The organism is Candidatus Accumulibacter necessarius (genome assembly GCF_036625085.1).
Genome location: NZ_JAZKUM010000003.1, coordinates 1 through 57,312, shown reverse-complemented (window position 1 = coordinate 57,312; position 57,312 = coordinate 1). Strand labels below are relative to the sequence as shown.

General features: G+C 62.6%; 51 protein-coding genes, 2 tRNA genes and 1 pseudogene. 26 read left to right on the top strand and 28 right to left on the bottom strand.

The genetic code is table 11. The features are described 5' to 3' along the window. Positions 1-322: 322 nt before the first annotated feature. From map to V5B44_RS08310, 6 genes are all read left to right on the top strand, one after another. A complete protein-coding gene (gene map / locus V5B44_RS08335) occupies positions 323-1,123 on the top strand; it encodes a type I methionyl aminopeptidase (protein ID WP_332359094.1) in 801 nt (266 codons plus the stop codon). Positions 1,124-1,128: 5 nt separating this feature from the next. Then, positions 1,129-3,711 carry a [protein-PII] uridylyltransferase gene (locus tag V5B44_RS08330; RefSeq protein WP_332358621.1) on the top strand — a complete coding sequence of 861 codons (2,583 nt, stop codon included), beginning with the start codon at positions 1,129-1,131 and terminating at the stop codon, positions 3,709-3,711. 796 nt (positions 3,712-4,507) lie between these two features. After that, the gene (locus V5B44_RS08325; protein ID WP_332358620.1) at positions 4,508-4,762 is read left to right on the top strand and encodes a hypothetical protein; all 255 of its coding nucleotides are present in this window, start codon (positions 4,508-4,510) and stop codon (positions 4,760-4,762) included. Beyond that, positions 4,759-5,706, top strand: a complete 948-nt coding sequence (locus tag V5B44_RS08320; protein ID WP_332358619.1) for an HprK-related kinase A — start codon at positions 4,759-4,761, stop codon at positions 5,704-5,706. The genes V5B44_RS08325 and V5B44_RS08320 overlap by 4 nt, the downstream gene beginning before the upstream one ends. Beyond that, positions 5,703-6,812, top strand: coding sequence for a nucleotidyltransferase domain-containing protein (locus V5B44_RS08315; protein WP_332358618.1), 1,110 nt, complete (start codon positions 5,703-5,705; stop codon positions 6,810-6,812). Before V5B44_RS08320 ends, V5B44_RS08315 begins: the two co-directional genes overlap by 4 nt. Before the next feature lie 186 nt (positions 6,813-6,998). Continuing rightward, positions 6,999-10,124 (top strand): error-prone DNA polymerase, encoded by a 3,126-nt coding sequence (locus V5B44_RS08310; RefSeq protein ID WP_332358617.1) that lies wholly within the window; start codon positions 6,999-7,001, stop codon positions 10,122-10,124. A 14-nt stretch (positions 10,125-10,138) separates the two neighbouring features. Here V5B44_RS08310 and rimO read toward each other — a convergent pair whose 3' ends face one another. The 4 genes from rimO to tsaE all read right to left on the bottom strand — a co-directional run bounded on the left by rimO (position 10,139) and on the right by tsaE (position 13,603). Further along, positions 10,139-11,464 carry a 30S ribosomal protein S12 methylthiotransferase RimO gene (gene rimO, locus V5B44_RS08305; protein ID WP_332358616.1) on the bottom strand — a complete coding sequence of 442 codons (1,326 nt, stop codon included), beginning with the start codon at positions 11,462-11,464 and terminating at the stop codon, positions 10,139-10,141. A 119-nt stretch (positions 11,465-11,583) separates the two neighbouring features. Next, positions 11,584-11,659, bottom strand: a tRNA-Thr gene (locus V5B44_RS08300). A 130-nt stretch (positions 11,660-11,789) separates the two neighbouring features. Further along, entirely contained in the window at positions 11,790-13,145 is a 1,356-nt protein-coding gene (locus V5B44_RS08295) for an N-acetylmuramoyl-L-alanine amidase (protein WP_291996321.1), read from the bottom strand. After that, positions 13,100-13,603, bottom strand: a complete 504-nt coding sequence (gene tsaE, locus V5B44_RS08290) for a tRNA (adenosine(37)-N6)-threonylcarbamoyltransferase complex ATPase subunit type 1 TsaE (protein ID WP_332358615.1) — start codon at positions 13,601-13,603, stop codon at positions 13,100-13,102. Before tsaE ends, V5B44_RS08295 begins: the two co-directional genes overlap by 46 nt. Here tsaE and queG point away from each other — a divergent pair. Continuing rightward, positions 13,598-14,743, top strand: a pseudogene (queG, locus tag V5B44_RS08285) (tRNA epoxyqueuosine(34) reductase QueG). The gene tsaE and the pseudogene queG sit on opposite strands and share 6 nt — an antisense overlap. 62 nt (positions 14,744-14,805) lie before the next feature. Here the strand turns inward: queG and V5B44_RS08280 are convergent. From V5B44_RS08280 to phoU, 4 genes are all read right to left on the bottom strand, one after another. Then, entirely contained in the window at positions 14,806-16,446 is a 1,641-nt protein-coding gene (locus tag V5B44_RS08280; RefSeq protein ID WP_332358614.1) for an electron transfer flavoprotein-ubiquinone oxidoreductase, read from the bottom strand. 220 nt (positions 16,447-16,666) lie between these two features. Then, positions 16,667-17,977, bottom strand: coding sequence for a phosphate regulon sensor histidine kinase PhoR (phoR, locus tag V5B44_RS08275; protein ID WP_332358613.1), 1,311 nt, complete (start codon positions 17,975-17,977; stop codon positions 16,667-16,669). After that, a complete protein-coding gene (gene phoB / locus V5B44_RS08270) occupies positions 17,974-18,699 on the bottom strand; it encodes a phosphate regulon transcriptional regulator PhoB (RefSeq protein ID WP_332358612.1) in 726 nt (241 codons plus the stop codon). Before phoB ends, phoR begins: the two co-directional genes overlap by 4 nt. Next, the gene (gene phoU, locus V5B44_RS08265; protein WP_332358611.1) at positions 18,696-19,394 is read right to left on the bottom strand and encodes a phosphate signaling complex protein PhoU; all 699 of its coding nucleotides are present in this window, start codon (positions 19,392-19,394) and stop codon (positions 18,696-18,698) included. The genes phoB and phoU overlap by 4 nt, the downstream gene beginning before the upstream one ends. Before the next feature lie 170 nt (positions 19,395-19,564). On the opposite strand from phoU, the gene V5B44_RS08260 reads away from it, so the two are divergent. The 7 genes from V5B44_RS08260 to V5B44_RS08230 are packed head-to-tail and all read left to right on the top strand — an operon-like array spanning position 19,565 to position 26,836. Beyond that, complete coding sequence (locus tag V5B44_RS08260; RefSeq protein WP_434735426.1) at positions 19,565-22,381, top strand: monovalent cation/H+ antiporter subunit A; 2,817 nt, start codon at positions 19,565-19,567, stop codon at positions 22,379-22,381. Next, complete coding sequence (locus V5B44_RS08255; protein WP_332358610.1) at positions 22,381-22,707, top strand: Na+/H+ antiporter subunit C; 327 nt, start codon at positions 22,381-22,383, stop codon at positions 22,705-22,707. Before V5B44_RS08260 ends, V5B44_RS08255 begins: the two co-directional genes overlap by 1 nt. Next, positions 22,704-24,221: a monovalent cation/H+ antiporter subunit D gene (locus tag V5B44_RS08250; protein ID WP_332358609.1), complete on the top strand. Its 1,518-nt coding sequence runs from the start codon at positions 22,704-22,706 to the stop codon at positions 24,219-24,221. Before V5B44_RS08255 ends, V5B44_RS08250 begins: the two co-directional genes overlap by 4 nt. Beyond that, positions 24,221-24,709, top strand: a complete 489-nt coding sequence (locus V5B44_RS08245) for a Na+/H+ antiporter subunit E (protein WP_332358608.1) — start codon at positions 24,221-24,223, stop codon at positions 24,707-24,709. The genes V5B44_RS08250 and V5B44_RS08245 overlap by 1 nt, the downstream gene beginning before the upstream one ends. Beyond that, positions 24,703-24,972, top strand: a complete 270-nt coding sequence (locus tag V5B44_RS08240; protein WP_332358607.1) for a K+/H+ antiporter subunit F — start codon at positions 24,703-24,705, stop codon at positions 24,970-24,972. The genes V5B44_RS08245 and V5B44_RS08240 overlap by 7 nt, the downstream gene beginning before the upstream one ends. Then, the gene (locus V5B44_RS08235) at positions 24,969-25,343 is read left to right on the top strand and encodes a Na+/H+ antiporter subunit G (RefSeq protein ID WP_332358606.1); all 375 of its coding nucleotides are present in this window, start codon (positions 24,969-24,971) and stop codon (positions 25,341-25,343) included. The genes V5B44_RS08240 and V5B44_RS08235 overlap by 4 nt, the downstream gene beginning before the upstream one ends. Before the next feature lie 44 nt (positions 25,344-25,387). Then, on the top strand, positions 25,388-26,836 hold the full coding sequence (locus tag V5B44_RS08230; RefSeq protein ID WP_332358605.1) for a DUF294 nucleotidyltransferase-like domain-containing protein: 1,449 nt from the start codon (positions 25,388-25,390) through the stop codon (positions 26,834-26,836). 81 nt (positions 26,837-26,917) lie between these two features. Here the strand turns inward: V5B44_RS08230 and V5B44_RS08225 are convergent, their stop codons facing one another. Beyond that, entirely contained in the window at positions 26,918-27,193 is a 276-nt protein-coding gene (locus tag V5B44_RS08225) for an ArsR family transcriptional regulator (RefSeq protein ID WP_332358604.1), read from the bottom strand. Between the two features lie 127 nt (positions 27,194-27,320). Beyond that, positions 27,321-27,650, bottom strand: a complete 330-nt coding sequence (locus tag V5B44_RS08220) for a phasin family protein (protein WP_332358603.1) — start codon at positions 27,648-27,650, stop codon at positions 27,321-27,323. 314 nt (positions 27,651-27,964) lie between these two features. Between V5B44_RS08220 and V5B44_RS08215 the strand changes: the two genes are divergently transcribed. From V5B44_RS08215 to V5B44_RS08205, 3 genes are all read left to right on the top strand, one after another. Then, a complete protein-coding gene (locus tag V5B44_RS08215; RefSeq protein WP_332358602.1) occupies positions 27,965-28,351 on the top strand; it encodes a group II truncated hemoglobin in 387 nt (128 codons plus the stop codon). A gap of 98 nt (positions 28,352-28,449) precedes the next feature. Further along, a complete protein-coding gene (gene typA, locus V5B44_RS08210) occupies positions 28,450-30,291 on the top strand; it encodes a translational GTPase TypA (RefSeq protein WP_332358601.1) in 1,842 nt (613 codons plus the stop codon). 118 nt (positions 30,292-30,409) lie between these two features. Continuing rightward, the gene (locus V5B44_RS08205; RefSeq protein WP_332358600.1) at positions 30,410-32,020 is read left to right on the top strand and encodes a 4-hydroxyphenylacetate 3-hydroxylase family protein; all 1,611 of its coding nucleotides are present in this window, start codon (positions 30,410-30,412) and stop codon (positions 32,018-32,020) included. Between the two features lie 7 nt (positions 32,021-32,027). Here the strand turns inward: V5B44_RS08205 and V5B44_RS08200 are convergent, their stop codons facing one another. The 10 genes from V5B44_RS08200 to V5B44_RS08160 all read right to left on the bottom strand — a co-directional run bounded on the left by V5B44_RS08200 (position 32,028) and on the right by V5B44_RS08160 (position 40,685). Next, positions 32,028-32,390: a DUF779 domain-containing protein gene (locus tag V5B44_RS08200; protein ID WP_332358599.1), complete on the bottom strand. Its 363-nt coding sequence runs from the start codon at positions 32,388-32,390 to the stop codon at positions 32,028-32,030. 68 nt (positions 32,391-32,458) lie between these two features. Further along, entirely contained in the window at positions 32,459-33,979 is a 1,521-nt protein-coding gene (adh, locus tag V5B44_RS08195; RefSeq protein WP_332359092.1) for an aldehyde dehydrogenase, read from the bottom strand. Positions 33,980-34,232: 253 nt separating this feature from the next. Next, positions 34,233-34,412 (bottom strand): hypothetical protein, encoded by a 180-nt coding sequence (locus V5B44_RS08190; protein ID WP_332358598.1) that lies wholly within the window; start codon positions 34,410-34,412, stop codon positions 34,233-34,235. Positions 34,413-34,469: 57 nt separating this feature from the next. Then, entirely contained in the window at positions 34,470-34,601 is a 132-nt protein-coding gene (locus V5B44_RS26610; RefSeq protein WP_434735425.1) for an SEC-C metal-binding domain-containing protein, read from the bottom strand. A 100-nt stretch (positions 34,602-34,701) separates the two neighbouring features. Continuing rightward, entirely contained in the window at positions 34,702-35,430 is a 729-nt protein-coding gene (locus V5B44_RS08185; protein ID WP_332344712.1) for a peptidase, read from the bottom strand. Between the two features lie 176 nt (positions 35,431-35,606). Then, positions 35,607-35,810, bottom strand: coding sequence for a CsbD family protein (locus tag V5B44_RS08180; protein ID WP_332358597.1), 204 nt, complete (start codon positions 35,808-35,810; stop codon positions 35,607-35,609). 415 nt (positions 35,811-36,225) lie between these two features. Beyond that, positions 36,226-36,912: a hypothetical protein gene (locus V5B44_RS08175; protein WP_332358596.1), complete on the bottom strand. Its 687-nt coding sequence runs from the start codon at positions 36,910-36,912 to the stop codon at positions 36,226-36,228. Between the two features lie 864 nt (positions 36,913-37,776). Continuing rightward, positions 37,777-37,866: transfer RNA gene (locus tag V5B44_RS08170), tRNA-Ser, on the bottom strand. A 120-nt stretch (positions 37,867-37,986) separates the two neighbouring features. Further along, entirely contained in the window at positions 37,987-39,270 is a 1,284-nt protein-coding gene (serS, locus tag V5B44_RS08165; protein WP_332358595.1) for a serine--tRNA ligase, read from the bottom strand. Positions 39,271-39,377: 107 nt separating this feature from the next. Further along, on the bottom strand, positions 39,378-40,685 hold the full coding sequence (locus V5B44_RS08160) for a replication-associated recombination protein A (protein WP_332358594.1): 1,308 nt from the start codon (positions 40,683-40,685) through the stop codon (positions 39,378-39,380). Positions 40,686-40,983: 298 nt separating this feature from the next. On the opposite strand from V5B44_RS08160, the gene V5B44_RS08155 reads away from it, so the two are divergent. Beyond that, positions 40,984-41,190, top strand: coding sequence for a hypothetical protein (locus V5B44_RS08155; protein WP_332358593.1), 207 nt, complete (start codon positions 40,984-40,986; stop codon positions 41,188-41,190). 283 nt (positions 41,191-41,473) lie between these two features. Here V5B44_RS08155 and V5B44_RS08150 read toward each other — a convergent pair whose 3' ends face one another. After that, on the bottom strand, positions 41,474-42,871 hold the full coding sequence (locus tag V5B44_RS08150; protein ID WP_332358592.1) for a wax ester/triacylglycerol synthase family O-acyltransferase: 1,398 nt from the start codon (positions 42,869-42,871) through the stop codon (positions 41,474-41,476). Positions 42,872-43,203: 332 nt separating this feature from the next. Between V5B44_RS08150 and V5B44_RS08145 the strand changes: the two genes are divergently transcribed. Beyond that, positions 43,204-43,683, top strand: a complete 480-nt coding sequence (locus tag V5B44_RS08145) for a phasin family protein (protein ID WP_332358591.1) — start codon at positions 43,204-43,206, stop codon at positions 43,681-43,683. Positions 43,684-43,807: 124 nt separating this feature from the next. Here the strand turns inward: V5B44_RS08145 and gcvA are convergent, their stop codons facing one another. Continuing rightward, positions 43,808-44,767 (bottom strand): transcriptional regulator GcvA, encoded by a 960-nt coding sequence (gene gcvA / locus V5B44_RS08140; RefSeq protein WP_332358590.1) that lies wholly within the window; start codon positions 44,765-44,767, stop codon positions 43,808-43,810. Between the two features lie 115 nt (positions 44,768-44,882). Here gcvA and V5B44_RS08135 point away from each other — a divergent pair, with 115 nt between their 5' ends. From V5B44_RS08135 to V5B44_RS08125, 3 genes are all read left to right on the top strand, one after another. Beyond that, on the top strand, positions 44,883-45,062 hold the full coding sequence (locus tag V5B44_RS08135) for a hypothetical protein (protein WP_332358589.1): 180 nt from the start codon (positions 44,883-44,885) through the stop codon (positions 45,060-45,062). 135 nt (positions 45,063-45,197) lie between these two features. Further along, the gene (locus tag V5B44_RS08130; RefSeq protein WP_332358588.1) at positions 45,198-45,359 is read left to right on the top strand and encodes a hypothetical protein; all 162 of its coding nucleotides are present in this window, start codon (positions 45,198-45,200) and stop codon (positions 45,357-45,359) included. Further along, complete coding sequence (locus V5B44_RS08125) at positions 45,359-45,793, top strand: acyl-CoA thioesterase (protein WP_332358587.1); 435 nt, start codon at positions 45,359-45,361, stop codon at positions 45,791-45,793. Before V5B44_RS08130 ends, V5B44_RS08125 begins: the two co-directional genes overlap by 1 nt. A gap of 30 nt (positions 45,794-45,823) precedes the next feature. Here the strand turns inward: V5B44_RS08125 and V5B44_RS08120 are convergent, their stop codons facing one another. From V5B44_RS08120 to V5B44_RS08095, 6 genes are all read right to left on the bottom strand, one after another. Beyond that, positions 45,824-47,287, bottom strand: a complete 1,464-nt coding sequence (locus V5B44_RS08120) for a DUF294 nucleotidyltransferase-like domain-containing protein (RefSeq protein WP_332358586.1) — start codon at positions 47,285-47,287, stop codon at positions 45,824-45,826. Further along, positions 47,268-49,463, bottom strand: a complete 2,196-nt coding sequence (locus V5B44_RS08115; protein ID WP_332358585.1) for a 3'-5' exonuclease — start codon at positions 49,461-49,463, stop codon at positions 47,268-47,270. The genes V5B44_RS08120 and V5B44_RS08115 overlap by 20 nt, the downstream gene beginning before the upstream one ends. 3 nt (positions 49,464-49,466) lie before the next feature. After that, the gene (locus V5B44_RS08110) at positions 49,467-49,835 is read right to left on the bottom strand and encodes a response regulator transcription factor (protein ID WP_287634656.1); all 369 of its coding nucleotides are present in this window, start codon (positions 49,833-49,835) and stop codon (positions 49,467-49,469) included. Positions 49,836-49,873: 38 nt separating this feature from the next. Beyond that, entirely contained in the window at positions 49,874-52,639 is a 2,766-nt protein-coding gene (locus tag V5B44_RS08105) for a sensor histidine kinase (protein WP_332358584.1), read from the bottom strand. A 9-nt stretch (positions 52,640-52,648) separates the two neighbouring features. Continuing rightward, entirely contained in the window at positions 52,649-52,849 is a 201-nt protein-coding gene (locus V5B44_RS08100; protein WP_332358583.1) for a hypothetical protein, read from the bottom strand. A 100-nt stretch (positions 52,850-52,949) separates the two neighbouring features. After that, positions 52,950-53,120, bottom strand: coding sequence for a hypothetical protein (locus tag V5B44_RS08095; RefSeq protein WP_332358582.1), 171 nt, complete (start codon positions 53,118-53,120; stop codon positions 52,950-52,952). A gap of 11 nt (positions 53,121-53,131) precedes the next feature. On the opposite strand from V5B44_RS08095, the gene V5B44_RS08090 reads away from it, so the two are divergent. The 4 genes from V5B44_RS08090 to V5B44_RS08075 all read left to right on the top strand — a co-directional run bounded on the left by V5B44_RS08090 (position 53,132) and on the right by V5B44_RS08075 (position 57,205). After that, positions 53,132-55,231 (top strand): ATP-dependent helicase, encoded by a 2,100-nt coding sequence (locus V5B44_RS08090; protein ID WP_332358581.1) that lies wholly within the window; start codon positions 53,132-53,134, stop codon positions 55,229-55,231. 184 nt (positions 55,232-55,415) lie between these two features. Next, the gene (locus V5B44_RS08085) at positions 55,416-55,760 is read left to right on the top strand and encodes an Rpn family recombination-promoting nuclease/putative transposase (RefSeq protein WP_332359091.1); all 345 of its coding nucleotides are present in this window, start codon (positions 55,416-55,418) and stop codon (positions 55,758-55,760) included. Positions 55,761-55,828: 68 nt separating this feature from the next. Beyond that, positions 55,829-56,227 carry a hypothetical protein gene (locus tag V5B44_RS08080; RefSeq protein WP_332359119.1) on the top strand — a complete coding sequence of 133 codons (399 nt, stop codon included), beginning with the start codon at positions 55,829-55,831 and terminating at the stop codon, positions 56,225-56,227. 237 nt (positions 56,228-56,464) lie between these two features. Continuing rightward, the gene (locus V5B44_RS08075; protein WP_332358580.1) at positions 56,465-57,205 is read left to right on the top strand and encodes a PEP-CTERM/exosortase system-associated acyltransferase; all 741 of its coding nucleotides are present in this window, start codon (positions 56,465-56,467) and stop codon (positions 57,203-57,205) included. Positions 57,206-57,312: the final 107 nt, after the last annotated feature.

Below are 57,312 nucleotides of genomic sequence, written 5' to 3'. Positions count from 1 at the left end.
GGTTGGACCACCATCCGCCCACCTACAGCCCGCCTTGCTTATCCCGGCAGGCACCCTTGAACAGGCGAATGTGCGTAATAGGACGTACCTCTCCGGCACACCCAGCGCATCAAAACTGACGCGCTTTGAAGTTTCGCTGACGCAGGCCAGCAAAACCCGGCGATAGTACCATCAAGAGCAACAGAATTTCAATTCGGGTACTATGGTGCCAGTCTGATTCACGCCTGTCAGGGCGCGAGTCAACCGGCGACCGAGCCAATTGCCCAAGATAGTGGCTTCCTTTATCCTTCGCTCCCCATCCCCTTGCCGCCGACATCAACGCATGAGCATTACTATCAAGACCCCTCAGGAAATCGAAAAAATGCGCGTCGCCGGTCGGCTGACAGCCGAGGTGCTCGATTACATCACGCCTTATGTGAAATCGGGAGTCACCACCGGCCATCTTGACCAACTTTGTCATGACTACATCGTCAACGTTCAAGGGTGCATCCCGGCACCGCTGAACTATGCCCCACCAGGCTACCGACCCTATCCAAAGTCCATTTGTGCCTCGATAAACCACCAGGTGTGTCATGGTGTTCCCGGTGACCGGCAACTGCGGAACGGCGACATTGTCAATCTGGACGTCACGGTGATCAGCGACGGCTACCATGGCGACAGCAGCCGCATGTTCCAGGTCGGCGACACCTCTGTGCAGGCGCGGCGACTCTGCGAAGTCACGTTCGAGTGCCTCTGGCTTGGTATTGTCCAGGTCAGGGCCGGCGCACAACTTGGTGACATCGGCAATGCGATACAGAAACATGCAGAAAAATCCGGCTATTCGGTGGTCCGGGAGTTCTGCGGTCACGGTATCGGTGCCCGTTTCCACGAAGAACCACAGGTCCTTCACTATGGCCGGCCCCACACCGGTGTCCGGCTGGAACCGGGGATGATCTTTACCATCGAGCCAATGATCAATGCCGGCAGGATGGCCATCCGGACCATGGCTGATGGCTGGACGATCGTCACCAAGGACCACAGCCTGTCCGCGCAATGGGAGCATACGATTCTGGTGACTGAAACCGGCTACGAAGTCCTCACCGTATCGCAAGCTACCCCGCCGCAACCAGACTGGATCAGATGATCGGCATGGACACCGCCATCCTGGATCACCAGACGCTCGTCGTGCGCTGCAGGTCACGCTTGCAGTCAGGTCAGGCGACCATCCGCGATCGCTTTCTCGACGAAGGTGACGCGCCGCGGCTTCTGCGTGAGCGTTGTCACCTGGTCGACGAAGTCCTATGCGATTTGTGGCACGGACTGGAGCTACCGCGGTCGCTGTCACTGGTCGCCGTCGGAGGTTACGGGCGCGGCGAACTCTATCCGGCTTCCGACGTCGATATCCTGCTCCTCCTGCCAGAGCCGCCCGACGACGTCCTGACCGCCCAGCTCGAGCGGGCAATCGCCCTCGTCTACGATATCGGGCTCGAGGTTGCGCCCAGTGTGCGTACGGTCGCAGAGTGTTCACACGCCGCTGCCGATGATCTCACGATTCAGACCGCCCTGCTCGAGGCACGCCTGCTTGCCGGAAGCCGCGCAACCTTCCAGGAGGTCTGCGCGGAACTCAAGGAAAACCTGAATCCGCAGGTCTTTTTCGAAGCCAAGCAGATAGAGCAGGAGGAGCGCCACCGTCGCTTCCAGGATTCACCCTTCAGCCTCGAACCCAACTGCAAGGAAGCGCCGGGGGGATTGCGCGATCTGCAGACGATCCTCTGGATTGCCCGTGCGGCGGGCTACGGAGACTCCTGGGAAGATCTGGCGCAACACGGCTTCATCACCGGGGAAGAGGAAGCGCAACTGAAGCGCAACCTGGGCTTCCTCCAACGCCTGCGGACCCGCCTGCACCTGCACGTCGGCCGACGGGAAGATCGCCTTCTCTTCGACTACCAGACCGCGCTCGCGCAACAACTGGGGTTTGAACCAACGGCGACCCGCCGAGCCAGCGAACGACTGATGCAGGCTTACTACCGGACAGCGAAGGAAGTCACACAGATCAATACGATACTGCTACTGAACATCGGCGCTGCCATATCGCCGCCGCCGGATCTGCTGCCCGAGGCGATCAGTGAACGCTTCCAGAACACGCACGACCTGCTCGACGTGGTTGACGAAGAGATCTTCAGGAAGCACCCAGGTGCCCTTCTCGAGGCCTTCCTCTTGATGCAGCAACATCCCGAGTTGCAGGGAATGACGGCACGGACGCTGCGCGCGGTGTGGCGCGCACGCACACTGATTGACGATGTCTTCCGCCGCGACCCGGACAATCGCCGCCGCTTTCTCGAAATCCTCAAGCAACCGCGCGGCGTGCTGCACGAAATTCGACGCATGAACCAGTTCGGACTGCTGGGTCGCTACCTGCCCAACTTCGGCAGGATTGTCGGCCAGATGCAGCACGACCTGTTTCATGTCTATACCGTAGACCAGCATACCCTGCAGGTCCTGCGGAACCTGCGCCGCTTCCTTGCTGAAGAATTCGCACACGAGTATCCCCTGTGCAGCGAACTGATCAGTGATTTTCCCCGCTGCTGGGTGCTCTACGTCGCTGCGCTGTTCCACGACATCGGCAAGGGGCGAGGTGGTGACCACTCGGAGAAGGGGGCCGTCGATGCGGCACAGTTCTGTGCCGAGCATGGCGTCGATGCAGAAGACAGCGAACTGATCGTCTGGCTGGTCCGGCGCCATCTGCTGATGTCGACCGTAGCCCAGAAGCAGGATATTTCCGACCCGGACGTCGTCTGCGCGTTTGCCGGGATGGTGCACGACGAACGTCACCTGTCGGCGCTCTATCTGTTCACCGTCGCCGACATTCGCGGCACCAGTCCAAAGGTCTGGAACACCTGGAAAGGACAGCTCCTCGAGCAGCTTTTCCGGAGCACCTGCCGAACCCTGCTCGCTGGCGGTCAGGCACCGGTCAGGCAGGGTTTGATCGAGGAACGGCAACAGCAGGCACTGCGCCTGCTGCGCTACTTCGCGCTTCCCGACTCGGTACACCAACGCCTGTGGAAACAGCTGGATACCGTGTATTTCCTGCGTCATTCCGCGGAGGAGATCGCCTGGCACACGCGTGCCCTGCACTATCGGACCGGCGTCGACAAGCCGGTCGTCAAGGCACGCGTCAACCCGCAGGGTGAAGGTCTGGAAGTCATGATCTACACCCGCGACCAGCGCGATCTGTTCGCGCGGCTGGTCGGCTTCTTTGCCCGTGCCGGATACACCATCGTCGACGCCAAGATCCACACCACGCGTCATGGCTACGCGCTCGACAGCTTCATGCTGCTAGACCTCAGCGATCGCGGCAGTGACCGGACGATGATCAGCTACGTAGAACACGAACTGACCGCACGCCTCAGTCGACAGAGTCCGCCGGAGGCCCCGGGCAGCGGACGCATCTCGCGGCAGGTCAGGCATTTCCCGATTCAACCGCTGATCACCATCGAGCCCGACGAAAAAGGCTCGCACTACGTCCTCTCAGTCAGCGCCGCCGACCGCCCCGGTCTGCTGTACACGATCGCCATGACATTGGCCGCGCATGGTGCCAACCTCCACACGGCGAAGATATCGACGCTTGGCGAGCGGGTCGAGGACACCTTCCTGATCAGCGGCGGTGACCTCGGCGAGGCGGCGAGCCGCATCAAGCTCGAAACCGAGTTGCTGGAGCGCCTGAAAGTCTGACCACAGTGACCTTCTCCGGAGCAGTAGCGAAATGGTCGCCACCCGGACTCAGCGCCTTGGACCAGAAGAGGCAACGGAAGGTGTCGAGTTTTTTTACACTTGTCGGCTGATGGCCGCGACCAGAATTTCGCCGACAGCGATAGGCTAATGATTTACCGGGTTTTTATCTCCTGATACTTGGCGTGGCATAAACTTTGCTATTCTCTTTTGAAGGAGACAGATCCAGCGACCCCGAGGCCAATACTGGAGGGTAGCTGCGGTTCCACTTCTCCGGCGCCAGCAGCGTGACGTAGTGCTCAAAGGTATTGGCGCTACAAGGGCTATAATGATTCGTGTTAGGTGAATTTCGATACCAGGGAAAGATCATGTCAGAGACCTCATCCGAACGAAACGAGCAGCGACGGAAGCTGCTCAAAAAGGCAGCCGTTGCGCCGGCGATTTTTGTTCTTCCTGTCGGTACCGCCTTGGCTAACAGCAGCTTGAACGCATGTATCTACAGGGGCGTGGACGGCGTAAACATTGGCGAGATTATTAACCCACAAGTCGCCCCTGACGCAAATAGCCCAATACCGCTTGACAAGTGGGTACGCCGATACAGCCCTGGTGACGGTTCCTCTCCTATACCGGGAAATTACTTGGTGTATGATCCGGACACGCAGTTGCCAGTGGCCTATGCGTCTTGCTGGAACTCGTGCAATCCCAACGGGGAACGTGCAGAACAGGGTACCAATCTTCTGTCTCGTCACCTTATTCCCTGAGCGCAGACGGTGGCCGTCACATTACCCGTGCAGATCGTTTGACCAAACTCCAGTACCGCAAACTTGGCAACGGCGGGGCGGTCTTTGACCCCGCGAACTGGCGAACTCACGTCCTTACCCCCGCAGCAGCGATTATCTTTGAGGCGCTGACTGAAGTGGGCGCCGAGGAGGGGACGCTGTTGAGAAGCCGCGCGCTCGATTTTCTGCGTGACGAGCTTGAGCTAGACACCGAGACCCCCGAGATGCAACAAGTATTGCGTTCTTTGCAGGAGATGGGCATGCTTGGCGGATGATCGCCAAGCTCACCAGAATCCGCGACCTTTCTCTATCCCTGCTGGCAGAACGCTTTTCCACGGCCTCGGTGGAACTTGATTACGGTGCTGCGACTGTCCGTGTCCGCTCCGACCTCAGGGCGTTTGTCTGCGACTTCCAGCGCGTCTATGGGGCGTTCGTCCTGCCCGAACCCGTCCCCTTCGCGGATTTTCACACCCAGATGTGCTCCGGCAAGGGACTGCGCGCTTTCCTGCGGCCGCAATCCCGTTTCCTGATCGACGGCATGCAGCCTTTCGATCCATTCCCCAGGGAACAAGCGCTTCCCCATTTTGAGTGGGGTGTCAACTGGTCTTTTGCACAGCGTTTCAACCAGCACGTGTTGCTGCACGCCGGCGCGCTGGCACTTGGCGGCCAGGCCGTCATCATGGCTGCACCACCGGGTTCAGGCAAGAGCACGCTGACCGCGGCGATGATGCTGCGAGGCTTTCGCTTGTTGTCCGACGAGTTTGGCGTCTTGTGCCCGCGGACAGGCCGGCTGTGGCCGATGCTGAAACCGCTGGCGCTCAAGAACCGCTCGATTGACGTGATTCGCGACTATGCTGAAGAAGCGATTCTCGGGCCGGTTTACAAAGGTACGCGCAAGGGCGATGTGGCCCATCTGGCGCCCACCGACGATAGTATTGACGCACGACGTCTCCCTGCCCATCCGCGGCTGGTAGTTTTCCCTAGCTTTCGAGAGGGGGCACCGCTGACCACCCGCCGCCTGCCTGCCGAAGACGCTTTCGCCCGCCTGGCCTTCAACAGTTTCAACTACGGTATCCTCGGTGAGACCTCGTTCAATGCCGTGGCTGATGTCATCGACTCCTGTCCTGCCTTCGCCCTCGAGTACAGCAGGTTTGACGAGGCGGTCGAGTCGTTGCGGGCAATGCTTGCCGAATTGACCGCCGCGAGGGAAGCCGCTTGATTGGCCTGGGATCCGCTGATCCCTGCCTGCAGTGCCTGCTTGGGCTGCTCAGGAATCCGCTGTCGGTGCGCGGCGTAAGCCTTGCCGACTGGGACAAGACGATCCGTCTCGCCCGACAGGCCAGACTGCTGGGGGTGCTTGCTCACCGCATTCAGTCACAGGCGGGATGTCTCGAGGATGTGCCGGATTGTGTGCTCGGCCATCTGCGATCGGCGACAGCTTATTCCGAACATCGCGTGCAGATGCTGCGCATTGAACTGGCAGCACTCGCCTACGCGCTGCCGGTCGAACTCCCCGTGGCGGTGCTCAAGGGCGCGGCCTATATCGTTCAGGATCTTGAACTCGCACGCGGACGTCTGCCGAGCGACGTCGACCTGCTGGTCAGCCGCGGGCAACTCGATCAGGCCGAGTCTGCGCTGCACAAAGCGGGCTGGGTTGCCGAAGCCGGAGATGCCTATATCGAGCGCTACTACCGCGAGTGGAGCCATGAACTGCCGCCAATGCGTTTTCCAGGACATCCGGTCGAGGTCGATCTGCATCACACGATCACGCCTGTGACGAGCCGACTCAAGCCAGACACGGCAAGCCTGTTTGCCGATCTGCAAGCGATCAGCGGGCAGCGATTCCTGGTCCTGCAGCCGCTGGATCAGATCCTCCACGCAGCAGTTCATCTCTTCCAGGATTCCGAGCTGTTTGCCAACCTGCGCGACCTGGTCGATATCGACGGTCTGATCCGTGCGCACCTGCACTCGGCAAGCGACTGGCAGGCTCTTGCTGCGCGTGCCCGACAACATGACTTTGAACGCCCCCTGTGGTACGCCCTGCGCTACTGCCGAGCCTGGCTTGGCACGGTAATACCCGCTGACCTGCCGTTGACTGCACCGCCAGCCGTTGCAATCCAGCTGATGGACTGGGTTCTTCCTCGCTGCACACTGCCCAGAATCCCCGATCGGCCAGCCGAAATATCGCGCCGGATTGCCGGGCTTTTTGGCGTACTCCGCTACCAGTGGCTGCGTATGCCACCCGGCCTGCTCCTGCGCCACCTCACCCACAAGGGCTTGCAGTCTCTGCGCCCAAGTACCGCCGCGCAGCGCAACATCAGGTAAGCGGCAAGGCTGGGGAAACGCCAGAGGGCAGAACCAACCGCCACTCAGGAATATCAAAGTGGGGGAGAAATGCGCAGCAAACCAGACGCAATCTGGCGACCTCCCGGAATTCGTGCAAACGCGGGGCCTGCGGGAACAAGAGACTGAAAATGCCGTTTATACTGCAAATAAAAACAGTATAACGCCATGGCCGACGCCCTCCCCCTCTACGCTGAACTGCACTGCTGCTCCAACTTCTCTTTCCTCCGCGGTGCCTCGCATCCGGAGGAATTGGTCGGGCGCGCCCAGGCTCTGGGCTACAGCGCACTGGCGATCACCGACGAGGCCTCGCTGGCGGGGGCCGTGCGGGCGCACAAGGCAGCCAGCGCATGCGGCCTGAAGCTGATCATCGGCGCCGAGTTTCACCTCGTCAATCAGCAGGGGTCAGGCTACCGGCTGGTCCTGCTGGCGCAGAACCGCGCCGGTTACGGCAACCTCTCGGCACTGATCACGCTGGCACGCAGACGCTCACGCAAGGGTGAATACCGTCTGCTCCGCGGTGACCTGGAGGTACCCGGCCAGATCGCCGGCGGCAGCGGCGCCGTCCCGGACTGCCTGGCACTGTGGATACCAGACCCCGGCGCCAGCGCGGACGAGGGCCGCTGGCTGGCAACGCACTTTCCGGCCCGTTCCTGGCTGGCGATCGAACTGCACGCGGGCGCCAATGACGCGGCGCGACTCGCCATGCTGCTTGCACTGGCCGCCGCGAGCGGCCTGCCGGCGGTCGCCACCGGCGACGTCCACATGCATTTTCGCGCGCGCCGCCCCTTGCAGGATACGCTGACCGCGATCCGCCTGAACAGCACGCTGTTTGCCGCCGGCCACGCACTCTTTGCCAACGGCGAGCGCCATCTGCGCAGCCGCCTGCGGCTGGCCAGGATCTACCCACCCGACCTGCTGGCCGAAACGCTGCGCATCGCCGCACGCTGCAATTTCTCGCTCGATGAACTGCACTACGAATACCCGGAGGAAGGGGTCCCCGACGGTCAGACGCCGTCTGCCTTCCTGCGCGCCGAGGTGGAAAAGGGCCTGCGCCAGCGTTACGCCGGCAGCGTACCCGGGAGTGTGCGGGAACGAGTCGAACACGAACTTGCCCTGATCGCCGAACTCTCCTACGAATCCTATTTCCTGACAGTCTACGACATCGTCAATTTTGCCCGCAGCCGAAGTATCCTTTGCCAGGGACGTGGCTCGGCGGCCAACTCGGCAGTCTGCTACAGCCTCGGCATCACCGAAGTCGATCCGGCACGCTCGAACCTCCTTTTCGAGCGCTTCATCTCCCGCGAGCGCGGCGAGCCACCCGATATCGACGTCGATTTCGAACATGTGCGACGCGAGGAAGTCATCCAGTATCTCTATGCCCGGTACGGCCGCGAGCGCGCCGCGCTGGCCGCGGCGGTGGTGACCTACCGTACCCGCGGCGCCCTGCGCGACGTTGGCCGCGTCCTCGGCTTTGGCAGCAGCCAGATCGACGCCCTCACCGCTTCGCTGGCCTGGTGGGACAAACGCGAGCAACTGCCCGATCGCCTGCGCGCCGTCGGTCTCGATCCGGCGGCACCGCGCGTCGCCAAATGGCTCCAGCTGGCCGAGGCCCTGCGTTGTTTTCCCCGCCATCTGTCGCAACATGTCGGCGGCTTCGTCATCTCGCGCGGCCCACTGGCCCGCCTGGTGCCGGTTGAAAATGCCGCGATGGCAGAGCGTACAGTGATCCAGTGGGACAAGGACGATCTCGACGCGCTCGGACTGCTGAAGGTCGACGTCCTGGCCCTCGGCATGCTCTCGGCGATCCATCGCGCGCTCGACCTGATCGGCTACCGCATGCAGGATATCCCACCGGAAGACCCGCTGGTCTACGAGATGCTCTGCGCCGCCGACACGGTCGGTGTCTTCCAGATCGAATCTCGCGCGCAGATGGCCATGCTGCCACGCCTCAGGCCCCGCCACTTCTACGATCTGGTGATCGAGGTAGCGCTCGTCAGACCGGGTCCGATCCAGGGCGACATGGTCCATCCCTACCTGCGTCGCCGGCACGGCAAGGAAGCGATCGAAGCGATGCGACCGGAGATCGCCGCCGTACTCGGCCGCACCTGCGGAGTGCCGATTTTCCAGGAACAGGTGATGCAACTGGCCGTCGTCGCGGCCGGCTTCACCCCCGGCGAGGCCGATCAATTGCGCCGGGCGATGGCAGCCTGGCGGCGCAAGGGCGGACTCGAACCCTTCGAACAGAAACTGATCGCCGGCATGCGCCAGCGCGGCCACGACGAATCGTTTGCCCAGCGCATCTGCGCGCAGATCCGAGGTTTCGGCGAGTATGGCTTCCCGGAATCACACGCCGCCTCGTTTGCCCTGCTGGTCTACGTTTCAGCCTGGATCAAGCGCCACCATCCGGCCGCCTTTCTCTGCGCGCTGCTCAACAGCCAGCCGATGGGCTTCTACTCGCCGTCGCAACTCGTACAGGACGCACGCCGGCACGGCGTCGAGGTAAGGCCGGCAATGGCCACGCACAGCGGCTGGGAAGCGCAGCTCGAAAACCCTGCGCCAGGCACGTCAACTGACCGCCCGGCCGTTCGCCTGGGTCTCTCCAGCATCAGCGGCCTCTCACAGGCCGCTGTGTTCCGCCTGCTCGAAGCCCGCCGGCAGCGCCCTTTTGCCAGCGTTGCCGATCTCGCGACGCGAGCGCGGCTGGCGCACAGGGATCTCGATTTGCTCGCCGCGGCCGGCACCCTGGCCAACCTGGCCGGCCATCGCCGGCAAGCCGCCTGGGCGGTCGCCGGGATTGCCGTACAACTCGATCTGCTGAGCAGCGTCGAGCCACCGGAGACCGCTGCTGAAGCGACCCAACTCGCCGAACCATCCGAGGCCGAAAACCTGATTGCCGACTACGCCAGCACCGGCCTCACCCTCGGTCGCCATCCGCTGAGCCTGCTGCGCGCCCGCCTGACTGCGCAGCGCTTCGTTTCCGCCAGCCAGCTACTGAACGCAGCCGACCGCCAGCTCATGCGCGCTGCCGGAATCGTCACCTGCCGCCAGCGGCCGGGTACCGCCAGCGGCATTGTTTTCGTCACCCTCGAAGATGAAACCGGGCTGGCCAATATCGTCGTGCACGCCCGGCTGGTCGAGCAGCAACGCCGCGAATTGCTCGGCGCCCGCCTGCTCGGCGTCCTCGGGCAGGTCCAGCGCGAAGGCACGGTCGTCCATCTGGTGGCCAAGCGCCTGGTCGATCTTTCTGCCCTGCTCGGCAGCCTGCCGACCGCCAGTCGGAATTTTCATTGAGCCAGAGAGGCCGCTCAGGCAGCGCGACCAGCGACCTCGGCGTAGAGATCGTGTTCGTCGGCATCGACCACCCGGACGCGCAGAAAATCACCCGGTTCGGCGTCGAAATGGCCATTGACGAAGACCAGCCCGTCGATCTCCGGTGCGTCGGCTGACGAACGGGCGATCGTTCCCTCCTCGTCGACCTCATCGACCAGCACCTCGATCTCGCGGCCGATCTTCGCCGCCAGCAACTCCGCCGAGATATCTTCCTGCAACGCCATCAGCCGCTGCCGGCGTTCCTCGCGAACCTCCTCCGGCACCGGGTCCGGCAAGGCATTGGCCGCGGCGCCGTCAACCGCCGAGTAAGCAAAGCAACCGACACGATCGAGACGAGCCTCGGCGATGAACGTCAGCAACTCCTCGAACTCGGCTTCGGTCTCGCCTGGGAATCCGGTAATGAAGGTGCTGCGCACCGTGATCTCGGGGCAGACAGCCCGCCACGCCCGCAGACGTTCAAGATTGTCCTCGGCACTCGCCGGACGCTTCATGGCTTTCAGGATGCGCGGACTGGCGTGCTGGAAAGGGACATCGAGATAGGGCAGAATCCGGCCCTCGGCCATCAGCGGCACCAGCGCGTCCACGCTGGGATAGGGATAAACGTAATGCAGGCGCACCCAGATTCCCAGTTCGCCAAGCGCCTCGCAGAGTTCGCGCAGCCGGGTGCGCAGCGGACGCCCACCGACAAAGCCGGTCCGGTACTTCAGGTCCACACCGTAGGCACTGGTATCCTGGGAAATCACCAGCAGTTCGCGCACGCCCGACTCAGCCAGTGTTCTGGCTTCCTGCAGTACATCGCCGATCGGTCGGCTGACCAGCGGGCCGCGCATCGAAGGGATGATGCAGAAGGTGCAACTGTGATTGCAACCCTCGGAAATCTTGAGGTAAGCAAAATGCTGCGGCGTCAGTTTGATCCCCTGTGGTGGAACCAGACTGGTGAACGGGTCATGCGGCTGCGGCAAATGCGCATGCACATGCTGCAGCACCTCGTCGGCGGCATGCGGACCGGTCACCGCCAGCACCTGCGGATGCGCCTTGCGGATCACCGCTTCTCGAGCCCCCAGGCAGCCGGTGACGATCACCTTGCCATTCTCCTGCAAAGCCTCGCCGATGGCCTCAAGTGACTCCTCGACGGCAGCATCGATGAAACCGCAGGTATTGACCACCACCAGATCGGCGCCCTCGTACGAAGGCGAGATCAGATAGCCCTCGGCACGCAGCTTGGTGAGAATCTGTTCGGAGTCGACCAGCGCCTTCGGGCAGCCGAGGGATACTACACCTATACTTTTTGGTTTGGACATGAAATACTACTCGAATGACAATAGGTAAAGTATACAGCTACCTTCACTTCCCCGACCTCGCCCGGTGATAGCCCAACAAAAAGCCCGACCTTGTGAGCCGGGCTAAGTGTCTGCTTTACTGGTGCCGCTGGGCGGAATCGAACTGCCGACCTTCGCATTACGAATGCGCTGCTCTACCGACTGAGCTACAGCGGCACGGTGATTCTTGAAGCACGTGCAGGGTCGGCATTCTAGCAGCGCCAGCGGATATTTGGAACCTCTATTTGCGGCCCAAAAAGCTGTCGCTTGCTCGTCGGCGTACTCGCCGCGAGCGCAAGCGAGAAAGCTAATCGAGCCTGGCCAGGGTCGACTTGGCCAGCGGCGGATTCAGGGCCAGGTACTTTTTTATCCCCGCAAAGATGGCCGAGGCCAGTTTGTCCTGATAGGCGTCGTCGTTCAGGCGCTTCTCCTCCTCAGGATTGGAGATGAAGGCGGTTTCGATCAGGATCGACGGAATGTCGGGCGCCTTGAGAACGGCAAAACCGGCCTGTTCGACATGCGCCTTGTGCAGCCGGTTGATACCGCCAATCTCGCCGAGGACCGCTTTGCCGAGCTTCAGGCTATCGCTGATCGTTGCCGTCTGCGAGAGATCGAGCAGCGTACGAGCCAGGACCGGGTCGTTGACGGCGATATTGACGCCACCAATCAGGTCGGAGGCGTTCTCTTTCTGGGCCAGATAACGCGCTGCCGAACTCGTGGCCCCGCTCTCGGAAAGAACGAACACTGACGACCCATTGGCGTCCGGCCTGACAAAGGCGTCGGCATGGATCGAAACGAAGAGGTCGGACTGGATTCGACGCGCTTTATCTACGCGTGCGCGCAGGGGCACGAAGAAGTCCGAGTCGCGAGTCAGGACTACACGCATGTTCGGGTCGGCCGCAATTTTCGCACGCAAACGCTTTGCCACCGCCAGCGTGACGTGCTTTTCGTAGCTGCCACCGCTCCCGATCGCACCAGGATCCTCGCCTCCGTGCCCCGGATCGAGGGTGATCGTCACCAGGCGATCGATGACCGACCGGCCCCGCTGTTTGCTCACTGGCCGGTGCTCGGCGAGTTGCTCGGGCTTGGCGTCGATCCTGGCATCGGCGCCTGGTTCGGGCCGGCTTTCGGCGATGATCTCAGGCCGGCTCTCACCGGGTGCGACTTTCCAGTCCTTGCTGTCGAGCAGCGAGAGCAGTGGATCCGGCTGCGTCGACGGATAAACGTCGAGAACCAGACGATGCCCGTAACTACCCACCGGTGCCAGTTCAAAAACCTGCGGTGCGACCTCGGTCTTGAGCTCCATCACCAGACGAACGACGCCCGGCTTGTAGCGCCCGGCGCGCAGCAGCTTGATATTCGGATCGTCGGGAAGCACCTTGCTGGAAAGGCTGTCGAGCACGCTGGTCAGCTCGATGCCTTCCAGGTCGACGACCAGGCGGTCAGGATCTTTGACCGTGAATTGGGTGTATTTCAAAGGTGCGCTGAGTTCGATCGTCACGCGCGTGTACTCTGCTGCCGGCCAGACGCGAACGGCAAGAACAGCTGGACTTCTCCTGGCAGACGCTTGCGATACCTGACTGACTGTTAGAAACAGCGAAGCACCGGCAAACTTGATCAGTCTCCGGCGTCCTGCCAACCTCTCTTCAGCGCGTTCAAACATTTTTGTCCCTCCTCGGTACTCGCAACGACGTCCAGCATCCGACCGTTCCCGCAGATATGGAACATAAGGACGATGTCAGCCGCAGGTACCTGCCCGGCAGCCTTTTCGGGCCACTCAACCAAGCAAACGGCATCGTCTCGGAAATATTCGCCAAGCCCTGCATCAACGAACTCTTCTGGAAAGTTGAACCGATAGAAATCAAAGTGATACCAGTATATCCTCGAAATCACATAAATTTCAACCAATGTGTAGGTGGGGCTTTTTACCGGACCGACATGGCCGAGCGCGCGCAACATGGCGCGCACCAGTGAAGTCTTCCCGGCGCCAAGGTCGCCGTCGAGCCAGACCACCATCCCCGGAGCGAGCAGGGGCGCCAGTTGGTGGCCAAGCGCGGCGGTCGCGGCCTCGTCTGAGAGATGCAGACGGACTGCCGACTGGTTATCATCGCTGCTATGCAAGAAGTGAACTCCCAAACAGGCGCCGCCAGCGGCCTGGTCGATGGCCAAGGCGCTTACGCCGCAGTAGCGAAAAAAATCAAGAACTGGGGACAGGAACTGGGCTTTGCCGCGATCGGCATCGCCAGGGCCGATGTATCAGCCGCAGCGCCGTGGCTGATGCGCTGGCTTGCGCTGGGCCGGCACGGCGAAATGGATTATATGGCCAAACATGCGGCGCTGCGCGCGGCGCCACCGTTGCTCCTGCCGGGCGCCCTGTCGGTCATTTCGGTACGGCTGGCTTACTGGCCCGCGGCGGTCGATGCACAGCAGGTGCTCGACGATGCCGAACTGGCCTACATCTCGCGCTACGCACTCGGCCGCGACTATCACAAGACCGTCCGCCAGCGGCTGCAGAAACTCGCCGATCGTCTCCGCCAGGAGGTGGCGACACTGGACTTGGCAGAGCCCTTTGCCTGCCGCGTTTTTTCCGATTCGGCGCCGGTCATGGAAACCGACTTCGCCCGACAGGCAGGCATCGCCTGGCGCGGCAAACACACGCTGTCGCTGACCCGCGAGGGTTCCTGGCATTTCCTCGGCGAGATCTACAGCAACCCTGCCGCTGCCTCGCCGACGTACGCCGATCGCCGACCATTGCGGCGACTGCCGTCGCTGCCTCGACGCCTGCCCGACCGCAGCCATCGTCGCCCCCTACGAAGTGGACGCCCGGCTATGCATTTCGTATCTGACGATCGAGCTGCACGGGTGCCATCCCGGTCGGCCCTGCGACCACTGATCGGCACGCGCATCTACGGCTGCGATGACTGCCAGTTGTGCTGTCCGTGGAACCGCTTTGCCCACATCGGCGACCCCGACTTCGCCGTTCGCAACGGCCTCGACGCCCCGCCCCTGACGGCGCTCTTCGCCTGGAACGAGGAAGAATTCAACGCCCGCCTGGCGGGCAGCGCGATTCGCCGGATCGGGCATCTCCGCTGGCTGCGGAATATCGCCGTCGCCCTCGGCAACGCGCCACCGTCGCGAGCAGTTCTCGCTGCACTGGCGGGGCGCCAGGATGACCCGTCGGCGCTGCTGCGCGAGCATGTCGGCTGGGCGCTGGCGCAACATGCGGAAAGCACCAGGCGGCGAGATCGTGCCGATAACTGATCGGGTGTGGTCCGCTCTACCGCCGGGCTGCGCGGCAGGCACTACCAGGCGGGTGACGTCGCTCACATATTGGGATAGTTGGGTCCGCCGCCACCCTCGGGTGCGACCCAGCGGATGTTCTGCGTCGGATCCTTGATGTCGCAGGTCTTGCAATGCAGGCAGTTCGAGGCGTTGATCTGCAGGCGCGGGCCTGCGGACTCCTCGACGATTTCGTACACGCCGGCCGGGCAGTAGCGCTGCTCGGGAGAGGCATATTCCCGGAAGTTGATCGCGATCGCCTTTGTGCTGTCGAGCAACTGCAGATGGACTGGCTGTTCTTCCTCGTGCGCTGTATTCGATACGAAGACGGATGACAGACGATCGAAGGTCAACTGGCCGTCGGGCCTGGCGTAGGCAATCTGCTGACAGCTGGCCGCGGGCGCGAGTTGCTGATGGTCGCTGGTCTTGTCCTTGAGCGTGAAGAACATGCGCCCGCCGAACAGGTTCTGCTGCAGCCAGTTGAATGCGCCACCGAGGAAAGTGCCGAACTTGTGCAGCGCCGGCCCGAAATTGCGTGCCCGATAGAGTTCGGCATAGAGCCAGGAGCCCTTGAAGGCCTCCGCATAAGCCACCAGATCGCCTCGTCCGGCGTCCCCTGCCTGCAGCGCAGCGGCGACCGTCTCTGCCGCCAGGGTGCCCGACTTCATCGCGGTGTGGGCGCCCTTGATCTTGGCGAAGTTGAGCGTCCCGGCGTCGCAGCCGAGCAGCAGCCCGCCAGGGAAAGTCTGCTTCGGCAGACTGTTGAGCCCGCCCTTGGTGATCGCCCGCGCACCATAGCTCAGGCGCTTGCCGCCTTCGAGATACTGCCTGATCCCGGTCTGCAACTTGAAGCGCTGAAACTCTTCGAAGGGCGAAAGGTAGGGATTGGCATAATTGAGATCAGCGATCAGACCAACCGCCACCTGGCAGTCCTCGAGATGATAGAGAAAAGAACCCCCGGTTGCGCCATGCTCGCTGAGTGGCCAACCCGCCCCGTGGACCACCAGGCCCGGCCGGTGCTTCGCCGGATCGATCTGCCAGAGTTCCTTGATCCCGAGACCATAGTGCTGGGCAGTCGCGCCCGCGGCCAGATCGTAGCGCGCGATCAGTTCTTTGCCGAGCTGGCCACGCGCGCCTTCGGCAAACAGCGTGTACTTGGCGTGCAACTCCAGACCCGGCTGGAAACTGTCTTTCGGCTCGCCGTGCTTGTCACGGCCCATGTCGCCGGTAGCGACGCCCTTGACCGAACCGTCGTCGTGGTAGAGGATTTCGGCCGCGGCAAAGCCCGGGAAGATTTCGACACCGACCGCTTCGGCCTGCTCGGCGAGCCAGCGGCAAAGGCTGCCCAGGCTGATGATGTAATTGCCCGCATTGTGCATCGGCGCGGGAACGGCGAAATTGGGCAACTTGATCGCCGAGGTCTCGCTGCGATAGAGATAAACCTGGTCCTCGCTGACCGGGGTCTTCAGTGGCGCTCCCCGCGCCTGCCAGTCGGGCAGCAGCTCGTCCAGCGCGCGCGTCTCGAACAGCGCACCAGAGAGGATGTGAGCGCCGACTTCCGAGCCCTTCTCCAGTACCATGACCGCCAGGTCGGGATTCAACTGTTTCAGGCGAATGGCCGCGCTCAAACCCGCCGGACCCCCACCGACAATCACTACGTCATACTCCATCGCTTCCCGTTCCATCACCGCTCCTCAAGGTTTCTGAATTGATCGGGAGCCGGCCTGGGGCCCACCGACACTGGGCAGGACTTGATTGGTCGACTGCCGTCAAGCTGCACACACCCCGCCGTATACCGCAGTACAGAACCTCGGTCAACGCCCACACAGCGAGCGGCACCTATGGGCCCCGTGCTGGCACGGTGAAAAGCGCCAGCGACGCCACCCGCGGCGTCTCCGGAAGCCTTCAGATCGCCAGCTTCAAGCGCCAGCCCGGAAACTCGGCGCGGAAGGTGCTGCCCTCACCTGGCTGCGAATCGATGACCAGAGTCGCCTGGTGACGCAGCAGGATATGCTTGACGATCGCCAGGCCAAGACCCGTGCCGCCGGTCTCGCGTGAGCGGCCGCGATCGACCCGGTAGAAGCGCTCGGTCAGCCTTGGCAGATGTTCCGCGGCTATGCCGACGCCTGAATCACGTACCGAGAAGACGCCGGCACCATCGCGCAGCTTCCACCGGATACGGATCTCGCCGCCGGCCGGCGTGTAGCGAATGGCGTTCGACACCAGATTGCTGAACGCGCTGTGCAGCTCCTTGCGATTGCCGCGCAAGGCTGGACCCTTGCAGCCGACGGCGAGGCGATGGCGGCCGGCACTGAGGCTCTGTCCTTCGGACAACAGCTGCGCCAGCAGTTCTTCCATGTCGACCTCTTCTTCGCTCGCCGGCGCGTCCGCAGCTTCAAGTCGCGACAGGGTCAACAGGTCGTCAACCAGGCTCAGCATCCGTTTCGTCTGGTCGCTCATCAGGCGAGCGAAATGCTGCCGTTGCTCGCCACTCATCTCTTCGTCATCGGTGAAGTGTTCGAGGAAGCCGCTGACCACGGTCAAAGGCGTGCGCAGCTCGTGCGAAACGTTGGCGACGAAGGTGCTACGCATCGCCTCGACCCGCCGCGCATCGGTCACGTCGAGGCTGACCAGCAGCGTGCTGCGCTCCCCCAGCGGGACGGCCCGGATGGCATAGACCCGGGTGCGCGCAGCCGGTGACTGGAGGATGAACGGCGCGCTCCCATCCGGGCTGCGCAGGTAATCGGCAAAGCCCGGCGTGCGCACCAGCTGCTCGATGATCGCCCCGTCATCGCGCGGCAGGCGAACCCCCAGGTGCTCACCCGCGGCGCGATTGCTCCACTGGATCTGATGGCTGGCGTCAAAGATCACCAGGCCATCGGGAACGGCGTCCATGGCATCGGCAAATGACTTCAGTCGGGCCTCGACCTCGTCGATCGTCCGGGCGTCAAGGCGCAGCTTGCGCGACAGCCTGAGGAACACCTCACCCCAGACACCCCCGGACTCGGGAAATTCGGAGTGGTCCGGATAGTCGATCCATGCCGCCAACACCGCGAGGCGTCGGCTCTGTGCGATGATCAGGAGCATGAAGCCCAGTGCCACTGCTGCCCAGCCCCAGGCCGGGCCATGCATGGTCCAGGCGAACAGGCCAAGGCAGACAATCGGCAGGACGCCGGTCAGCACGATGCGCGCAAACCACCGCCGCACCGAGGTCATGGCCCGATCTGGTTCAGCTCGGGCGGAGAACTCAGCTTGTAACCGGCACCACGAACCGTCTCGACCAGATATTCGGCAGCGGGTCCGAGGGCAACGCGCAGGCGCCGGATATGGATATCGACCGTGCGGTCCTCGATATAGACATGGTCACCCCAGACGTTGTCAAGCAGTTGCTGACGCGAATAGACGCGTCCCGGGTTGGCCATCAGAAAGCGCAGGAGACGAAACTCGGTCGGCGTCAGGGTGATTCGCCGACCACCGACACGCGCCTCGTAACTGACCGTGTCAAGCTCGACCGGGCCGACGCTGAGCGTACCCTTGACGAACTCGGGAGTACAGCGGCGCAGCACCGCCTGCAACCGCGCAATCAGCTCCTTGGGGCTGAAGGGCTTGACGATATAGTCGTCGGCGCCGCCTTCGAGCCCGGCGACGCGGTCGGCCTCCTCACCCCGCGCAGTCAGGATGATGATCGGCAGGTGGCGTGTTCGCCGCTCACTCCGCAGCTTGCGCGTCAGCACCAGGCCGGACTTGCCGGGCAGCATCCAGTCGATCAACGCGATGTCCGGCAAGGTTTCGCGCAGCTGGCGCTCGGCGTCTTCCGCAGTGTCCGCACAGAGCGCCTGGTAACCACCGCAGACCAGCGTGAAGCGCAGCAGCTCCTGAATGCCCTTGTCGTCCTCGACGACGAGGACCACCGGCAGGCTGGATGCCGTTCGGATCATGCGTCGTCCGCTTTCTGGGCAGCCACCGCGGTATGCCGGATGTCGATGCCGCTGACGATGTAGATCACATTCTCGGCGATGTTCGTTGCATGATCGCCAACCCGTTCGATGGCCTTGGCAATCCAGATGATGTCGAGCGCCTCGCTGATCGTACGCGGGTCTTCCATCATGTAAGTGATCAGCTGCCGCAGAATCGCATTGAAAGCGGCATCGATCGTCTTGTCGGCGCCAATCACCTTGCGGGCACCGTCGATATCCATCCGCGCCAGCGAGTCGAGCGCCCCCTGCAGCATGTCGGTGGCAAGACGGCCACAATGGCAGACATCGGACAGGCGAGGGATACGCTGTGCACCGGACTGATGCAGCTTCAGCGACATCCTGGCGATCTTGGCAGCCTTGTCGCCGATGCGCTCAAGATCGGTGACGATGCGCGAGATGGCCATCACCAGGCGCAGGTCGCGCGCTGTGGGTTGTCGGCGCGCGATCAGCAGGGTGCAGTCCTCGTCGATACCGACCTCGTAGGCATCCACTTCGCGGTCGGTGTCGATCACCCCCTGCATTTCCTCGAGATTCCCCGTACTGAACGCATCGACTGCCGCCAATAGTTGTCTTTCTACCAGACCACCCATCTGCAGGATGCGGGTGCGAACATTTTCAAGTTCGAGATCGAACTGTTTGCTGAGATGATCACTCATGGTGCTGGGCTCGTTTCGGAAAACAGGATGGACGCGACAAGCTTGAACCCGCAATGTTACGGGATAATGACGAAGTTGCCGTTTGTGTGGACACGCGACCGACTGACCGGTTGCTGCTGACCAGGACGGCTATAATCTCCTGCTCGACGACCCGGACTGATTCTTCCTCAATGGGGCCTTCCCTCAACCCGAGCCTGCTGCTGGCAGCGATCCCCGCCACCGCCTTCGGCGCCTGCCTGCTGCCCCTGCTGCTGCAGCGTTTCGGGCGCACGGCGGCAGCCGTCGGCGCTGCGACCGTGATGGCCGCCTGCCTGGCACTGCTGCTGCCACTCGCACCGGCGGCCTTGACCGGTCACACCGAGCTCGCACGCCTCTCCTGGCTACCGGCTTACGGTCTTGACCTCAGCCTGCGCCTCGACGGCCTCGGGCTGCTTTTCTGCCTGCTGATCTGCGGCATCGGCCTGCTGGTGGTGCTCTATGCCGCCTGGTACTTGCCGGACAGCGATCGTCTCGGGCGTTTCTATTCGATTCTGCTGCTGTTCATGGCGGCAATGCTGGGCATCGTGCTGTCCGAAAACCTGCTCCTGCTGCTGATCTTCTGGGAAATCACCAGCCTCTCGTCGTTCCTCCTCGTCGCTTACCGCAGCGACAAGTACGAATCGCGCATCGGCGCCCGCATGGCCCTGGCGGTCACCGGCGGCGGCGGCCTGGCACTGCTCGCGGGTATCCTGCTGCTCGGCCATATCGCCGGCAGTTACGAGTTGTCGGTGATCCTGGCTGCCGGCGAGCGTATCCACGCGCACGCGCTCTACGCGCCGGCGCTGATCCTGATCCTGCTCGGCGCCTTCACCAAGTCGGCGCAGTTTCCTTTTCACTTCTGGCTGCCAAGCGCGATGGCGGCACCGACGCCAGTGTCTGCCTACCTCCATTCAGCGACGATGGTCAAGGCCGGCGTCTTCCTGCTCGCCCGTCTGTATCCGGCACTCGGTGGCAGCGATCTGTGGTTCTGGCTGGTCAGTGGCACCGGCGCGGCAACCCTCGTCTACGCCGCCGCGATCGCGCTGTTCCGCAACGACATCAAGGGCCTGCTGGCCTACTCGACAATCAGCCACCTGGGCCTGATCACGCTGCTGTTTGGTCTCGACACACCGCTGTCGGTGGTCGCCGGTATCTTTCACATCATCAACCACGCCATCTTCAAGGCCTCGCTGTTCATGGCCGCTGGCGTCATCGACCACGAATGCGGCACGCGTGACATGCGGCGGGTCAATGGCATGTTCCGGCGAATGCCGATCACCGCCACGCTGGCGATCATCGCGGCCGGGTCGATGGCTGGCGTACCACTGCTCAACGGCTTCCTGAGCAAGGAGATGTTCTTTGCCGAGACGGTCAGTTACCCGCAGTTCGAAACGCTCACCTGGGTGCTGCCGTTGTTTGCCACGATCGCCGGCATGCTCGCCGTCGCCTACTCGTCGCGCTTTGTGCACGACGTCTTCTTCAATGGTGAACCGGTCGACCTGCCACGCCAGCCGCACGAGCCGCCACGCTGGATGCGCGCACCGATCGAGCTGCTGGTACTGCTTTGCCTGCTGGTTGGCCTGTTTCCCGGCTGGACAGTCGGGCAGCTGCTCGCTGCCGCAGCTGGCGCCGCCCTGCAGGCGCCGCTGCCGGAATTTACGCTTGCTCTGTGGCATGGCTTCAACCAGCCACTGCTGATGAGCGTGCTGGCCCTGGCCGGCGGCGTCATCCTCTACGCATTGCGCGCTCCCCTCTTCGCTTGGCAGGCGGAGTTGCCGCCGATGCACCCGCGCACCGCCTTCGAGCGCTTCTACCGTCGGCTCAACACTGGCGCGCGCTGGACGCTGGCGGCGATCGACAACGGCTCACTGCAGCGCTACAACGCGCTGCTCTTCAGCTTCATCGTCCTGCTCGGCGGCTGGGCATTCTTCTCGGGGCCCGCCGCCACCATCCGAGTAGCCGGCCAGCCGATTGACGAAGCCTCGGTCGGCGCCCTGCTCACCCTGCTGCTCGGGACGGTGGGCGCCACGCTGCTCTACCGGCAGCGGCTGCTCGCGGTCATCCTGGTCAGCGTCGTCGGGCTGGTCGTCGCGCTGACCTTCATCCGCCTGTCGGCACCCGATCTGGCGCTGACCCAGTTCGCCGTGGAAACCGGGACAATCATCCTGATGCTGCTGGTGCTCTACTATCTGCCGGCCGGCAGCGCTCCCAGGAGCAGCGCCCCGCGGCTGATCCGCGACCTGCTGCTGGCGTTGCTTGCCGGTGGCGGCCTCGGGCTGATCACCCTGAAAATGCTTGCCGCGCCGTTCGAGACCATCTCGGGATTCTATCTGCAAGAGGCGATTCCCGGCGGCGGCGGCGCCAACGTCGTCAATGTCATCCTGGTCGATTTTCGCGGTTTCGATACGCTCGGAGAAATCACCGTGCTGGCGATGGTTGCCCTGGCCGCGCATGCCCTGCTCGACCGTCTGATCCTGCACGCCCCGCCGGCGGATACCGATGGCCGCCGCTGGGCAACAGATGCCCACCCGCTCTTTCTCTCGATGCTAATGCGCCCGCTGCTGCCCTTTTCGCTGACCGTCTCGGTGTACATCCTGCTGCGCGGCCACAACCTGCCAGGCGGTGGTTTTGTCGCCGGCCTGATCACCAGCGTCGCACTGGTGATGCAATACCTGGCGAACGGCATCGCCTCCGTGCAGCCACGCATGCCGGGTCGGCCGACCCGGTTCCTGGCGCTGGGCTTGCTGCTGGTGGCCGGAGTCGGCGTCGCAAGCTGGCCCTTTGGGCGCCCTTTCCTGACCAGTGCACACGGGCACATCCGGCTGCCACTGCTCGGCGAGATCGAACTGGCTTCGGCAATGATCTTCGATCTCGGCGTATACATCGTCGTGGTGACCGTCGTTCTGACCGTGCTCTCGGGCCTGGGCCGACTCTCGCTGCGCCTGCACCGACAACCGGAGACGAGCTGATGGAAGCACTGCTGGCGATCGCCGTCGGAGTCTTGACCGCCTGTGGCGTTTTCCTCATCCTGCGCGCGCGCACTTTCCCGGTCCTGCTTGGCCTGACGCTGCTCTCCTATGCCGTCAATCTCTTTCTGTTCGCCAGCGGCCGCCTGCGGCTCGACGCCCCACCGCTGATTCGCGCCGGCGCCACCTACACCGACCCCTTGCCGCAGGCGCTGGTGCTGACGGCCATAGTCATCGGCTTCGGCATGACCGCCTACCTGGCGATGCTGGCCCTGCGCGGCCTGGCGGAATCGGGAGCGGATCACGTCGACGCCCGGGAAGAGCCGTGAACGCGCACGCGCCGATCCTGCCGCTGCTGATCCCGTTTGCCGCCGCCCTGCTGCAGATGGCTTGCAGCCGCCTGGCCTGCCAGCGCCTGATTGGCCTGTCGGCCGCGACGCTGCTGGTCCTGATCACGGCTTGGCTGACCGTGCTCGCCGACGACGGCCAGTTGCGCGTCTACGCCCTCGGCAACTGGCCAGCACCTTTCGGCATCGTCCTGGTGGTCGATCGGCTGGCAGCCGCCATGACCCTGCTGACAGCAATCCTCGGCTTCACCTCGCTGCTCTACGCGAGTACCGGCTTCGACGAACGCGGACTGCACTTCCATCCACTGTTCCAGTTGCAGCTGTTTGGCCTAACCGGCGCATTCCTGACCGGCGACCTGTTTAACCTCTTCGTCTTCTTTGAAGTCATGCTGCTCGCCTCGTACACGCTGCTCGCCCACGGCGGCGGCCTGGCCCGAACGCGCGCCGGGATCAGCTATGTCGTGCTCAACCTCGTCGGATCGGCGCTCTTCCTGATCGCGCTGGGGCTGCTCTACGGCACGCTGGGCACACTCAACCTCGCCGACCTGGCACATCGACTGACGCTGCCAGGGCACGACCAGGCACTGGCCAGACTGGCCTGTGCCCTGCTGATTGCCGTCTTCGCCCTCAAGGCCGGATTGCTGCCCCTGTCGTTCTGGTTGCCGCACACCTACACTGCGGCCGGAGCGCCGGTGGCGGCGCTGTTTGCGATCATGACCAAGGTCGGCATTGTCTCGATCCTGCGCCTGCAGACCATCGCCCTGGCACCAGCGATGCCCGATCTGCTCGGCCACTGGCTGACAACACTGGCACTGGCCACCGTCGTTTTCGCTGCCCTCGGGGTAGTCGCCGCGGTGCGACTGCGAGCACTCGCTGCCTGGCTGACCCTGCTATCGGCCGGCACCTTGCTGGTCACCCCGGCGCAGGCAAATGCACAGGTCGATGCAGCCGCGATCTACTACCTGGTGCAATCGACGCTCGCCGGCGCTGCCTTTTTTCTGCTCGCCGGGGTCATCGCCGGGCAGCGCGGCCCGGCCGCCGATCAGCTGATGGCCGGGCCACCGCCGCAAGCGACGTGGCTGAAAGTTGCCTTCCTCGTCCTCGCCACCACCCTGGCGGGACTGCCGCCTTTTTCCGGTTTCGTCGGCAAGCTGGTGCTGCTGACGACGCTGCGCGAAGTCAGCGCCGGCCCGGCGATCTGGGCGGTGCTGCTGGCCGCCGGTTTCGTGGTCATGATCGCGCTCGCACGTGACGGCTGCTACCTGGTCTGGAAGCACCGCGCAACAACCAGGGAGGAGCCAGCCGAGGAGATTGCCTGGCAAATTGCCACCGCCACCTTGCTGCTGGTCGCCGCCGGCCCCTTACTGGCAGTCGTCGCGCGCCCGCTGTCCGACTACGCTGAACGCGCCGCCCACCAGCTGCATGCGCCGGGAACCTACGTCAACGCTGTGCTCGGGCCCGGACGGACAAACGATAGGCGCGAGGCGACACCCTGATGCGCTGGCTCCTGCCCCGCCCGCTGTTGTCGGCCACCGTTTTTCTGCTCTGGGCGGTGATCACCAATGCCGCATCACTTGCCCTGCTGCTGCTCGGTGGCCTGCTGGCCATCGCCGTGCCGCGGCTGACGCTGCCCTTCTGGCCGGACCCGCCGCGTCTCGTCCGGCCATGGCGGGCAGTCCGTCTGTTCGCCGTTTTTGCAGCCGACATCGTCACCGCCAACTGGCGCGTCGCCCGGCAGGTCGTCGGTCCGCTATACCGACTGTCACCAACCCTGGTCGAGGTACCGCTCGACCTACGGGATCCCTTTCTCGCCACATTGCTCGGCAGCATCGTCTCGCTGACACCGGGCACGGTAGCCATCGATGTCGACCGGCAGCGCTGGGTTCTGCTCGTGCATGCCCTCGACGCGCCCGACCCGCAGGCGCTGGTGCGCGAGATCAAGGATCGTTATGAGTTGCCCCTCAAGGAGATGTTCGCATGCTGAATGCCGCCATCGAAATCGCTTTCATGTTGATCGGCACGGCGTTGGCACTCAACCTGTATCGACTGCTGCGTGGGCCGGACACCACCGATCGCATTCTGGCGCTCGACACCCTGGGAATCAACGCCATCGCCCTGATCGTTCTGTTCGGCATGCGCACCGCCAGCAGCGCCTACTTCGAGGTCGCGCTGCTGCTCGCACTCATGGGCTTCATCGGCACCGTCGCGCTGTGCAAGTTCCTCCTGCGTGGAGACATCATCGAGTGAGCACGGCGACCGAATCAGCCATCGCAGTCCTGATCCTGCTCGGCGCACTGTTCATCCTGCTTGGATCGATCGGACTCGCCCGCCTGCCCGACTTCCTGACCCGCCTGCACGGTCCGACCAAGGCCACCACCCTCGGGGTCGGTGCAATGCTGCTTGCTTCCGCGATCTTCTTCTCGAGCGGGACAAACGAAGGAATCAGCCTGCACGAACTGGCGATCCTCTTTTTCCTCTTCATTACCGCACCGGTGACGGCGCATCTGCTCGCCAAGGCGGCGCTGCACCGGCAGACAGGCACCCAGCAGTCCGACAGTGGCACACCCGTCAGAGGCAGAGACGGGGAAAAGCTCCCACATCCGGACAAGACATCGTAGGCAGCAGATCACAACAACCATCGAACCACAAGGAGTAGCCAATCATGGCTGAAGAAGGCCTGTTCTTTCGCCCGGTGAAGGATTTCTGCCAACGTACGGTGGTCACCTGCGGCGCTGACGACGCTCTGGTCGACGTGGTCAGGATCATGCGCGAGAAGAACATTTCGAGCGTCGTGGTCTGCGAAAACAAGCTGCCGCACGGCATCATGACCGACCGCGACCTACGCAACAAGGTCGTCGCTGCCGGCACCGATCCGTCGACCCTCGTCGTCCGGGCAATCATGAACAGCCCGCTGTCGGTGATCGGCGAGAACGATCTGCTTTACGAAGCCCTTTACCGCATGTCGCGCGAGAGGATTCATCGCCTGGCGGTGATCGATGGCAAGGGAAAGCTTTCCGGAATCATCACCGACAGCGACATCATTCGCCTGCAGTCGCACACGCCGCATCAGCTGGTGCTCGACATCGAGAAGGCGGTGGACTTCGATGAACTGAGGGAGGTGTACTCGCGCATCCAGAGCCTGGTTCTGCATCTCAGCGACGGAGGCGCCGGCACGCGCAGCATTCGCGACATGGTGCGCATGATTGCCCATCTCAATGACCAGATCCTCCTCCGTCTGATCGCGCTGCTGCGCCAGGAGCGCTTTGCCGACCTGCCGCCGCGCTTTGCCCTGGTCGTCCTGGGCAGCGAGGGGCGTGGTGAACAGACGCTGCTCACCGACCAGGACAATGCCATTGTCTATGGCGACGAACTCGGGCCCGACGAACTCCGCAAGATCGAAGAGTTTTCGCAGGCGCTGGTCGATTCGCTGATCGCCATCGGCATACCGCCCTGCCCGGGCGGAATCATGGCCAACAACAAGGAGTGGCGGCGCAGCCTGAGCAAATGGCAGGATCAGCTGGACCGCTGGCTAAAGGTGCCGACGCCGAAGCATGTCCTCAGCTGTGGCACCTTCGTCGACATTCGCACCATCTACGGCGACCCCTCGTTCGAGCAGGAACTCAAGACGCAACTTTACACCCACGTACAGCGAGACGAACTGTTCCTGATGCGCATGGTCGAGAACACGCTACGTTTCGCGCCCCCAATCGGCTGGTTCGGCCGCATCAAGGGCGAGAGTGCTGGTGAGCATTCCGGCATGCTGGAGATCAAGAAGGCGGGGATTTTTGCCATCTCCGAGGGCGTCAAGGCACTGGCCATTCAGGCCGGCAAGCTCGAAGGCAGCACCCACCAGCGACTCGAAGCACTGGTCAGGGACAAGGTGGTGAACAGGAAGATGGCCGCCAACATTGCTGAAAGCTTCGACTGGCTGGTTCTGATGCGCCTGCGTGGCCAGGTGGAAGCGGTCCGTGAAGGACGCAAGCCCGACAACTACATCGTGCTGGAGCGACTGAACATGATGGAACTTGGCCGGCTACAGATCGCCCTCAAGGGTGTCGAAAAGTTCCAGGAGTTCATCAAGAGCCATTTCAACCTGCATTTGCTCCGATAAGCGCAGTCCGACCGGCATCAATTCCGTCGCGGCAGCTCAGCGGGCAGCGCGGGCGACCAACTCGGCACTGCCGCCTGCCCTTTAGAACAACCCGGCTTCCGTATCCTCGTCCTTCTTCACGCCCGGCTTCCGCCCACGGGCCGGTGTCGGTGGATCACACGACAGGCGACAACTGATACCCTCGATCTTCCGGCCATCAATGAAGCGCGTGACCCGGCAACAGATCACGTCTCCCGATGCAGCCAGCCGAGCGACCTCCTGGCGCAACTCGGCAAGCGGAATGTTGAGCGCCTCGGCCATGTCGACATCGAGCTGCTCAGCATTGGCTCTCAGGAAAGCAACAATCGTTTCGGTCATCTGACTACCCTCAAAAATGCCTTTGCTAACGGGAAAGGTACTGCAGTGTGCGCCGCCGATGCAGTTCTGGCAATCACCCTATGCTCTGCTGCCGTCTGCCGACCACTGGTCATCTGCCCCATGGCTGTCAAGCCGAGCCGGTCACATGGGTATCCAGAACCTTGACCAAGGCAAGCGATGACTCGCTGCAGATCTCCCACGCACGCCGCGAGTAGGCAAGCGACTGATCCACCGCAGCCAGGACCATCGGCGTCTGTACTGCTGCAAGGCCGTGCAGGTCCCTGACCTCCGACAATGCGGCGAGGTTCCTGGCGCCGCGCCCGGCGAAGGCACGAGCCGTCTGAACGCTCAGGCCTGCCAGGCGACTCACACCGTCCAGCGACGTGCTGAGGATCGTCCTGACGGCTTCCAGACCCAGCGTACTGGCAAGGGTCAACTTTTCCGGAAAATTGAACATGGACTCCTCCATGAGATCGTGAAATCGACAGCCCGCCCAAGCCTGCACGCCATCCGAGGTCAATTGCTGCAGCGCAGCGAAGATCCAATTCTATCTGTCGACTGGCGTTTGTCAAGGCTTTTTGCTGCGCCGCAACATATCGCCGCCGACAGGAGGATTCTCCCCGACATGAACGGCACAGTGGGCAGCAGACGACCGCGACGCTGCCGCAGCAGCTTCCCCTCCTGCGGCTAAGTCAGAACCGCCCGCCCACGGCAGGACGAGCGCGCAACAGTTAGAATTCAGCCTCCTCTGACCAGCACAAGAGCCTCATCATGCAGAAGCAGACTCCCTACATCCTCATCGGCGGCGAGCGCATGCTGGCCACGCTATGTGACCGTTTCTACGAACTCATGGATACCGTTCCCCATTTCGCCACGATTCGTGCCTTGCACCCGGCCGACTTGCAGTCGTCTCGCGACAAACTGTTCATGTTTCTTTCCGGCTGGCTCGGCGGCCCGGACCTCTACGTGCAGAACGTCGGGCATCCAATGCTGCGCCGCCGACACATGCCCTTTGCCATCGGTGAAGACGAGCGCGACCAGTGGGTCGCCTGCATGTTCCTGGCGATGGAAGCGGTCGGTATCGAAGCGGCATTGCGCGAACAGCTGCTCAATGCATTCTTCAACACGGCCGATTTCATGCGCAACCAGCGAGCCTAGGCCGCAAAGCCGCGTCCGGCAACGGCCTTTTTGCGGCGCAACAGGCGGCACCCTGCCTGTGCTAGAATAGCCGCCCTTCTTCAAAGGCTTGACCCGATATGTCCCGCGCCGTCCGCAACATCGCCATCATCGCTCACGTCGACCATGGCAAAACCACCCTGGTGGACAAGTTGCTGGTCCAGGCGGGCAGCTTTTCTGCTCACCAGCACATCACCGAGCGGATGATGGATTCGAACGAGCTTGAGAAGGAGCGCGGCATCACCATCCTGGCGAAGAATCTGGCCGTCGACTATGCCGGCATCCATATCAACATCGTCGATACGCCGGGGCACGCCGACTTCGGTGGCGAAGTCGAACGTGTGCTGTCGATGGTGGACGGGGTCCTGCTGCTGGTCGACGCCGTTGAGGGACCGATGCCGCAGACCCGCTTCGTGACCAAGAAGGCCCTCGCGCTCGGACTGCAGCCGATCGTCGTGGTCAACAAGATCGACCGCGACGGCGCACGACCGGACTGGGTCGTTGACCATACTTTCGACCTCTTCGACAAGCTCGGCGCAAACGACGACCAGCTCGATTTCCCGGTGATTTACGCCTCGGCCATCAACGGCTACGCGACCCTGGATCTGGCGCAGCCATCGCCCGACATGCGGCCGATGTTCGAGACGATCCTCAAGCACGTTCCGCCACCGCACGCCATTGAAATCGATGGACCGCTGCAACTCCAGATCTCGGCGCTCGATTACTCGAGCTATGTCGGGCGCATCGGCATCGGCCGCCTCCAGCGCGGGCGCCTGAAGCCGGCGCAGCAGGTGCTCGTGATGTACGGACAGGCAGACGCTGAAGGCAGGTTCGAGCATGGCCCGCCGAAGACGGCCAAAGTGGGACAGGTGTTCGGCTTCCGCGGTCTTGAACGGGTACCCCTGGACGAAGCCGTCGCCGGCGATATCGTACTGGTGACGGGAATCGACGACCTGTCGATCGGCTGCACGCTCGCGGATACCGAAAAGCCCGAAGCGCTGCCGATGCTGCGAATCGACGAACCAACGCTGAACATGACCTTCATGGTCAACAACTCGCCATACGCCGGCACCGAAGGCAAGTTCGTCACCAGTCGACAGATTGGCGAGCGCCTGCGCAAGGAACTGCTGACCAACATGGCGCTGCGCGTCGAGGAAACCACCGACACCGACAGTTTCCTCGTCTCCGGACGTGGCGAACTGCATCTGACGATCCTGCTCGAAACCATGCGTCGTGAAGGCTACGAGCTGGCGGTCGGGCGCCCGCGGGTGATCGTCAAGGAGATTGAAGGCGAGCCGTGCGAGCCCTACGAAATGCTGACGCTCGACGTCGAGGAATCGCACCAGGGCGCCGTCATGGAAGCCCTCGGCTATCGGCGCGGCGAACTGCAGGACATGTCTGCCGATGGGCGCGGCCGCGTCCGTCTCGAGTACCGGATCCCGGCACGCGGCCTGATCGGCTTCCAGGGCGAGTTCCTCAACATGACCCGCGGCACCGGGCTGATGAGCCACGTTTTCGACGAGTACGCACCACTCAAGGCCGACATCCCAGGCCGCCGCAACGGCGTCCTGATTTCGGCCGAAAAGGGTGAAGCCGTGGCTTATGCGCTGTGGAAACTGCAGGATCGTGGCCGGATGTTCACCATACCCGGCGACAAGCTCTACGAGGGCATGGTGATCGGCATCCACAGCCGCGAGAACGACCTCGTCGTCAATCCGATCAAGGGCAAGCAACTGACCAACGTGCGTGCCTCCGGAACCGACGAGGCGGTCCGCCTCGTACCCCCGGTGGCGCTGACGCTGGAGTCGGCGGTCGAGTTCATCGACGACGACGAACTGGTCGAAATCACGCCCAAGAGCATCCGGATCCGCAAGCGCCTGCTCACCGACAACGAGCGCCGAAGGGCAGCGCGCGAGGGGTAGTTTGGGGGCTCGCGCTGACGAAAAAGGCATCTTGTCTCCCGACGACGACGCCGCCGGAGCGCGGCAAAGCATTGCCGCGGCGAGATCCTCCTCGATCGAAAGCCAGGCAGGAGCCCGAATGAACAGCACAGAAACCGGCACCACACCCCGCGGCAACCTATTGAGTGGCGCCGAGTACCGCGAATCCCTGCGCCGCTACACGCCGAAGGTCTATGTCGATGGCCAGTTGATCGAGTCGGTTGCCGACGCGCCAACGCTGCAGCCGGGAATCAACGCGCTGGCAGTCACCTACGATTTTGCCCTCGATGCGGCGAAAGCGCCGCTGATGACGGCAGTGCAAACGGCGGGCGGCCGGACGGTCAATCGCATGCTGCACATCAACGAAGCTGCCGGCGATCTGTTGAACAAGCTGGAAGCAGTGCGCGTCCTGTGCCAGGAGACCGGTTGCGCACAGCGCTATCTGGCGCATGATGCGCTGAACGCGATCCATCAGGTCAGCGCCAGGATCGACGACGCCCGCGGCAGTAACGAACATCGGGCACGCTTCGCGGCCTACCTCGCCGACGTGCAGGAGAGGGATCTGTCGCTCGGCATCGCGATGACTGACGCCAAGGGCGACCGCTCGCTGCGTCCCCATCAACAAGCCAATCCCGACACCTATGTACACGTCGTCGATCGCCGGGCGACGGGAATCGTCATCTCGGGAACCAAGGCCATCGTTACCGGTGCGCCGTACATGCACGAGTTTCTGGTCATGCCCGGCCGCCACATGGGGCACGCGGATGCCGACTTTGCCGTCTGCTGCGCGGTGCCGGTCGACGCCCCCGGGCTGACGATCGTCGCGCGCCCGGCAGGCCGACCGGGTGAGAAGCTGGAACATGGCGCCGCGCTGTTTTCAAGGCGTTACGGTCAATCGACCGCGGTGCTCGTTTTCGAGCGGGTGTTCGTCCCCTGGGAACGGGTATTTTTCGCTGGCGAGTGGGAGCATTCCGGATCACTGACCTACCACTACGCGACCCACCATCGCCACAGTTGCATCGCCGCCCGCGCCGGCTTCGGCGACCTGCTGATCGGTGCCGGTGCCCTGATGTGTGAGGCCAACGGCTTTGACCCGGGCCGCAAAGCCAGCCTGCGGGAGCCAATGGTCGAACTGATCAAGATTACCGAAGGCTTCTTCGCCTGCGGCGTCGCCGCCAGCGTCTATGGCACCGCGGATCAATACAGCGGCAGCTTCATGCCCGAACCGGTATTTGCCAACATCGGCAAACTCCTGCTCGCCACCCAGATCTACGACATGCATCGCCTGGCGCACGAAGTATCGGGCGGACTGATCGTCGCCCTGCCCGGACCCGATGAGGACCACAATCCGGCAACCGCGGCGACGCTTGCCGAGGTGCTGCGCGCCAACCCGGATGTGCCCTACGACAAGCGGATCGAGGTCGCCCGCTTCATCGAAGACCTGACTGCCTCGTATCAGGGCGGCTGGTACTCGGTGATCAGCCTGCACGGCGGCGGCTCGCCCGCGGCGATGAAGCAGGAGATCTGGCGCAACTACCCGCTGGGCAGCAAGGTGGAACTGGTCGAAAGGCTGCTCGACCGCGGCGTGCTGCACAACGAATCACGTCCAATAAGCCGCAACCGGCAACCCGGCCGCTGCTGTGATGCGGGCTGTTCGCCACCGGGGCAGGCGATCATGGTGCCACTGCCGGACACCAGCAAGGGGTCCTGAGCAAAGACTAAGCGTTCCGGCCCAACTCTGCCACCTCCGCATCGCTGAAGACCCGCGAGCGCGTGTGAAAGGCCTTGCCCTCTGGACCTTCGAGCGAGAAGGTACCGCCATGACCGTCGATCACGTCGATGATCAACTGGGTGTGCTTCCAGTATTCGTATTGTGACTTGCCGATGTAGAAAGGGCAGCCGCCAATCTCGCCGAGGAATACGTCGCCAGCGCCGATCGTGATTTCTCCCGGCAGATAGCAGTTCGCGGCGCTGTTGTCGCAGCAACCGCCGGACTGGTGGAACATCAGCGGACCGTGCTTCTGCTTGAGGAACTCGATGAGAGTGAGCGCCGCTTCAGTGGCGATGACTTTTTCAACCATGGTCGGCCTCCGGGTGCCCGGGTGGCTGCCCACCCGGGCCGGTAAATCGCTTCAAGGCGAGGCGGGAATCAGAAGAAGCCGAGCTTCTGCTCGCTGTAACTCACCAGCAGGTTCTTGGTCTGCTGGTAGTGGTCGAGCATGACCTTGTGTGTCTCGCGGCCGATGCCGGATTCCTTGTAGCCACCGAAGGTCGCGTGCGCGGGGTAGGCATGGTAGCAGTTGGTCCACACGCGGCCGGCCTTGATTGCGCGGCCCATGCGGTAAGCGACGTTACCGTCGCGGCTCCAGACGCCCGCACCGAGACCGTACAGCGTGTCGTTGGCAATCTCCAGCGCCTCCGCCTCGTCCTTGAAGGTGGTCACGGCGAGCACCGGCCCGAAGATCTCTTCCTGGAAGATTCGCATCTTGTTGTGGCCCTTGAACAGCGTCGGCTGGACGTAGTAGCCCCCCGCCAGATCACCGCCAAGGTGGGCCCGCTCACCGCCGATCAGCACCTGGGCGCCCTCCTGTCGGCCAAGATCCAGGTAGGACATGATCTTGGTCATCTGTTCCTGCGACGCCTGCGCGCCCATCATCGTATCGGTGTCAAGCGGGTCGCCCTGCTTGATCGCCGCGACGCGCTGCAGTACGCGCTCCATGAAGTGATCGTAGATCGACTCGTGAATCAGCGCGCGCGAGGGGCAGGTGCATACTTCGCCCTGGTTGAAGGCGAACAGCACGAGGCCTTCGATGGCCTTGTCGAAAAAACTGTCGTCGGCCTTGGCGATGTCTGCGAAGAAGATGTTCGGCGACTTGCCGCCGAGTTCCAGGGTGGCCGGAATCAGGTTGTTGGCGGCGGCTTGCGCGATCAGTCGGCCCGTGGTCGTCGAGCCGGTGAAGGCAATCTTGGCGATGCGGCGGCTGGTGGCGAGCGGCATGCCGGCCTCGCGACCGTAACCGTTGACGATATTCAGCACACCGGGCGGCAGCAGGTCGGCAATCAGCCCGGCCATGATCAGGATACTGATCGGCGTCGATTCGGCCGGCTTGAGCACCACGCAGTTGCCGGCCCCGATGGCCGGAGCGAGCTTCCAGGCGGCCATCAGGATCGGGAAGTTCCACGGGATGATCTGGCCGACGACGCCAAGTGGTTCGTGGAAGTGATAGGCGACCGTGTGCTCGTCGATCTCGCTGATACCGCCCTCCTGCGCGCGCAGGCAGCCGGCGAAATAGCGGAAATGGTCAATGGTCAGCGGGATGTCGGCATTCAGTGTTTCCCGTATCGGCTTGCCGTTATCCACCGTCTCGGCGTAGGCGAGCATTTCGAGGTTGGCTTCCAGGCGATCGGCGATCCTGAGCAGTACGTTGGCCCGATCGGCGGGGGCAGTGCGGCCCCACTTGTCGGCGGCGGCATGCGCAGCGTCGAGTGCCAGATCGATGTCTTCGGCAGTGGAGCGGGCAACCTGGGTATAGGGCCTGCCGTTGATCGGTGTGATGACGTCAAAGTATTGACCCTTGACCGGGGCAAGCCAGCTGCCACCGATGAAGTTGTCGTAGCGGGCTTGGTAGGCGATCTTGGCACCTGCGGTGCCGGGGGCGGCGTAAAGCATCATGTCTCCTCATTTTTGTGATTGATGAAGGCCTTTCCCTTGCGGGCAAACCTTGCCTCCTAACGAGCGTTGCCAGAACAGCTTATCGAAGGCAACCTATTGACGCAAGGCAACGCTGTCCAGCGTGTCCTGGCGACTGGGCGGCTGGGCCGCCGCGCAACATATCAGTCTGGCTTTGACATCGCTCCACGTGGGATCGGCGCTTTTCCGGCTTGTCCTCGTTACCGCCCGACGACGGACTGTGCGGGTGCGGTCAGGGCACCGCCGTCACACGAACCTCGCTTCCTTCGAACCGCACAGACGCCGGAACCACGGCGCGCTGGTCATGCGGGAACAGCGCATCCTTGCTGGCAATCAATCTCTCGACATCGGCCGGTAGCTCACGCGGCTCCACCTCATCTACCGCCCGGATGCGCGCAGCCAGCTCCTGCATTGCCTGAAAACTCCTGCCGGCGTCCCACAGGCTCCACGCGCGTCTTCACCTCACACCTCAATGCAAAGCGGCCGGAGCGTAGCCCGCTCCGCAGCACTTCCTGAATTTCTTGCCACTGCCACAAGGACACTGATCAACCGCAGGAAAGGAGTGAACCAGGTCGCTTCCGCAACACCAAGCAGGCTCCATGCCTCATCGCTGCGGACCTGGCCGTCGAGGACGGGGTGACGTGGTTAGCACGTAGAAGTCGCGCAGGCGTTCGGGGCTGCTGACTGGCGGCCGCAGAAGCTCACCAGACCAGTTCTGGAAGCTCTCGAAACACCCTGCGTGTACCCTCGCTCCAGCTCTGGTGCAAGGACGTGAAGTAGGTGTCGCCTTCGGCAAAACGGCGTCGCATACGGATTTCGAGGCTGTCACGCTCGTAGCAGATGAGGTCGATCGGCATACCAACCGAAAGGTTGCTGCGCATCGTCGAGTCGAACGACACGAGAATACACTTCACGGCGTCCGCAAGTCTTGTCGAACCCATGATGACGCGGTCGATGAGCGGCTTGCCGTATTTGGTTTCACCGGTCTGAATGTAGGGTGTGTCGACGCCGGCCTCGATGAAGTTGCCTTCAGCATAGATGCGGAACAGGCGTTGCCCTTCGCCGCGGATCTGTCCGCCGAGGATGAACGATGCGTTGAAGCTGATGTCGCTCGCTTCGAGGAACGGACCATCGCGCCGTTCGATGTCGCGCATGGCGTCGGAAACCACATTGGCCATGTCGAACATGGTGCGCACGTTCCACAGCGACGCCTTGTTGTCCGGGTCTTCGCCGCGTTGGGTCAACACGCTGATGACTGCCTGGGTACCGGCGAGATTGCCCGAGCTCAGGAGGACAATCACCCGCTCGCCCTTGCGCTCGAAAACCGTCATCTTGCAGAACTTGGCGAAATTGTCGATACCGGCGTTGGTTCGCGAATCCGACGCGAAGATCATGCCCTCGTCCAGCCGTACGCCGACACAATAAGTCATCCTACCGTCCCTGAGCCACAACGTCAGACCGACGCTGCGATGCCTTTGCCATGGTCAATGAGTTCGCCTGGCAGCCTGGCGTTGACACTTTGCCCGCGCGCATGGCCACAGGAAACGAAGAAGCCACCATTGGTGGCTTCTTCCTGATACCACTGGCCAAGGTGCGCCCATCGGGGTTACGGCTTCAACGCGTCCTTGACGGCGTCTCTGGCGTCTTTGACCTTCTCTTTCAGGTCGCCGACATGTTCCTGCACCTTGCCTTCAGCCTGATTTTTCAGGCCCTTTGTCTGCTGCTCCGTGCTGCCTACCAGCTTGCCGACCTCTTCCTGGATTTTTCCGCCGAAGTCTTTTGCTGCGCCCTTCACTTGATCCTTGTTCATCTTAATCCCCTAACTGAGTGGTTGGTACTTCTGATATGCGAGCCAGTGTCTGCCCGTCCTGCTCATCACGCTTATCACGCAATCCATTCGTCGTGTCCATATAGAAAGGCTAAACCCAAGCGACGATGGGTTCTGTGCGCTGGCCAACATACGCACCCTTCTCTGCAGCAAAGGTAGTCCATCTTGGTGGCTGTCTCCGGCAGGTTAGGTTGAGCCCGGTGGCGGCGGACAGCTTGGGCGGTTGGGGGATGAGCTGTTCTGCGGCGATCTTGGAACACATGCTGCTAGCGCGGTCGGCGTACAGGGTCAGCGCTCCTGGCAGGATCCTCTGTTTGGCGATGGCCCCACCGTGCACCGTGCAGGCGAGCGCCACGTCCACATCAGCCGTGTCCGTATTGCCACAAACTGGACAAAATCAGTCGAACTTGCCGGCGCGAACGACATCCGGACGAATATCGGGATTCGTCGCGTTGCCACAATTTGGCGCGCGAACGCGGACCTCCTTTGTCTGGCCAGCAGCAAGGGCGACATCGGTACTGCCCCATAGCGTATTCTGAGCGCAGTTCACCGAGCGCGCAGCTCCCGACCATTGCCTAGCGCCCGAATTTCGGACCTCATAGATGGCATCAACCGTCTTCCCTGGGCCGCTGTTCGCCGGGTCCCATCCCACTCGATAACGATACTCAACGCCCGCGGCGCGACCCCACCCGGACCATTCGGTCATGCGATAGCCACCAGCAGGTGGAGGGGGGATCACCGGAGCGGTCTGAACCGTGCGGTCACGGAGAGCAAGATTGCACCAGTGATTGGGATCTTCAAAACCAGTAACGCCGTACAGCTTGCGGTGCCCTGCGCCGCAGACCAGCGGTCTAACGCGGCTGAAATCAATGTCGCGCATGGATTGGCCCCACAAGCAATTAGCTCCGTCGTAGGAGGCACAGGCGGGATTTCCATCGTTCGTAATGGTGAATACAATCCGCCCCCCGTTTGGTGGTGGAAATGTATCCTCCTGCCAGCGTTCGGCTGCCAACGCCGCAGTGCTTATGTAATAGGGCGAGGACGTGATCAACAGGGCAAGACCTATCAGCTTGATGGGTTTCATGGGCCGACTCCTCTCTCAATTTTCAGCCCTGGGCTCCTTTGAGACGAACTCGGGAGAAAGCAAAAGGGCTTCAGCCATCATTGGAGCTTAACGCTGTAATCATATGACCCACATCAAGCGTCAGCGTTCAGCCCGGCCAGCTACCTCATCGCTCGGTCGCAATGTCTGGGTGTTGCCTCACAGGCGTGAACACCGGAGACGCGGAAGCCGCGCCATCCGGTCTGTATTCAAGAATTAGGTTTGATATTCTTGAAACAAGGCATCGGGTTTCTGTCGACAGAACACCCCACCCCCGGGAGCGGAAAGACATTGGCCTGATGTCCCTTCAGACCATACAGGCGCTCAAGGCCGTTAAGCAGATGAACCCGATGAAGTATGCTGACGACTCGGCCTGCACGATGACCTGGGAAGAACGAAATGACAATGGAACCTGCACAGCAAACTACTGATGAGGAACGTGATGAACGCAATCGCAGACTTCTGGAGGACAGCCCGAGGCGTAGGGAAGAAATTGCGTTGAATCAACGCCTCTATGAAAAAAAGAGGGATGACTTCACACACATCCTTGAGATTGACGATCGGTGAGGAAAAGACCAAGGCTGGAAGCATCCCCCACAGCGGACCAGACATCTCGGTGTCCGCTATTGCTCCCGCGGTAAAGGCAAAGCTTCACTTGGATCAGGCGCTGGCCCGCTTCAAGGCATGCTTGCTTGGCGGCCTCGCGATTGGCGGCGGCGCCTTGCTCGGCATGGGCGGCTTGAGTATCGCCCGGCAGGCACCATGCCGACGGTGGTGTATCTCAGATCCCATCTCACCATCGAGATAAAAAAAAGCCCATTTGCTCATGGGCTTAGATCTCATGCCTGGCGGAGAGGGAGGGATTCGAACCCTCGGTAGGCTCACACCTACGCCTGATTTCGAGTCAGGTACATTCGGCCACTCTGCCACCTCTCCGTCGGCCGCGAATATTAGCACAAGATCACCAGCGGATGAGTTGGCAGCGACAGTTTTCCCTGCCATTCGAGCGGTCCCCGCTCTACCGGTAGCGCCTTCTGCCCCACCCGCGCTGTTGCCTCAGCCGGCGCTGATCTTCTCGAGTCCGCCGAGATACGGACGCAGTACTTGCGGAATGCTGATGCTGCCGTCGGCATTCTGGAAGTTCTCCATCACCGCCACCAAGGTGCGTCCGACGGCAAGGCCCGAGCCGTTGAGGGTGTGCACCAGTTCAGTCTTGTTGCGCTCGTTGCGGCAGCGCGCCTGCATGCGTCTGGCCTGAAATGCCTCGAAGTTGGAGCATGAGGAGATCTCGCGGTAGGCCTTCTGTGCCGGCAGCCAGACCTCGAGATCGTAGGTCTTCGCCGACGAAAAGCCCATGTCACCCGTACATAGCGTGACCCGCCGATAAGGTAGATCGAGCATTTCGAGGATTCGCTCGGCGTGCCTGGTGAGTTCCTCGTGCGCAGCCAGCGAGTCGCCAGCGGCAACAATCTGCACCAGTTCGACCTTGTCGAACTGGTGCTGGCGGATCATGCCGCGGGTATCGCGACCATACGATCCGGCTTCCGAGCGAAAACACGGTGTGTGGCAGACGAGCTTGAGTGGCAGTTCCTCAGCCGAAAGGATCTCATTGCGCACAATATTGGTGACGGGTACTTCGGCAGTGGGAATCAGGTACAGGGACTCGGCGTCCGCACGCAGGATCTTGAACAGGTCTTCCTCGAACTTCGGCAGCTGCCCGGTCCCCAGCAGGCTGGCAGCGTTGACCAGGTAGGGCGCGTAGACCTCGGTGTAGCCGTGTTGTGTGGTATGGGTATCGAGCATGAACTGGGCAAGCACGCGATGCAAACGTGCGAGCGGCCCTTTCATCAGAGAGAAGCGGGTGCCGGCGATTTTTGCGGCGGTGGCGAGATCAAGTTGGCCAAGGGCTTCACCGAGGTCGACATGATCCCTGACAGCAAAGTCAAAGCTGCGCGGCGTCCCCCAGCGCTTGAGTTCGACATTTTCGGCCTCCGAACTGCCAACTGGCACGCTGTCCTGCGGCAAATTGGGGAGCATGGCGAGAAAGGCGTCGAGTTCCCTGAGCAACTCGCCGAGACGCACTTCGTTCGCTTCGAGGTCGTCCTTCAGAGCCGCAACCTGGGCCACGACTGCCGCAGCATCTTCACCACGGCCTTTGAGCACACCGACCTGCTTCGAGAGGCTGTTGCGACTCGCCTGCAACTCCTGTGTACGCGTCTGCAGGCTCTTGCGTTCATTTTCGAGCGTCTGGAAAGCCGATCTGTCGAGCGTAAAACCACGCGTCGCCAGCCTCTCGGCAAGCGTCTCGATGTTGTTGCGCAGCAGTTGGATGTCTAGCATGCTCAGTCCTCACGTTGGCGGTCGCCCAGCGACTCGCGAATCCGCCCTACTCCTCTGGTGGCGCGCAGCGGTAAGCAGCTGCGCGAAGGTGGGCGATGATCTTCGGCCTAGTCCTTCTTCTGTCGTGCCTGGCGATCGAGTTCGCGCAGATGCGCCAGCTTCTCGCCAATTCGTATTTCAAGACCGCGCGCGACCGGCCGATACCACTCGACCGCCGGCATTCCCTCGGGAAAATAGGCCTCGCCGGCCGCATAGGCGTCCGCCTCGTCATGCGCATAGCGGTAGTCCTTGCCATAGCCAAGGCTTTTCATCAGCCTCGTCGGCGCGTTGCGCAGATGGAACGGTACCGGCCGCGAGCCGTCACCGCCGATGAAGCTTCGCGCGGCATTATACGCGAGGTAGCCGGCGTTCGACTTTGCCGCCATGGCCAGGTAGAGCACTGCTTCGGCGAGCGCCAGTTCGCCTTCCGGCGAGCCCAGGCGTTCGAAGGTCTCGGCGGCGTCGAGGGCAATCCGCGCCGCCCGCGGGTCGGCCAGGCCAACGTCTTCCCAGGCCATGCGAACGATGCGCCGCGCCAGGTAGCGCGGATCGGCACCACCATCAAGCATCCGGCAGAACCAGTAGAGTGCCGCGTCCGGCGAGGAGCCGCGGACTGCTTTGTGCAACGCCGAGATCTGGTCATGGAAGGCATCGCCTCCCTTGTCGAAGCGACGCAGGTTCTGCGCCAGCGTCTGGTCGACGAAGGCACCGTCGACGCGCTCAACCCCGGCAGTCTGCGTTGCCGTACCGATCTGTTCGATCAGGTTGAGCAAGCGTCGGGCGTCGCCATCGGCAAGACCGATCAGGCGCAAACGCGCGTCGTCATCGAAGCTCAGCCCCGGCAGCGCCTGCCGGCAGGCACGTTCGAAGAGCTGCGCCATCTCGTCGGCCGAGAGCGGGTGCAGCACGTATACCGAAGCGCGCGAGAGCAGTGCGGAGTTGACCTCGAATGACGGGTTTTCGGTCGTTGCGCCGACGAATGTCAGCAGCCCACCTTCGACATAGGGCAGGAAAGCGTCCTGCTGTGCCTTGTTGAAGCGGTGCACTTCATCGACGAAGAGAATCGTCCGCCGCCCGCTACGGGCGCGTGTCACTTCGGCACGTGCCACCGCCTCGCGGATCTCCTTGATCCCTGAAAAAACCGCCGAGATGGCGATGAAGTCGGCAGCGAAAGCGTCCGCCATCAGCCGCGCCAGCGTCGTCTTGCCAACCCCGGGCGGCCCCCAGAGAATCATGCTGTGCAGCTGCCCTGACTGGAAAGCCATCGCCAGCGGCTTTCCCGGGCCGAGCAGATGGGCCTGGCCAATCACCTCGGCCAGCGTCCTCGGTCGCAAACGCTCGGCAAGTGGTGCGTGCAATTGATTCTCGGCAGTCATGCCCTTCCTCTCCCTTTCTCGTTCATGACCAGCCCGCGGCCGCAGCCCCTGTCCGTTGCTCGCTCGGCAAGCCGCGCCTGCATGCTAACAGCTTTTCCCCTCGGCCCCCGGGCGTGCGCTGTGCCATCGGCAGCCGGCGCAGCAAGTCGTCCGGCAGAGGCACGCCGCCGACACGGTTTCCTGGCAACGACCTGATTTGGCTAACTCGCCGGCATCGTGAAATTGCGCACGCACCGGCGCACGGGCTGCAGGTATCGTTCGCACATCACTTGAGCAACCTTAACAGGAGGTCTTTCTGATGAAAACAAAGGAAAGTCGAAGCGGAATTGACCGGCGCCAGGGCGACTTTGGGCCGCCTGGCAAGCTGCCAGAGCGCCGCCGCCGCCCCGAGCGTCGCCTTCCCGAGTTGACCGAAATATCGGACATCTCCTTCGAAGGGTTCCAGTTGCTGCTGGATGGCTTCGGCAAATCGGTTTCCAGGTCACCTTCCAACTTCATTCGCTAAAAAAAACGGCACCACATCGCGGGTGTCCTGCTCGGATTGGCGCTGGGTGAAGCAGCGCCAATGACGCAAAAAGAGTCGAAACGGGGTGGAATCAAGCCCCGGAACAACAGGTAATCCGAGCATTAGACCGGGTGCAATGCCCGGTCTTTTTTTGCCTGCTTTGTCGCTGGCGAACGCTTCCGCGACGTGCATAAGGCCAGGCAGCGGACCGATGATCGACCGAGGCGCGGCTGCTCTTGCGCCTGTCACCGCCGGCGCTGGCGGATCGCCAACAACGGCTCACTCAGGAAATGGGCTGGTGTGCGTCAAAAACTGATTGCTCGAGTTCGGTGAAGGCTTCAGCAACGTAGGCACTCAAACGCTCGAGGTTGGGCAACTCGTCGGTCGCGATCAGACCAAAGTACAGTTGGCCGGCATAGCTGAAGAGGGTAATGTTCAGCAGGTTGCCGGCCGGCAGTGTGCTGATCGGATGCAGTTCCTCCAGTCGTGCGCCCTTGATATACAGGTACTCACGGGGACCCGGCACGTTCGACACCAGCGTATTGCCTGTCGGTGGCAGATGATTGCTGAGCTTCAGCATTTCCGCGAGTTGCCCGACGATGCCGGTGAGCAGGGTGTAGGACTCGATCGCCTCTGGAGCGACGCTGTCAATCATCGAGCGTACATTGCGCAGCGAAAACCCGATGTTGCGCAGGCGGACATAAGGGTCGTCGGTAGGCGGCGACAATTCAACCTGAATGATGCCGATCTTGTTGCCCATGCTCTCCTCACCTTCCTTGCGCAGGTTAACCGGCATCTGGATCGTGATGGGCCTTTTCAGGTCGACGCCCTCGTCAGACAGGTAGCGGCGCAAGGCGCCGTCCAGGCAAGTCAGCGCGACATGGTTCAGTGTCGACCGGGTCCGGCTGCGAATCCGGTTGACCCTTTCCATGCTCACGCTGGCCGTCGCAAACTGTCGGCCCGCAGTGACCTGGCCGGTCAGCGGCGTGTTGCCATCAGCCACAAAAGGCAGCGAAATGGCATTCTTGGTGAGCTTGATGCTTTCCAGTAGCAGCATCGCGGCAAGGCGCCCCACCCCCAGAACGCGTTTGCCTGCACCCGCCAGATTGCCCAGCAGCGACTCGGCCATCTTCTGCTTGAAACGCTCCTCCTTGCGATCGCCGCTACGATGCGGGATGGACCAGATCGGCTTCAACTCGAGGTCGTCAGCGGTCGGCGACAACGAGTCCGCCGCCCAGCGCATCATCGTCACGCCGTCGGCGCTGGCATGATGCGTCTTGACGTACACCGCAAAACGCCCTTCGCTCAGGCCGTCGATGACGTGCATCTCCCACAGCGGGCGTGAGCGGTCAAGCATCGGCTGATGAAGGTCGGCTACCAGACGATACAACTGCTGCCGACCATTCTTGCCGCGCGGCAGCTTGTGATAGAAAACATGCTGACTGAGGTCAACAGACTCGCAAGCATGCCAGGTGGGCATCGCCGTGAGGGAAAAGTGAATGACCCGGTTGAACGGCGGCTGGACATCGGTGAAGGTGAGAAACTCCCGGTACAGATCGACGGCAAAACTGGTCTTCGATCTGGCCGGCCGCTTGCAGATCATCAGTCCGCCCACATGCTTCGGGCTTGCTTCCGACTCGGCAATGAAGAAAGCCACATCCAGCAGAGAGAGTTTGTTCATGGGAGTATCCTTCGCCCTTCCTGAATTTGTGCTGCCACCCGACACCGCCCAGCGAAGCGGCCACTCCGCCAACCCTGACACTGCCTGCGGCCGGCCTGCACCACACCATCTACGGTCATCATGAGCAGTTCCTTCCTGCTCAACGACATGCAGGGTTCGCCTCCGAGAGCCAAGGCCTTTCAAGGATACCTCATCGAGGGACCTGCTCTCTAGAGGAAAACACGCAGGCCTTTAGTGTGCGTCCTCTAGAGCTTGTCGATAGACTTTCTTCCAGTGGTTGCTGATGAGCAGCTACAGGAACTTTTGACTGCACTCAGATAAAGGAGAAATACATGAGCAAGACACTGACAGCACTGGTCGATCGGGTCAGCAATGAGCAACTGCTGGTCAAAGCTCGGGAATCGGCACGCAAACTCTGGCTTTGCGGCCTTGGTGCTTACTCACTGGCGACCAAGAGCGGCGCACAGACCTTCGATAGTCTGGTCCGTGAAGGCCAGGCGATCACGCCAAAGGCGCGCCAGCAGATCGAAGAGAAATCCGCTGAATTGCTGAACAACGCCAGCGTGACGTTTCAACGCAGCGAGCAGTTGGTCAAGGAACGTTTTCTCCGGCCCCTGGACTTCGTCCTCCTCGCCACCAGGCGCGACATCGAACAGCTTTCGCTGCGCGTGATCCAGCTCAGTGCCGAGGTACACAGCCTGGCAAGCGGCAAGGCCAAGCCAATAGTGAAGCCGCTGAATAAGCCGGCAGCAAAGTCAGCCGCCAAACCGGCTGCGAACCAAGCTTCGCCGATGATCGGCAGCGCTGCCTAGGGTCTCGCGGTCACCGTCGGGCAGCCAGCCGCAAACCGCAGCGCCGGTGCCGCAGGCCTGACAAGACCCTGGCAGGCATTTTTTCAGGCGGAAGCCGGGTGCGCAGCGCGCACGCGGCTTCCGCCTATTCCTCGGCCACCTTTACCGCCTCGCTGCGCAGCCATTGCCGAAAAGCGCTGACGATCGGACGATCGGCAACCGCCTCCGGCACCACCAGATAGTAGGCCTGCGGGCGCCGGATGACGATGTCGAAGGGCATGACCAGACGTCCGGCAGCCACCTCGGCTTCGACCAGCGGCTTTGAGGCCAGCGCCACGCCAACGCCATCAACCGCTGCCGAGAGGACCAGTCCGGGGTCGCTGAAATGCGTCCCGGCATTATTGGCATCGATGCCCGTCACCCCGGCGAGCTGCAGCCACTCCGCCCAGGTGGGACGGTCCAGCAGTTCCATGATCGATTCGTCGTGCAGAAGGTTGTGACGCCGCAGATCGCCCGGAACGTTCAAGGGTCGCATCCCCAGCAGCAGGCGCGGACTACACACCACGGCATAGGCCGGCGCGAAAAGACGATCGACGCGACAGCCGTCGTACTGGCCACGACCAAAGCGGATGAACACTTCGGTTTCGTCGTCGCGCACGTCGATGCCCGCCAGCCCCGAAACGCCTGACGCATCACGGGCATCGATCGTTTCGAGCGAGGCCGCCATGTGCAACTGTATCTCCGGGTGCGCTGCGGTGAATTCCGGCAGATGGCGAATAAGCCACCGGGTCAGCAAAGCCGGGGGCGAGGTCACGAGCAGACGGCCACCGGCTTCATGCTGGCGGGTGCTTTCAATGGCGGTCGCGAAGCACTCCAGGCCCTCACGCACCTTGGGCAGCATTGCCCGGCCTTCGCGCGTCAGTTCCAGCGCCCGCGTCAAGCGATGGAACAGGTCAAAGCCGAGGTACTCCTCAAGGCCACGGATCTGGTGACTGATCGCTGTTGGCGTCACCGAAAGCTCGGCGCTGGCGTCCTTGAAACTCAGGTGGCGAGCCGCCGCTTCAAAGGCACGCAGGGCGTTGAGGGGAGGCAGACGGTAGGTCATATGGATGAGATATTCTCACGTATCAACTGACTTTTGATCGTTTGCCGGCACACCGGGAAAGAAATACAGTAGCGCTGCAGTCTCGGATAACGAGCATAACCCAAGGAAAAACCAGATGAAAACCGACCTTACCCGTGAACAGATGATGACGCTCGTTGAGCGCGCCCGTTACCAGCGCAGCATCGCCGCCGGCGACATCATTGTGGCTACCTCCGGCAAGGCGCTGAGCTGGCTGGCAAAGTGGACCGACAGGTTCCTGCACGCATTGCTGATGTCGCCGACGGCGAGGCAGTAAGGCTGTCGCCCGATCAACTCGGGAATAAGGCTTCACGGGGGGCGTCGGCAGCGCCTGCCGCCACGCGCAACGCAGCAGCGATCCAGGCCGGGGCCGCCCGCCGGCCATGACTCGAAACCTTGCCTGCACGGCAAGATGGCTGCAGCAACGAATGGATCGATTGCACACGGATCGACACCCACTCGCCGGAAAAGCGAGGACAATTGCACCGTACCCTGGCAGCAGGCCGACCAGCGCCTGCTGACCGTGCCCCCGGCAGGTAATGTCCATTGCATCCTGATGCGCGAGGCCAAGTGATGCCGAGAATCCAGATCGACCTGCCGGAACGTTTCGCCTTTTCCACCGAGATCACACTCTATCTCGGCCACATGAACTACGCTGGGCACCTTGACAACGCGCTTCTGCTGGCGGTGGTTTCCGAGGCCCGGCTGCGATTTTTCAAGTCGCTCGGCTACACCGAACTCGATGTCGAAGGACTGGGCATTGTCGTCGCCGACGTGGCCGTGCAGTACAGGTCCGAGGCGTTTCACGGCGAGGTCATGGTCGTTCGCATGACCGCCAGCGATTTCGGCAGCAAGGGCTGCGACCTGCTCTGGTGCCTTGCCGAGAAGTCGACCCAGCGCGAGGTCGCGCGCGGCAAGACCGGCATCGTCTTCTTCGATTACAGCGCGCGCAAGGTGGCGTCTGTCCCGGAGAATTTTCGTACCCGGGCTGCGGCACCTTCGCTGTAGCAGCCCTGGTTGAGGACCGGCAGGCTGCACTTACGCCGGCAGATACTCGCGAGCCAGTCGCCTCTGCAGATTCTGGACCTGCTTTAGCGATTCCTTGAGGATCAGCCGATCCAGTTCGTGCAGGTCATCGGGATTCACTCGGTTGGATGCCGTTGCATCGCGGTTGTTAACTTGCTGCTCGAGCCTGAGACGCTGTATGTGATGAAAGGCGTCGATCATCGCGGCCAGTGCGTCAGCCGCCGTGCCGGTCTTCTCACCGCTGACGCGCAAGCGCTCCACCGTATTGGTATCCGGTATCTGCCTGGCCAGCGCGAAGATCCTCGCCGCATCGACGAAGGGCCGTGAGCCGTGCTTCTTGAGATCGATGGTGTGCGGAAACTCCTTGTCGTCGTCGTAACGAAATCCCTTCCACCAGTTCAGCGGCGACTGCCAGTTCATCGTATTCTCGACCATCGCACGCATGAAAATGGGGTATGCGGAAGCCCTCTCGAGCAGCCACCTGCGCAGCTCGTTGGCCAGCGACTCCTGACCGTAGAGGGCGCGCAAGTCGAAAAAGATGCTCGAATTGAGCAGGGCCTCCGGCTGCGGGCTTTCCAGCCAGCCAGAGAAAGCCATCCGCCACTCGTCAGCCGACAGGCACCACTGCGGATTGCTTGCCATGATGTTGCCTTTGCACAGCGGGAAACCGCAGGCATCGAGCGCCTCGTTGACCGCCCGGGCAAAGGGCAGAAAGGCTTCGCGCAGGCTGGCCGCCTCAGCGTCCGAATCAGCCGCAAAGATCAGGCCGTTGTCCTGATCGGTGGCCAGCGTCTGCTCTAGCCGCCCCTCGGACCCGAAGACCAGCCAGCACCACTGAACGTAGGGCAGATCGAACTGGCTGGCGACCAGTTCGATCACCTGCAGGGTCAACAAATCATTGAGCGAAGACAGTCGGTGACAAAGGGCATCCGAACTCACCCGCTCGGCAACCAGTCGGGCAACAAAGCTCCGGATCTCGACCGCCAGACCAACCAGCGTATCCAGATCCCGCGCCGCCAGGATCGAGGTCACCAGTTCGGTGTTCTGGGCACCCGGCAGGGCATAAAGATCGGCCTGCGAGACGAGGTTGAAGTAGCTGCCGTCGGCTTCGGTGAGCACCAGATGGCGCACGCCACGCCTGACCATCACGACGCTGGCCTGATGCGCGCTACCATCCGCCGGCACGGTGATCAGACCACTGGTCATCACCGTGGCGATCGGCGCCCGCAGATCGCCCGACTCGATGGCAATCCGGCGCACCACATCCTGCAGGGTGATGATACCCAGCGGCATCCGGCTGCCCTCATCAAGCACCACAACGGCGTCAGCGCGCATCCGGTCCAGCAGCAGCAAGGTCTCGCGCACGCTGGCCCCTGGCCCGACAGTCAGCGGCTGCCCGCGAACCAGATGCCGCAGGGCAACGTAGGGCGAGAAAGGTGCGACGCTTCGCGCCTGCTCAGTACTTGAGTCGGGCATGGTAGGTCCTCTGGCTGGCCTCGCGCGCCTGCCGCAGCGTCCTGATCCCCATCTCGGCCAGCAACGGCAGCATCTTCAGAAAAACTTCCCCGGTGACGATCGCGTCGCCCAGCGCCGTGTGGCGTCCGAAGACCGAGACCCCGAGGCGTTCGGCGATGGCCTCGAGACGATGGCTGGTCTGGTTCGGATGCAGGATGGCCGAGAGCAGCAGCGTGTCGAGCACCGGTTGTTCGAAACGCACGCCCGTCTGCTTCTCCTTCAGTTGCAGGAAGCGCATGTCGAAAGCGGCGTTGTGCCCGACCAGCACCGTGTCGGCGCAAAAGGCGTGAAACTTGGGCAAGACGCTGTCGATGAACGGCTGTCCGACGAGCAATTCGGGCGTGATGCCGTGCACCTCGATCGACTGTTGCGACAGCCGGCAACGCGGATCGATCAGTTGGTCGAAGCACTCATGACGAAGCAGCCGACGATTGACGATCCGCGTCGCCCCGATCTGGATGATCTCGTCTCCCTGCGAAGGCTGCAGACCAGTCGTTTCAGTATCGAAGACGGTATAGCTCAGCTCCACCAGCGAGCGGTCGTCGAGTTCATGGCTGGCAGCCGACCAGCCGAAGATATCGAAATCATAGAATTCGGGACGCTCACCCTCGCCTGCGGCAACGATCGCCCGCGGCAGATCCTTCGGCGGCTCGGCGGCCGGCAGCATGGTGCGGAAAAAGGCACGGTGCGAAACCCGCTCGCGCTGAAACCAGATCTCGCCGTTGCAGCGTTCGATCACATCGAGCACGCTGAGTGGCAATGACTCGCCGGCCGTCGTCATCGGATCCTGCAGCCAGCTCATCGCCGTTTCGTTGTTCATGAAGGTGCCTAGCCACGACAGATCGAACTGCGCCAACTGTCCGCTGCGAGTCAGCGACAGCCGTACCTCGCGTACCTCATATTCGTCCTGCAAGCGCAGAGCCAGATAGCGCAAGGCCTGCAAGAGTCCGAAGGTGTCCACCCGCAGCCACAGGTCATCATCGACGTCTTCGGTCTTGACGGCCAGCGCGCGCCGCTCGCTCGTGCGTCGCTCGGCGATGCGTCGCGCAGCCACCAGCAGGAGTTCGCCGCCCAGGATTTCCTCCAGCAACCAGCGCTCACGCAGATCATTCGAGAAGGCGCTGGCCGCCTTCTCGAACTGGAGCGACAGTACGGCAGCCTCGTCACGAATGACGCGCAGGAACCGGTCGCGCTGCTGACTCGGCATGTCGGAAAAGTCGGAGAGCATTTCACCCGCCGCGCGAATGCTGCCCAGGGGTCCGCGCCCGCCCTCGATCAGTGCCTGGATCAGCGCATCGCGCCGCGCATGGCGCTCGTTGGTACTGGTCACGTCTTCAAGCACGAGCACGAAGCCGGTAATCGAAAGTCCACCAACCTGGGCGTGGTGCGGGCCGTTGCCACCCAGGACCGGCGACATGTGCGCGCGCAACAAACGTCCCGCACGCGTGGCGGTCACGAACTGCGCCGAGCCGACGAGTTGCTTGCTGTCTCCCTCGGCCCGCTCTCGACTGGCTTGCTGCAGACGTTCCAGCGCATGCCCGATCAGCGCGCGATCGAATACGGTGTAGATCGAACGCCCAAGACCCAGCAATTCGGCATTGCTGCCGTCTTCTCCGGCCGACAGCTCCTGTTTGGCCCGCTGGTTATAGAGCAGCACGCGGCCATCGAGGTTACAGACGACGACGCTCTGACTGAGATCGGCCATCAGCGCCGCCAGACGACTTCGTTCCTCCTCGAGCGAGGCGCGGGCTTCGCGAACGCGCTCGGCGACATCGTTTTCGCGCGCTTCGTGCAGGGCGAGCAGTTGATTGGCGGCCTGGCCCAGGACCTGAAGTTCGCCGGCGCCATGGGTGCTCACCCGCAGGGAACCGTGCGCCAGCGTCGCCGCGAGTTCTTCGGCCATCCGCAGGGGAGCGCTGACATACAGCGCGTAAAGCCGGAAAATCATCCAGCAGCTGACTGCACAGGCGGCCAGCGTCAGGACCACCAGGGCAACGATTCTTTCCTCCGGCGTCCGGCCACCACCGCTGCCGTCAGCTTCGCCGGCCAGCATCAACGCGGCGGTCGCGGCGACGACCGCCAGCAGAAACAGGCACACCGCTGTCGCTGCCAGGACGGGCTTGCGCGCGGTCTTCATCGGCTACATTCCCAGCAGCTTGCGCACCTCGGCGAGCAACTCCTTGGTTGAAAAGGGCTTCGTCATGTAGCCATCAGCACCCAGCCCGAGACCCTTGCTCACTTCCGTATCCCGCCCCTTGGCAGTCAGCATCAGGATGCGGGTAGCGCTCAGATCCGGATCCGCACGCAACGCCTGGCAGACGTCGAAGCCATTCATCTTCGGCATCATCACGTCGAGCAGGACGAGATCCGGCCGTTCGGCGCGCACCTTCGCCAGCGCTTCCTCGCCGTCGCCGGCCACCAGTACCTCGAAGCCCTCGCGGCGCAGCAGGAACTCGATCGAGATGACAATATTTTGTTCGTCGTCGGCAATCAGTATTTTCTTGCTCATCAACACTCCGATCCATGAATGAACTACGCCAAAATCGACTACCCACCCGCAGCCAGCGCGGGCGCCTGCTCCTGAACCGGGGCAAGAGGCAATGTAAACCGGAAAGTCGCCCCCTCGCCGGGCACGCTTTCCACCCACAGCCGCCCGCCGAGGTGCTCGACGATCCGTCGGCTGATCGGCAGCCCCAGCCCGGTACCGGATGGTTTGGCGGTCATCGTGTCGCCCACCTGGCGGAACTTCTCGAAAACCAGCTCCTGATCCTCCGGACGAATTCCCGGACCGTTGTCGGTCACACAGACTTCGAGTTGATCGGCCAGCCGGCCTAGAGCGACACGAACGCGGCCACTGCCCGGCGTCAGGAACTTTGCCGCGTTCGAAAGCAGATTCAGCATCACCTGGATCAGGCGATCCCGGTCAGCCAGGATCAACGGCAGATTATCGGGCAGATCAAGCTCGACGTGCGCCTCTTTCTCACGAAAGAGCTGACTGGTCGCTGCCATCGACTGTTCAATGACTTCCTTCAGGTCGAGTTCGCAGGCGTTCCAGTCCGCCCTCCCCGACTCGATCTTTGCCAGGTCGAGGGTCTGGTTGATCAGCCGCGTCAGACGCTCGGCTTCGCTGACAATCAGCCCGAGAAAGCGCACGCGGTCGGCCAGGTGCATCCGCGGATCGTCGCGCAGCAGTTCCGAGAAGGCCCGAATCGAGGTCAGCGGCGTCCGCAGCTCGTGCGTCACCGAAGACATGATGTCGTCCTTGACCCGGTCGAGTTCCTGCAGACGCTCATTGGCCTCCTGCAGCTCCAGCGTGGCCGCCGTCAGCTCGCGCGACTTGCGCTCGAGTTCCCGGCTGTAGGTACGCAGTTGCGACGCCTCGTCGAGGATATGCATCACCTCGTCGATACTCAGCGGCTCCTCCTTGGCCACCGAGGCGACCATCACCCGCGCCGAGGCACTGCCGATCGCGCCGGCGAGCAATGATTCCGAGAACTGCACCAGCCGGGCATCGGCCTCCAGCGCGTTGCCCTCGCCTACGCCGTGTCGGCGGGCATAGCCGGCAAAGGCCAGCTCGGCCTTCGTCGGGCCGAGAAAACGGCCAACCAGTTCCTGCAGATCACTCACCTTCGCGCGCCCTCGCCAGAGCACCGCACCGATCGGACCGCTTTCCTTGAGTGCGTCGACGAATACCGTCGCCTGCGTCGCCTCGGCCACCTCCGGCGGCCGCAACAGCGAAACGCCGACATAGGCGCCAATATTGGCGAGAAAACTCCAGAACAGGCAGTGCGAAATCTCGTCAATGCCGGTCAGACCAAACAGCTGCTGGGGCCGCAAGAGCTCGATTCCGAACAGCCCGTGGGTCAGAAAGCCATCCGGCAGCCAGCCGGACTTGGCAAAGGACGGCAACAGCAGGGTGTAGCCCCAGACCAGAAAGCCTGCCGACAGACCGGCGAGGGCGCCGCCACGCGTTCCGCTCCGCCAGTACATGCCACCGATCATCGCTGGCGCGAACTGGGCCACGGCCGAGAAGCTGATCAGGCCGATGGCGACCAGCGCGTAAGCCTCGCCCGCCAGCCGGAAATAAAGATAGCCGAGCAGCAGGATGGCGACAATCGCACCCCGGCGGATAGCGAGCACCAGACCGGAGAGGTCCCTCGACTCTTCCAGCGTCTCCCTTTGATGGCGCAGGAGCAGCGGCATGACCAGGTCGTTGCAGACCATGGTCGACAGGGCGATGGTTTCGACGATGACCATGCCGGTCCCCGCCGACAGACCACCGATGAACACCAGCAGCGCCAGCCCCTCCTGCCGCTGCGACATCGGCAGGGTCAGGACGAAGGTATCGGCATCGACTCCCTGCCCCGAGAAATGCAGGAGACCGCCAAGCGCGATCGGCAGAACGAAGAGATTGATCAGCAACAGATAGAGCGGAAACAGCCAGGCTGCCCGCTTCAGGTGCGCCTCATTGACGTTCTCGACGACGGCGACCTGGAACTGTCGCGGCAGAAACAGAACCGCCATCGCCGACAGCACGATCAGCGAGAACCAGCCGGTGTAGCCCTGGCCGGATGGAATCGCGCTCGTCAGATAGCGTAACTCCGGGTGGGTCTCGACATGCTCGAAAATGTCGCCGAAACCATCATAGAGCCCATAGGTCACAAAGACGCCGACCGCGATGAAGGCGACCAGCTTGACGCCGGACTCCAGAGCAATCGCCGCCACCATGCCCTCGTGGCGCTCAGTGGCATCAAGGTGGCGGGTACCGAAGACAATCGTGAAGGCTGCCAGAATCAGCGCTATGTAGAAGCTGATGTCGGCCGCCACCGGCAGCGTCGGACTGCGATTCGGCATGACGATTTCCGGGTAGCTGAGGAACAGGCTGACGGTGCTCGACACGGCCTTCAGTTGCAGGGCGATGTACGGAATGATGCCGACCACGGCGATGATCGTCACCAGACCACCCAGAAGATGACTCTTGCCGTAGCGCGAGGAAATGAAGTCGGCGATCGAGGTGATGCGGTTAGCCTTGACGATGCGGATCATCTTCAGCAGCACGAACCAGCCGAGCGCCATCACCAGCGTTGGTCCCAGGTAGACCGGCAGGAAGCCGATGCCCGATACCGCGGCGCGCCCGACGCTGCCATAGAAGGTCCAGGTCGTGCAGTAAACCGCCATCGACAGGGCATAGATGGTCGGGTTGGCGATGATCGAGCGCCCCTGATCAGCGCGCTTGTCACCCCACCAGGCGACCGCAAACAGCAGTCCGAGATAGAGCAGCGCGACGGCAATCAGTACCGGGGCGTCAAGCATCGTCGGCGCCTATCTGAAGCGGCCTTCGATCGCCCAGGCCATCAGGCCAATGACCGCGATCCAGGCGCAAAAGACATACGCGTAGACGAGGGGAATCCCGAAGATCTCGGTTGGTCGGTCGAAAAGGGAAAGCAGCGGGTAATTGAACAGCACACAGCCCACCAGGAACGCCGCGATCAGTCGGTCCCCAGCCAGTATCCTGCGATGCATCTCACCCTCCCGATTCGCAAGTGATGGCACCAGTCAGCCGCAGGCTGCCTGGTCATGGCCATCGTCAATCAGCCCTCGTCAGCCGCTATACTGCCGGCAGTCACTCCTCCCTGGGGAAGCCCCCGAGATGATCCACCCCGCTCTCGACCGGCAGCCCAGCCTTGCCGGCGCGGCCTGCACCGAGATCCGTCACGATGCCGCCCAAGGCATCGCCCGCATTGTCATCAATCGGCCCCGGAGACGCAATGCCTTTCGACCAGAAACCATTCACCAGCGATGAGAATGCCTGACAAGAATAGCCGAAACGTCACCGACCCGCTGGCGCAGCTCAATCAGGCGCAGCGCGCCGCTGCCACGTTCGGCATCGACCAGCACCCAGCAGCAGCCGGCAGCGACCACCCTCCCCTGCTGGTGATCGCCGGCGCCGGATCGGGCAAGACCAGCACGCTCGCGCACCGGGTCGCGCAGATCGTCAGCCAGGGCACCGATCCCGGCCGCATTCTGCTGCTGACCTTCTCGCGCCGCGCAGCCAGCGAAATGACGCGCCGCGTCGAGCGGATCCTGAGCCGGCGAACCAGGGCCAGCTCGCTCCCGACCGCGGCCGCGCTGGCCTGGTCCGGCACCTTCCACAGCGTCGGCGCGCGCCTGCTGCGCGAGTACGCCGGCCGCATTGGTCTCGATCCGGCGTTCACCATCCATGACCGACAGGACTCGGCCGACCTGATGAACCTGGTGCGCCATGGCCTCGGCCTGTCGGCGAAGAGCAGGCGTTTTCCCCTCAAGACGACCTGCCTGGCGATCTACTCGGCGGTGCTCAACACGCAGGCGACGCTGGTCGAAGTACTGCAGTCGCGCTTTCCCTGGTGCAGCGAATGGGACGCCGACCTCAAGCGCCTGTTCCTCGAATACGTCGAGACGAAGCAGGCGCAGCGGGTGCTCGACTACGACGACCTGCTGCTCTATTGGGCGCAGATGGTCGGCGAACCCGAGCTCGGCCGGGAAATCGGCGAGCGTTTCAGCCATGTGCTCGTTGACGAGTACCAGGACACCAATCGGCTGCAGGCGGCGATCCTGCTGGCGATGAAACCCGATGGCCGGGGCCTCACCGTCGTCGGCGACGACGCCCAGTCGATCTATGCCTTTCGCGGTGCGACGGTACGCAACATCCTCGATTTCCCCCGCCACTTCGAGCCGCCGGCGCAGGTCGTGACACTCGACCGCAACTACCGCTCGACGCAGCCGATCCTGGCCGCAGCCAACCAGGTGATCGCCGGCGCCGCCGAACGCTTCACCAAGGATTTGTGGAGCGACCGCGTCGCCGCCGAAAGGCCGCGGCTGATCTCGCTGCGCGACGACGCCGACCAGGCGCTCTACGTCGTCGAACAGACGCTCGCCCGACGCGAGGCCGGCGTCCAGCTCAAGGCGCAGGCGGTGCTCTTCCGGACGGCACAGCACAGCGTCCGCCTGGAGATCGAGTTGACGCGGCGCAATATCCCGTTCGTCAAGTTCGGCGGTCTCAAGTTTCTCGAAGCGGCGCATGTCAAGGATGTCCTAGCCATCCTGCGCTGGGCGCAGAATCCGCGCGACCACCTGGCCGGTTTCCGCGCCATGCAACTGGTCGCCGGCATCGGCCCGAAAACCGCCGGCCGGGTGCTGGCCAACGTCAGCACGGCCAACCCCGCTTGCCAGCTGCTCGGCGAACAGCCGGTGCCGGACACGGCAAGATCCGCCTGGCTCGAGTTCGCGGCTGTGGTCGAAGCCGGCGGCCGGGATGCCACTCCCTGGCCGGCCGCCTTCGACCGGATCTGCGGCTGGTACCAGGCACAGATCGATCGCCTGCATGACGACGCCGAAGTCCGGCAGGCCGACCTCGAACAGCTCGGCCGCATCGCCGCGACGTATCCCGGCGGGGAGCGTTTCCTCACCGAACTGACACTCGACCCGCCCGACGCCAGCAGCGACGAGGCCGGCACGCCGCTGCTCGACGAGGACTATCTGATCCTGTCGACCATCCACTCGGCCAAGGGCCAGGAGTGGACCGCGGTCACCGTCCTCAACGCCGTCGATGGCTGTATCCCCTCCGACATGGCCACCGGCTCGACGGCTGAAATCGAGGAGGAACGCCGCCTGCTGTATGTCGCCATGACGCGCGCCAAAGACCACATCGAGATCCTGCTGCCGCAGCGCTTCTACGTTTCGCATCAGCCCGGATTCGGCGATCGCCACGTCTACGCCAACCGCACGCGCTTCATCGGCAATGCCTTGCTGCCGTATTTCGAACAGATCTCGTGGCCACCCCCAGCCGAAGCGCGGGTCGCCAATCCGCAGGCGAAGCAGCAGGCGCTCGACCTCGCGGCGCGGATGCGGGCGATGTGGAAGTGAGGCCGGGATGGCGACCCCGCGAGGCCAAGAAAAACGCGGCGGCGCGCAGCGCCGCCGCAAGAGGTAAAGAGCCGAAGTAAAGTGGGCCCGCAAGTCAAGACGAATTTGCGTGGTGTTAACGCTGCACCTGCGACTTCACCAGCAGCTGGCCGGCGCCAACAAACGGATTCGATTCAGCCAGCTCATGCGTCAAGGCCGTTCGGTTGCCGTCCCGTTTGCGAGTGGCTCGCTTACGCACTGCAATCATCGCCATGGTTCACCTGCACGATACCGGCTAGCGATACTTTTTTCGCACGCGGATCTGGTGAGGGAACTGCCAGAGGTTTTCGCCCCGCCGGGCGTGACGGAACTTCTGGACTATGCCACGCTGCGCCCGGAACCCGGCACTTTCTTCACGCCCGCGATGAAGAAGCGCGAAGAGGACGTGGTGTGGCCGATCGAACTGCAAGGGCAGCGGATCTACCTTTACCTGTTGCTCGAGTTTCAGTCGGCGGTCGACCCGGGCATACCGGTACGAATGACGCAATAGGTCGCGGCGCTCTACGACCATCTGGTGCGGGGGAAGACCATTGATCTTGCGGACGGCCTGCCACCGGTTTGCCGATAGTCATTTACAACGGCGACAAGCGCTGGAACCACAGTGAGGAGATCTTCGACCTGATCCAGCCGCACCCCGCGGTGCTGACGGAGTTTCAGCCGAAGTTGAGATTCTGGCTGCTGGATGAGGGGCGGTTGACTGCCAAGTATCTGGAAGGACTGCAACGGGTAATGGCCGCCATATTTCGCATCGAGCGCACACGCGACACCGAAGCTGGAAGGTGTCATCGCTTCGCCTTGAGCATTCACAACGAGTTCGGTCACCGGCACATCGGCGATGTTCCGCAGACGGACTACCGGGACTGGGCCACCAGCTACGAAGCCCTATCTGTTGCACGCAATGCCCCTCGCTGGTTGAAGATGCTCAAGAAGCACGGCGTTATCCGCGCCGCCACCTGACGTCTCGTCCTTCGAGCTCCTCTTGATGGCTTCAGGCGCCAGAGATTCGCTTGCCTTCAGGAGAGTGATCTGTCATGGTAAGCTGGCCTCGAATCCTTGGCCGCCGTACACGCATCGGCCAGCTCTTCATGGCTCAGGGCAGCCCTGGACATCCACCGCTTGACGCGAGCAGTTGGCGCGATGATACTTTTGCCAGTTGTTGGATCCTTAACTCCCGTAGCGATCTGCGAGACTCCCATGGCAACCGATTTGTATTCGGCTTTCAACCAGTACTTCGATCTGCTGCCTGCTGACAACGACCAGCTGCGAGAGGAAGTGTTTCGGCTGCGCTACCAGGTGTACGTCATCGAGACCGGTTTCGAGCGAGCAGAAGACCACCCGAACGGGCTCGAGAGAGACGCCTTCGACGAGCGCTCCGACCACTACTTGCTCAGGCATCGCGCCACTGGCGTTTACGCGGCCACCGCCCGAATGATCCTCCCCAACTCTTCCGCTCCTGTGGCCCCCTTTCCCATTGAAACACACTGCCAGTTTCACGAAGGGCTGGACGAGCGCAATCCGGTGGAGAGACGTCGGTTAGGGGAGGTGTCCCGCTTTGCGGTCTCCAGGGCATTCAAGAAACGTGTTGGAGAGGCTGGTACCCCGATCGGCATTTCGGGAAATGTAGAGATGTATTTTGAGCCGGACGAGCGCCGCATCCTGCCGCACCTGTCGCTTGGGCTACTGGCCGTCGAACTGCGCATGATGCACAAATACGGCTTGACCCATTGTTATGCGGTCATGGAACCTGCGCTGTATCGACTGATCAGCCGATTCGGCGTGACCTTCCAACAGATCGGACCAATGATTGATTATCATGGCCAGCGGATTCCCTGTCTGGGCGACGTAAACCAATTCCTGCCGAACATCAAGCGCGTGGCCAGACCGGTGTGGGACCTGATGACCGACGAAGGCCGCTACACCTGTGGCACAGAGTGAAAGGCCCAGATCCTGGGACCGTCCACAAACAAAGCCACGGCGCAAAGTGTTGGCAACTCATGCCCGGTGAGTGATGAGGCGCACCACGTAGCCAACCACCGAAAATG

What these genes read in the sequence shown, in the direction of transcription:
- map (WP_332359094.1), top strand. Translation starts at nt 323, where the DNA reads ATGAGCATTACTATCAAGACCCCTCAGGAAATCGAAAAAATGCGCGTC.
- V5B44_RS08330 (WP_332358621.1), top strand. Translation starts at nt 1,129, where the DNA reads ATGGACACCGCCATCCTGGATCACCAGACGCTCGTCGTGCGCTGCAGG.
- V5B44_RS08320 (WP_332358619.1), top strand. Translation starts at nt 4,759, where the DNA reads ATGATCGCCAAGCTCACCAGAATCCGCGACCTTTCTCTATCCCTGCTG.
- V5B44_RS08310 (WP_332358617.1), top strand. Translation starts at nt 6,999, where the DNA reads ATGGCCGACGCCCTCCCCCTCTACGCTGAACTGCACTGCTGCTCCAAC.
- rimO (WP_332358616.1), bottom strand. Translation starts at nt 11,464, where the DNA reads ATGTCCAAACCAAAAAGTATAGGTGTAGTATCCCTCGGCTGCCCGAAG.
- V5B44_RS08295 (WP_291996321.1), bottom strand. Translation starts at nt 13,145, where the DNA reads ATGTTTGAACGCGCTGAAGAGAGGTTGGCAGGACGCCGGAGACTGATC.
- V5B44_RS08280 (WP_332358614.1), bottom strand. Translation starts at nt 16,446, where the DNA reads ATGGAACGGGAAGCGATGGAGTATGACGTAGTGATTGTCGGTGGGGGT.
- phoR (WP_332358613.1), bottom strand. Translation starts at nt 17,977, where the DNA reads ATGACCTCGGTGCGGCGGTGGTTTGCGCGCATCGTGCTGACCGGCGTC.
- phoB (WP_332358612.1), bottom strand. Translation starts at nt 18,699, where the DNA reads ATGATCCGAACGGCATCCAGCCTGCCGGTGGTCCTCGTCGTCGAGGAC.
- phoU (WP_332358611.1), bottom strand. Translation starts at nt 19,394, where the DNA reads ATGAGTGATCATCTCAGCAAACAGTTCGATCTCGAACTTGAAAATGTT.
- V5B44_RS08260 (WP_434735426.1), top strand. Translation starts at nt 19,565, where the DNA reads ATGGGGCCTTCCCTCAACCCGAGCCTGCTGCTGGCAGCGATCCCCGCC.
- V5B44_RS08255 (WP_332358610.1), top strand. Translation starts at nt 22,381, where the DNA reads ATGGAAGCACTGCTGGCGATCGCCGTCGGAGTCTTGACCGCCTGTGGC.
- V5B44_RS08245 (WP_332358608.1), top strand. Translation starts at nt 24,221, where the DNA reads ATGCGCTGGCTCCTGCCCCGCCCGCTGTTGTCGGCCACCGTTTTTCTG.
- V5B44_RS08240 (WP_332358607.1), top strand. Translation starts at nt 24,703, where the DNA reads ATGCTGAATGCCGCCATCGAAATCGCTTTCATGTTGATCGGCACGGCG.
- V5B44_RS08230 (WP_332358605.1), top strand. Translation starts at nt 25,388, where the DNA reads ATGGCTGAAGAAGGCCTGTTCTTTCGCCCGGTGAAGGATTTCTGCCAA.
- V5B44_RS08225 (WP_332358604.1), bottom strand. Translation starts at nt 27,193, where the DNA reads ATGACCGAAACGATTGTTGCTTTCCTGAGAGCCAATGCTGAGCAGCTC.
- V5B44_RS08220 (WP_332358603.1), bottom strand. Translation starts at nt 27,650, where the DNA reads ATGTTCAATTTTCCGGAAAAGTTGACCCTTGCCAGTACGCTGGGTCTG.
- V5B44_RS08215 (WP_332358602.1), top strand. Translation starts at nt 27,965, where the DNA reads ATGCAGAAGCAGACTCCCTACATCCTCATCGGCGGCGAGCGCATGCTG.
- typA (WP_332358601.1), top strand. Translation starts at nt 28,450, where the DNA reads ATGTCCCGCGCCGTCCGCAACATCGCCATCATCGCTCACGTCGACCAT.
- V5B44_RS08205 (WP_332358600.1), top strand. Translation starts at nt 30,410, where the DNA reads ATGAACAGCACAGAAACCGGCACCACACCCCGCGGCAACCTATTGAGT.
- V5B44_RS08200 (WP_332358599.1), bottom strand. Translation starts at nt 32,390, where the DNA reads ATGGTTGAAAAAGTCATCGCCACTGAAGCGGCGCTCACTCTCATCGAG.
- adh (WP_332359092.1), bottom strand. Translation starts at nt 33,979, where the DNA reads ATGCTTTACGCCGCCCCCGGCACCGCAGGTGCCAAGATCGCCTACCAA.
- V5B44_RS08190 (WP_332358598.1), bottom strand. Translation starts at nt 34,412, where the DNA reads ATGCAGGAGCTGGCTGCGCGCATCCGGGCGGTAGATGAGGTGGAGCCG.
- V5B44_RS26610 (WP_434735425.1), bottom strand. Translation starts at nt 34,601, where the DNA reads ATGGAGCCTGCTTGGTGTTGCGGAAGCGACCTGGTTCACTCCTTTCCT.
- V5B44_RS08185 (WP_332344712.1), bottom strand. Translation starts at nt 35,430, where the DNA reads ATGACTTATTGTGTCGGCGTACGGCTGGACGAGGGCATGATCTTCGCG.
- V5B44_RS08180 (WP_332358597.1), bottom strand. Translation starts at nt 35,810, where the DNA reads ATGAACAAGGATCAAGTGAAGGGCGCAGCAAAAGACTTCGGCGGAAAA.
- V5B44_RS08175 (WP_332358596.1), bottom strand. Translation starts at nt 36,912, where the DNA reads ATGAAACCCATCAAGCTGATAGGTCTTGCCCTGTTGATCACGTCCTCG.
- serS (WP_332358595.1), bottom strand. Translation starts at nt 39,270, where the DNA reads ATGCTAGACATCCAACTGCTGCGCAACAACATCGAGACGCTTGCCGAG.
- V5B44_RS08160 (WP_332358594.1), bottom strand. Translation starts at nt 40,685, where the DNA reads ATGACTGCCGAGAATCAATTGCACGCACCACTTGCCGAGCGTTTGCGA.
- V5B44_RS08155 (WP_332358593.1), top strand. Translation starts at nt 40,984, where the DNA reads ATGAAAACAAAGGAAAGTCGAAGCGGAATTGACCGGCGCCAGGGCGAC.
- V5B44_RS08150 (WP_332358592.1), bottom strand. Translation starts at nt 42,871, where the DNA reads ATGAACAAACTCTCTCTGCTGGATGTGGCTTTCTTCATTGCCGAGTCG.
- V5B44_RS08145 (WP_332358591.1), top strand. Translation starts at nt 43,204, where the DNA reads ATGAGCAAGACACTGACAGCACTGGTCGATCGGGTCAGCAATGAGCAA.
- gcvA (WP_332358590.1), bottom strand. Translation starts at nt 44,767, where the DNA reads ATGACCTACCGTCTGCCTCCCCTCAACGCCCTGCGTGCCTTTGAAGCG.
- V5B44_RS08135 (WP_332358589.1), top strand. Translation starts at nt 44,883, where the DNA reads ATGAAAACCGACCTTACCCGTGAACAGATGATGACGCTCGTTGAGCGC.
- V5B44_RS08130 (WP_332358588.1), top strand. Translation starts at nt 45,198, where the DNA reads ATGGCTGCAGCAACGAATGGATCGATTGCACACGGATCGACACCCACT.
- V5B44_RS08125 (WP_332358587.1), top strand. Translation starts at nt 45,359, where the DNA reads ATGCCGAGAATCCAGATCGACCTGCCGGAACGTTTCGCCTTTTCCACC.
- V5B44_RS08120 (WP_332358586.1), bottom strand. Translation starts at nt 47,287, where the DNA reads ATGCCCGACTCAAGTACTGAGCAGGCGCGAAGCGTCGCACCTTTCTCG.
- V5B44_RS08115 (WP_332358585.1), bottom strand. Translation starts at nt 49,463, where the DNA reads ATGAAGACCGCGCGCAAGCCCGTCCTGGCAGCGACAGCGGTGTGCCTG.
- V5B44_RS08110 (WP_287634656.1), bottom strand. Translation starts at nt 49,835, where the DNA reads ATGAGCAAGAAAATACTGATTGCCGACGACGAACAAAATATTGTCATC.
- V5B44_RS08105 (WP_332358584.1), bottom strand. Translation starts at nt 52,639, where the DNA reads ATGCTTGACGCCCCGGTACTGATTGCCGTCGCGCTGCTCTATCTCGGA.
- V5B44_RS08100 (WP_332358583.1), bottom strand. Translation starts at nt 52,849, where the DNA reads ATGCATCGCAGGATACTGGCTGGGGACCGACTGATCGCGGCGTTCCTG.
- V5B44_RS08090 (WP_332358581.1), top strand. Translation starts at nt 53,132, where the DNA reads ATGCCTGACAAGAATAGCCGAAACGTCACCGACCCGCTGGCGCAGCTC.
- V5B44_RS08085 (WP_332359091.1), top strand. Translation starts at nt 55,416, where the DNA reads ATGCGTCAAGGCCGTTCGGTTGCCGTCCCGTTTGCGAGTGGCTCGCTT.
- V5B44_RS08075 (WP_332358580.1), top strand. Translation starts at nt 56,465, where the DNA reads ATGGCAACCGATTTGTATTCGGCTTTCAACCAGTACTTCGATCTGCTG.